This window comes from Streptomyces sp. SID14436 (assembly GCF_010548465.1).
Classification (GTDB): Bacteria; Actinomycetota; Actinomycetes; order Streptomycetales; family Streptomycetaceae; genus Streptomyces.
Genome location: NZ_JAAGMD010000657.1, coordinates 1 through 50,546 on the forward strand (window position 1 = coordinate 1; position 50,546 = coordinate 50,546).

General features: G+C 71.8%; 38 protein-coding genes, 1 tRNA gene and 3 pseudogenes. 11 read left to right on the plus strand and 31 right to left on the minus strand.

Annotated features, from left to right (window positions below):
* The 3 genes from G3I53_RS23265 to G3I53_RS23275 all read right to left on the minus strand — a co-directional run.
* Positions 1-1,071: glycosyltransferase family 4 protein (locus tag G3I53_RS23265; RefSeq protein WP_164438736.1), on the minus strand; the 1,071-nt coding region annotated here is incomplete at its 3' end.
* A 68-nt stretch (positions 1,072-1,139) separates the two neighbouring features.
* Entirely contained in the window at positions 1,140-1,538 is a 399-nt protein-coding gene (locus G3I53_RS23270; RefSeq protein WP_164337484.1) for a 6-carboxytetrahydropterin synthase, read from the minus strand.
* Positions 1,539-1,992: 454 nt separating this feature from the next.
* On the minus strand, positions 1,993-2,970 hold the full coding sequence (locus G3I53_RS23275; RefSeq protein ID WP_164337483.1) for a zinc-binding alcohol dehydrogenase: 978 nt from the start codon (positions 2,968-2,970) through the stop codon (positions 1,993-1,995).
* A 108-nt stretch (positions 2,971-3,078) separates the two neighbouring features.
* Between G3I53_RS23275 and G3I53_RS23280 the strand changes: the two genes are divergently transcribed.
* Complete coding sequence (locus G3I53_RS23280; protein WP_343240672.1) at positions 3,079-3,897, plus strand: CDP-alcohol phosphatidyltransferase family protein; 819 nt, start codon at positions 3,079-3,081, stop codon at positions 3,895-3,897.
* Positions 3,898-3,934: 37 nt separating this feature from the next.
* Here the strand turns inward: G3I53_RS23280 and G3I53_RS23285 are convergent, their stop codons facing one another.
* Entirely contained in the window at positions 3,935-4,474 is a 540-nt protein-coding gene (locus tag G3I53_RS23285) for a hypothetical protein (RefSeq protein ID WP_164337482.1), read from the minus strand.
* Positions 4,475-4,710: 236 nt separating this feature from the next.
* Here G3I53_RS23285 and G3I53_RS23290 point away from each other — a divergent pair, with 236 nt between their 5' ends.
* Positions 4,711-5,340 carry an HD domain-containing protein gene (locus G3I53_RS23290; protein WP_164337481.1) on the plus strand — a complete coding sequence of 210 codons (630 nt, stop codon included), beginning with the start codon at positions 4,711-4,713 and terminating at the stop codon, positions 5,338-5,340.
* A gap of 82 nt (positions 5,341-5,422) precedes the next feature.
* Here the strand turns inward: G3I53_RS23290 and betT are convergent, their stop codons facing one another.
* From betT to G3I53_RS23305, 3 genes are all read right to left on the minus strand, one after another.
* Complete coding sequence (betT, locus tag G3I53_RS23295) at positions 5,423-7,546, minus strand: choline BCCT transporter BetT (protein ID WP_164337480.1); 2,124 nt, start codon at positions 7,544-7,546, stop codon at positions 5,423-5,425.
* A 261-nt stretch (positions 7,547-7,807) separates the two neighbouring features.
* Positions 7,808-9,397, minus strand: a complete 1,590-nt coding sequence (locus tag G3I53_RS23300; protein WP_164337479.1) for a GMC oxidoreductase — start codon at positions 9,395-9,397, stop codon at positions 7,808-7,810.
* Positions 9,398-9,553: 156 nt separating this feature from the next.
* On the minus strand, positions 9,554-11,020 hold the full coding sequence (locus tag G3I53_RS23305; RefSeq protein WP_164337478.1) for an aldehyde dehydrogenase family protein: 1,467 nt from the start codon (positions 11,018-11,020) through the stop codon (positions 9,554-9,556).
* A 596-nt stretch (positions 11,021-11,616) separates the two neighbouring features.
* Between G3I53_RS23305 and G3I53_RS23310 the strand changes: the two genes are divergently transcribed.
* A complete protein-coding gene (locus G3I53_RS23310; protein ID WP_164337477.1) occupies positions 11,617-12,126 on the plus strand; it encodes a hypothetical protein in 510 nt (169 codons plus the stop codon).
* A 146-nt stretch (positions 12,127-12,272) separates the two neighbouring features.
* On the opposite strand, the gene G3I53_RS23315 is transcribed toward G3I53_RS23310, so the two are convergent.
* A complete protein-coding gene (locus G3I53_RS23315) occupies positions 12,273-12,884 on the minus strand; it encodes a DUF4352 domain-containing protein (protein ID WP_239064060.1) in 612 nt (203 codons plus the stop codon).
* 440 nt (positions 12,885-13,324) lie between these two features.
* The gene (locus tag G3I53_RS23320) at positions 13,325-15,019 is read right to left on the minus strand and encodes an N-6 DNA methylase (protein WP_164337476.1); all 1,695 of its coding nucleotides are present in this window, start codon (positions 15,017-15,019) and stop codon (positions 13,325-13,327) included.
* Positions 15,020-15,206: 187 nt separating this feature from the next.
* On the opposite strand from G3I53_RS23320, the gene G3I53_RS23325 reads away from it, so the two are divergent.
* Positions 15,207-16,142, plus strand: coding sequence for a zinc-binding dehydrogenase (locus G3I53_RS23325; RefSeq protein WP_164337475.1), 936 nt, complete (start codon positions 15,207-15,209; stop codon positions 16,140-16,142).
* A gap of 263 nt (positions 16,143-16,405) precedes the next feature.
* Here G3I53_RS23325 and G3I53_RS23330 read toward each other — a convergent pair whose 3' ends face one another.
* Positions 16,406-17,608: a PQQ-binding-like beta-propeller repeat protein gene (locus G3I53_RS23330; RefSeq protein WP_343240673.1), complete on the minus strand. Its 1,203-nt coding sequence runs from the start codon at positions 17,606-17,608 to the stop codon at positions 16,406-16,408.
* A gap of 549 nt (positions 17,609-18,157) precedes the next feature.
* Here G3I53_RS23330 and G3I53_RS23335 point away from each other — a divergent pair.
* The gene (locus G3I53_RS23335; protein WP_343240674.1) at positions 18,158-19,240 is read left to right on the plus strand and encodes a hypothetical protein; all 1,083 of its coding nucleotides are present in this window, start codon (positions 18,158-18,160) and stop codon (positions 19,238-19,240) included.
* Between the two features lie 111 nt (positions 19,241-19,351).
* Here G3I53_RS23335 and G3I53_RS23340 read toward each other — a convergent pair whose 3' ends face one another.
* The 3 genes from G3I53_RS23340 to G3I53_RS23350 form a co-directional block, all read right to left on the minus strand.
* Positions 19,352-19,762, minus strand: coding sequence for a hypothetical protein (locus G3I53_RS23340; RefSeq protein WP_164337473.1), 411 nt, complete (start codon positions 19,760-19,762; stop codon positions 19,352-19,354).
* Complete coding sequence (locus tag G3I53_RS23345; protein WP_239064061.1) at positions 19,759-20,259, minus strand: hypothetical protein; 501 nt, start codon at positions 20,257-20,259, stop codon at positions 19,759-19,761. The genes G3I53_RS23340 and G3I53_RS23345 overlap by 4 nt, the downstream gene beginning before the upstream one ends.
* 136 nt (positions 20,260-20,395) lie before the next feature.
* Positions 20,396-23,053 (minus strand): helix-turn-helix domain-containing protein, encoded by a 2,658-nt coding sequence (locus tag G3I53_RS23350; protein WP_164337472.1) that lies wholly within the window; start codon positions 23,051-23,053, stop codon positions 20,396-20,398.
* A gap of 143 nt (positions 23,054-23,196) precedes the next feature.
* Between G3I53_RS23350 and G3I53_RS23355 the strand changes: the two genes are divergently transcribed.
* Both G3I53_RS23355 and G3I53_RS23360 read left to right on the plus strand, forming a co-directional pair.
* A complete protein-coding gene (locus tag G3I53_RS23355) occupies positions 23,197-24,564 on the plus strand; it encodes a PQQ-binding-like beta-propeller repeat protein (protein ID WP_164337471.1) in 1,368 nt (455 codons plus the stop codon).
* A gap of 282 nt (positions 24,565-24,846) precedes the next feature.
* Positions 24,847-25,596, plus strand: coding sequence for a hypothetical protein (locus tag G3I53_RS23360; protein ID WP_164337470.1), 750 nt, complete (start codon positions 24,847-24,849; stop codon positions 25,594-25,596).
* A gap of 74 nt (positions 25,597-25,670) precedes the next feature.
* Here the strand turns inward: G3I53_RS23360 and G3I53_RS23365 are convergent, their stop codons facing one another.
* Positions 25,671-26,108, minus strand: a complete 438-nt coding sequence (locus tag G3I53_RS23365; protein ID WP_164337469.1) for a pentapeptide repeat-containing protein — start codon at positions 26,106-26,108, stop codon at positions 25,671-25,673.
* A 172-nt stretch (positions 26,109-26,280) separates the two neighbouring features.
* Between G3I53_RS23365 and G3I53_RS23370 the strand changes: the two genes are divergently transcribed.
* Complete coding sequence (locus G3I53_RS23370) at positions 26,281-27,180, plus strand: aminoglycoside phosphotransferase family protein (protein WP_164337468.1); 900 nt, start codon at positions 26,281-26,283, stop codon at positions 27,178-27,180.
* A 40-nt stretch (positions 27,181-27,220) separates the two neighbouring features.
* Here the strand turns inward: G3I53_RS23370 and G3I53_RS23375 are convergent, their stop codons facing one another.
* From G3I53_RS23375 to G3I53_RS23395, 5 genes are all read right to left on the minus strand, one after another.
* On the minus strand, positions 27,221-28,282 hold the full coding sequence (locus G3I53_RS23375; RefSeq protein WP_164337467.1) for an alpha/beta hydrolase family protein: 1,062 nt from the start codon (positions 28,280-28,282) through the stop codon (positions 27,221-27,223).
* Positions 28,283-28,345: 63 nt separating this feature from the next.
* Positions 28,346-29,995 (minus strand): phosphodiester glycosidase family protein, encoded by a 1,650-nt coding sequence (locus G3I53_RS23380; protein WP_164337466.1) that lies wholly within the window; start codon positions 29,993-29,995, stop codon positions 28,346-28,348.
* 129 nt (positions 29,996-30,124) lie between these two features.
* The gene (locus tag G3I53_RS23385) at positions 30,125-30,478 is read right to left on the minus strand and encodes a hypothetical protein (RefSeq protein WP_164337465.1); all 354 of its coding nucleotides are present in this window, start codon (positions 30,476-30,478) and stop codon (positions 30,125-30,127) included.
* A 250-nt stretch (positions 30,479-30,728) separates the two neighbouring features.
* Complete coding sequence (locus G3I53_RS23390; protein ID WP_343240675.1) at positions 30,729-32,090, minus strand: PASTA domain-containing protein; 1,362 nt, start codon at positions 32,088-32,090, stop codon at positions 30,729-30,731.
* A gap of 378 nt (positions 32,091-32,468) precedes the next feature.
* A complete protein-coding gene (locus tag G3I53_RS23395; RefSeq protein WP_164337463.1) occupies positions 32,469-33,887 on the minus strand; it encodes an FAD-dependent monooxygenase in 1,419 nt (472 codons plus the stop codon).
* A 394-nt stretch (positions 33,888-34,281) separates the two neighbouring features.
* On the opposite strand from G3I53_RS23395, the gene G3I53_RS23400 reads away from it, so the two are divergent.
* Positions 34,282-35,187, plus strand: coding sequence for a restriction endonuclease (locus G3I53_RS23400; RefSeq protein ID WP_239064062.1), 906 nt, complete (start codon positions 34,282-34,284; stop codon positions 35,185-35,187).
* 31 nt (positions 35,188-35,218) lie between these two features.
* Here G3I53_RS23400 and G3I53_RS23405 read toward each other — a convergent pair whose 3' ends face one another.
* Positions 35,219-36,577 (minus strand): GH1 family beta-glucosidase, encoded by a 1,359-nt coding sequence (locus tag G3I53_RS23405; RefSeq protein ID WP_164337462.1) that lies wholly within the window; start codon positions 36,575-36,577, stop codon positions 35,219-35,221.
* Between the two features lie 73 nt (positions 36,578-36,650).
* A pseudogene (locus G3I53_RS23410) lies at positions 36,651-36,848 on the minus strand (hypothetical protein); the annotation flags it as partial.
* Positions 36,849-37,212: 364 nt separating this feature from the next.
* On the opposite strand from G3I53_RS23410, the gene G3I53_RS23415 reads away from it, so the two are divergent.
* Positions 37,213-39,027, plus strand: coding sequence for a coagulation factor 5/8 type domain-containing protein (locus tag G3I53_RS23415; protein WP_164337461.1), 1,815 nt, complete (start codon positions 37,213-37,215; stop codon positions 39,025-39,027).
* Between the two features lie 158 nt (positions 39,028-39,185).
* On the opposite strand, the gene fusA is transcribed toward G3I53_RS23415, so the two are convergent.
* The 3 genes from fusA to G3I53_RS23425 form a co-directional block, all read right to left on the minus strand.
* Positions 39,186-41,222: an elongation factor G gene (fusA, locus tag G3I53_RS23420; RefSeq protein WP_164337460.1), complete on the minus strand. Its 2,037-nt coding sequence runs from the start codon at positions 41,220-41,222 to the stop codon at positions 39,186-39,188.
* A gap of 92 nt (positions 41,223-41,314) precedes the next feature.
* Positions 41,315-41,440, minus strand: coding sequence for a hypothetical protein (locus tag G3I53_RS34440; protein ID WP_275404208.1), 126 nt, complete (start codon positions 41,438-41,440; stop codon positions 41,315-41,317).
* A 310-nt stretch (positions 41,441-41,750) separates the two neighbouring features.
* Positions 41,751-41,835, minus strand: a tRNA-Leu gene (locus G3I53_RS23425).
* Between the two features lie 158 nt (positions 41,836-41,993).
* On the opposite strand from G3I53_RS23425, the gene G3I53_RS23430 reads away from it, so the two are divergent.
* Positions 41,994-43,310: a DUF2254 domain-containing protein gene (locus G3I53_RS23430; RefSeq protein WP_203617345.1), complete on the plus strand. Its 1,317-nt coding sequence runs from the start codon at positions 41,994-41,996 to the stop codon at positions 43,308-43,310.
* A 170-nt stretch (positions 43,311-43,480) separates the two neighbouring features.
* Here G3I53_RS23430 and G3I53_RS23435 read toward each other — a convergent pair whose 3' ends face one another.
* The 7 genes and pseudogenes from G3I53_RS23435 to G3I53_RS23465 all read right to left on the minus strand — a co-directional run.
* Positions 43,481-44,695: a sugar phosphate isomerase/epimerase family protein gene (locus tag G3I53_RS23435; RefSeq protein WP_164339009.1), complete on the minus strand. Its 1,215-nt coding sequence runs from the start codon at positions 44,693-44,695 to the stop codon at positions 43,481-43,483.
* 224 nt (positions 44,696-44,919) lie between these two features.
* Positions 44,920-46,296, minus strand: a pseudogene (locus tag G3I53_RS23440) (nucleotide pyrophosphatase/phosphodiesterase family protein); the annotation flags it as partial.
* Positions 46,293-47,462 carry a metabolite traffic protein EboE gene (gene eboE, locus G3I53_RS23445; protein WP_164339010.1) on the minus strand — a complete coding sequence of 390 codons (1,170 nt, stop codon included), beginning with the start codon at positions 47,460-47,462 and terminating at the stop codon, positions 46,293-46,295. The gene eboE and the pseudogene G3I53_RS23440, both read right to left, overlap by 4 nt.
* A gap of 3 nt (positions 47,463-47,465) precedes the next feature.
* Complete coding sequence (locus G3I53_RS23450; RefSeq protein ID WP_164339011.1) at positions 47,466-48,356, minus strand: TatD family hydrolase; 891 nt, start codon at positions 48,354-48,356, stop codon at positions 47,466-47,468.
* The gene (locus G3I53_RS23455; protein WP_239064064.1) at positions 48,356-49,270 is read right to left on the minus strand and encodes an EboA domain-containing protein; all 915 of its coding nucleotides are present in this window, start codon (positions 49,268-49,270) and stop codon (positions 48,356-48,358) included. Before G3I53_RS23455 ends, G3I53_RS23450 begins: the two co-directional genes overlap by 1 nt.
* The gene (locus tag G3I53_RS23460) at positions 49,267-50,277 is read right to left on the minus strand and encodes a sugar phosphate isomerase/epimerase family protein (RefSeq protein ID WP_164332743.1); all 1,011 of its coding nucleotides are present in this window, start codon (positions 50,275-50,277) and stop codon (positions 49,267-49,269) included. Before G3I53_RS23460 ends, G3I53_RS23455 begins: the two co-directional genes overlap by 4 nt.
* Positions 50,274-50,546, minus strand: a pseudogene (locus G3I53_RS23465) (prenyltransferase); the annotation flags it as partial. The gene G3I53_RS23460 and the pseudogene G3I53_RS23465, both read right to left, overlap by 4 nt.

The following is a 50,546-nucleotide window of genomic DNA, read 5'->3' on the forward strand; positions in this document are numbered from 1 at the left end:
CGCGGCGCGCCGGCCCCGGGCGGCGGCCTTCAGCCGGCGCCGCACGTCCGGCTCGCCGAACCAGCCGCGCAGTTCGGCGGCGATGGCGGCGGGGTCCTCCGGCGGGACGAGGATGCCCGGCACTCCGCCGTCGGGCGCCCGCCCAACCGCCTCCGGCAGCCCGCCGACGTCGCTGGCCAGCACGGGGATGCCACGGGCGAGGGCCTCGGTGACGGCCATCCCGTACGTCTCGGCGTAGGAGGTGAGGACCATCAGGTCGGCCGCGGCGTAGCTGGCGTCGAGGTCGGCGCCGGAACGCGGCCCGGCCAGTTCCAGCCGGTCCTGGAGACCGTGGGTGCGGATCAGCGACTCGAGGTGGGCGACGTACTCGGGGTCCTGGGTGGTCCCGCCGACGAGGCTGCAGGTCCACGGCAGGTCGGCGACGGTCGCAAGGGCCTCCACCAGCCGGTGCTGGCCCTTGCGCGGTGTCACCGCGGCCACGCACAGCAGCCGCGACACGCCGTCGGTGCCGGGGGCCAGGGGCGCGATGTCGGCTCCGGGGGCGGCGACGTGGACCCGCTCGGGATCCAGGCCGTGGTGCGAGACGAGCCGGCGCACCGCCCAGTCGCTGGTGGCGACGACGGCGTCCACGGCACGCAGCACCGTGCGCTCACGGGCGTCCAGCTCGGCCGCCATGGCGGGCTCCAGCCCCGTCTCGTCCCCGAGCGGCAGGTGCACCAGGACGGCCAGGCGCAGCCGCTCCGCCTCGGGGACGACGATGTCCGGCACGCCGCAGGCGACCAGTCCGTCGAGCAGGACGGCGCTGCCGTCGGGGAGTTGCCGCAGGGTGCGGGCGAGGTGCGCGCGGGCGGCCGAGTCGGGGCGGGGCCAGGAACCGGCCACGGCGTGCTTGTGGACGCCCCAGCCGAAGCCGGGCAGGTCGAGGCAGACCCGGCGGTCGTAGGCATTGCCTCCGCTGGGCGCCGACGGGTCGTCGACGCCGCCCGGCATCACGAAGTGGACCATGCGCAGGGACATGGGGATGATCCCGTCGTTCCTCGGAAAGGACGCCTGCCGGGGAACATAACCCAGTCGGGCGGCCCCCGCCCGTTCGGCGGTGGGGTCGGCGGTGGGCGAGGTGGTGTGAACGGTCGTGTCGGTCACAGCGCACGCTCGTAACTCGCCCAGGCGATGTGCGACTCGTGCAGGGTGATGGTGAGACCCGTGATGCCCTTGGCGCTCTCCCCGAGCGCGCCCTTGTGGATGCGTTCGGCCAGCCGGTCGGCGATGACCTTGGCCAGGTACTCCGTGGAGGTGTTGATCCCCGCGAAGTCGGGCTCGTTGTCGAGATTGCGGTAGTTCAGCTCGCCGACGAGAGCCCCGAGTTCCTGCGTGGCGAGCCCGATGTCGACGACGATGTTGTCCTGGTCCAGCTGTTCGCGCCGGAACGTGGCGTCCACGAGGAACGTGGCCCCGTGCAGGCGCTGGGCCGGTCCGAAGACCTCGCCGCGGAAACTGTGGGCGATCATGATGTGATCGCGGACGGTGATGCTGAACAACGGACGACCCTCCAGGTGCGGCGCGTCTGCCCCCCGGCCGATGTCCGCCGGGGATGTCGTGTAGTACGGCTGACTCTCTTCCCGTGTTCAGCCGTCAGTAGCTCTTTTCTCAGGTCAGGCGGGGGCGGCCGGTTATGTGCTGTGCCCACGCGAGGCGGAGAGGGGCGAGGGTCGGGTGTGACGGTCCCGAGGGGCGGGCGCGCAACGTCGGGGACAGTCGGGGACAGCCGGGGACTGATGGTGCGGGTGGCGTGTCTGGGACACCGGGTGCGATCGCGGCTGCGGCTGCCGGAGGCGGCTGTCGCCTGTCGGGTGCGGCTGTCGGGGGCGGCTGTCGGTTTCGGGGAGAGAGGTGCGACTGGCCGACGGGGCGCGGGGGGAGGCCCGGCACCTGGTGACAGATGGGCCGGTCTGGCGTGGGTCGGGCCCGGGCGGGCGGTGCGTCGGGGTCGGCTCAGGGAGCGTCGTAGCGGATGCGGTGGCAGAGGGCCGGGATGTCGCCGGAGGCCAGCCGGGGCATGACCTCGGGCAGGTCCGCGAAGGCGGACTCCCCCGTGATCAGGGCGTCGAGCGCGGGGTCGGCGAGCAGGTCCAGGGCGACGGCCAGCCGGTCGGCGTAGCTGCGGCCGGGGCGGGCCGGGGAGACCGTGCCTACCTGGCTGCTGCGGATGACCAGTCTCCGTGAGTGGAACGCCTCGCCGAGCGGCAGGGCCACCCGCCGGTCGCCGTACCAGCTCAGCTCGATGACCGTGCCCTCGGCGGTGAGCAGTTCCAGGGCCCGGCTCAGTCCCTGCTCCGTGGCGCTGGCGTGCACGACGAGATCGCACTCACCGAGGGCGTCCTCGGGCAGGGCGAATCCGACGCCGAGGGCGCGGGCGGTGCTCTCGCGTGCCGGATCGCTGTCGACGAGCTGCACCCGCACACCGGGGAAGCGGGCCAGCAGGGCCGCCACCGAGCAGCCGACCATGCCCCCGCCGACCACGGCGATCCGGTCACCGATCAGTGGTGCGGCGTCCCACAGGGCGTTGACCGCGGTCTCCACGGTCCCGGCGAGCACGGCCCGCCCGGCCGGCACGTCGTCCGGGACCGGGGTCACCGCGGCGGCCGGAACGACGTAGCGCGTCTGGTGCGGGTAGAGGCAGAAGACGGTCCGGCCGGTGAGGTGCGCGGGCCCCTCCTCGACCACGCCGACGTTGAGGTAGCCGTACTTGACCGGCCCGGGGAAGTCGCCCTCCTGGAACGGTGCCCGCATCGCCGCGTGCTGGTTCTCGGGTACCCCGCCGCGGAAGACGAGGGTCTCCGTACCGCGGCTCACCCCGGAGTACAGCGAACGCACCACCACATCGTCGTCACCCGGCTCGGGCAGGTCCACCTCCCGGATCCCGCCCCGGCCGGGCGAGTCGAGCCAGAACGCGCGAGCGGTGCGGTTCATCGGAATCCTCCTGAACGATCGGGAACCTGCACGCGTACCGAGGGGTGCACAGGCCGCGCACAAGGTAGCGGCGTTGATCAAATCTGTCACACGGCCGGAGGGTGTTCGGTGGCCCTGAACAACAGTTACGACGCGAGGCTCGTACAGCAGGAGACCGCCGTGGGGGCGGGCGTACAGATCCTGCTGCTGGTGCTGCTCGGCTCGGCGATCGGCATGGGGCCGGCGGGCTGGCTCACCGGTCTCGCGTTCGCCCTCGCGACCTGGGCGGTGCTCTCCCGGGCCCTGCACCGGTCCCGGTCGCGCTCCTTCGGTGCCGCCAACCGGGTCACGCTCGGCCGGGCCATTCTCGTCGGGGGCGTCACCGCTCTGGTGGCCGACTCCTTCCAGGACTCGCCGCCCGTCTCCCTCTTCGTGGGCCTGACGGCCGTCGCGCTGATTCTCGACGGTGTGGACGGCAAGGTGGCGCGCAGGACCGGTACGTCGACTGCGCTGGGTGCCCGGTTCGACATGGAGGTGGACGCCTTCCTGATTCTGGTGCTGAGCGTGTATCTGTCGATGGCCATGGGGCCGTGGGTGCTGCTGATCGGCGGCATGCGGTACGGGTTCGTCGCCGCGGCACGCGTCTGGCCGTGGCTGAACGCCCCGCTGCCGCCGAGCACGGCCCGCAAGACGGTGGCCGCTCTGCAGGGCGTGCTGTTGCTGCTGGCAGGCGCGGAGCTCCTGCCGCACGCGGCCAACGTCGCGGTGGTCGCGCTGGCGCTGGGGCTGCTGCTGTGGTCGTTCGGCCGGGACGTGTTCTGGCTGTGGCGGACCTCGCGGGTGCCGGCGACGCCGGTCGAGCAGTCCGCTCAGGAGACGTCGCCCGAGCAGTCCGCTCAGCAGACGTCGCCCGAGCGGTCCGACCCGCGGGAACTGGTCGCCGGCTGACGCGGGGCCAGGGGCACGTCGTGCCTCCCGTCCCGCTCTACGCGATCCCCGTCGCGTCGAGCAGCCGGACGAGATCCTTGCGCCCGTATCCGAGCACCCGCGCCCGGTGGGCGGCCATCAGCAGCAGGTGGGCCACGGTGCGCGCCGCCGGGCCGTCCCGGTCGGAGCCGAGGCACTCGTCCGGCTTCTCCACGCCCAGGCCGGTCATCACCAGCCCGTGCTCGCGCCGGATCTCCGCGACCGTGCCGGCGACCGCGTCCATGAAGGTCCGCCCCGGCCGCTCGCACTCCAGCGCGAAGCATCCCCGGTCGACGGGAACGCATCCCTTCGGCGGATGCCTCCGCACCTGCGCGTACCGCTCGTCCCCGAAGCCGGCCGTCTCGAACTCCTCGTGCACCAGCGGGAACCGGTGAAACCCGCGCGGGACCGGTGGCGGCGGGGGCGTGTACGTCCACCCGGCGTCCTCGTACAGCTGCCGCTTGACCTCCTCCTCGTCGCGGTGCGTCACCATGAAGCCGTTGGCCTCGTTGCGCCCGGTCGTCGTGCCGTCGGGATTGCGGTGGAAGTGCAGACCCATCTGTGTGCCCCCGTTGTGTGTGGTGAGTGAGTGTCCGTGGCGGACGGAGGAGCCCACCCGTCTCCGGGCGAAGTCCTCCATCCGGACGGAGGAGCCCTCCCGTCTTCGGGAGAAGTCCCCGTCACTCGGTCGAACGGCCCGCCCGGTCCTCGCGTGCCCGTTCCCCGAGACATCACCCGATCGCGTGACACGGCCCGCGGCCCGCTGACGCCGGCCCCTGTTGTTACGCTCCCCGGATGCGCATTCCGGGACCAGACGAGATCCGCGCCCTGCACGAGCGGTACGCACCGACGGCCGAGGCGTTCGACCTCGTCCACCGGCACTGCGAGATCGTCTGGAGTGTCGCCGAGCAGCTGCTCTCCGATCCCCGTCTTTCCCATGTGGACGCCGAGCTGGTCCGCGCCGGCTGTCTCCTCCACGACATCGGGGTCTACCGCCTCTACGGGGCCGACGGACGGCTCGACCACCGCAACTACGTCCGGCACGGCCTGCTGGGACACGAGATCCTCGAGCGGGAGGAACTCCCCGAGACCCTGCGCCGGTTCTGCTCCCACCACACCGGAGTGGGACTCACCCGGGACGACATCCTGAAGCAGGGGCTGCCGCTGCCGCCCGCCGACTACCTGGCGGAGACGGTGGAGGAGAGGCTGGTGATGTACGCGGACAAGTTCCACACCAAGTCCAGGCCGTCGTCGTTCCTCTCCCCCGAGGAGTACCGCGACCACGTCCGACGCTTCGGCGAGGACAAGGTGACCGCTTTCGAGGCGCTGCGCGCGGAGTTCGGCGACCCGGATCTCGCTCGCCCGGTACGGCCCCACGGGGCGGCGGCCCTTCCGTTCGCCCACCGCCCGGCCGAGGAGTTCTGAGGGCCGGGTCCGCACACGGTTCGTCGTGCCGGCGGTCGGAGGGCCGCCAAGGGCCCGGCCCTCGTCGGGGCTGAGCTCGCTCCTACTCCTCCGGCAGGTGCGCGTCCGGGGCGTCCGGGCGGTGGTCCGGGAAGCCGGAACGGCTGGCCTCGTGACGCACCCGCAGGAACTCCAGGTGCCGTTCGTACTGGTCGAGGGCGTCGGCGATGAGCTGTTCCTTCGTGTACCCCATGACGTCGTAGTCCTGGTTGCCCTCGGCGAGCCGGACCTCGAAGCGGACGTAGGTGTCGTGCGTGGTGACCGACCGGGTGGCGAAGGCGGGCGTCGGCCGTTCGACGGGCCAGACCTCGTAGACGAACTCGTCGCTGGTGCCGATCGGTACGCGCAGGCCGACGTGCGGGACGCCGATGTCCTCGACGACCCCCTCCACGACCTCGGCCTCCGCTCCCTGCTGCCGCAGTTCCTGGGCGACTTCCTGGAACGCGGGCCGGCACACCTGGTCGACGAACCGGCCGGCCGCCCGACGGCCGGGGAAGGACATGCTCCGGGCCAGCCGGTGCCGCCAGTTGGGTGCTCCCGGCAGACCGTGCTGTGCCATGCGCCCGGACAGCGACCCGGGAAGCGTCGTGTCCTTGGCCTCGACGAGCATGCGTTCGGTGCGCAACGCCAGGAAGAGCCCAGCCATGATCAGGAACATCACGAAGGAGAAGGGCAGACCCATGATGATGGTGGCGTTGGTGAGCGCCTGGACGCCGCCCACGATCAGCATGGCGAGCGTGAGCAGACCTGTGGCGACCGCCCAGAAGATGCGCAGCCAGGTGGGCGCGTCGGTCACCGGGGTGGGCAGTTCGGCGCTGAGGTTGCCCATCACCAGGGCGCCGGAGTCGGCGGAGGTGACGTACAGCAGCAGGCCGACGAACGTCGCCAGTCCCGCGCTGAACAGGAAGCCCGGATACTGGTCCAGCAGGGTGTAGAAGCCCTGCTCGGGGACGTTCATGGCGGTTTCGCCGAACTCCTTGTTCCCGTCACGCACCAGGAACAGGGCGCTGTTGCCGAAGATCGCCAGGAAGGCACCGGTGAAGATGAACGGGATGACGAGCGTCGCCGCGATGAACTCGCGCAGGGTGCGGCCGCGTGAGATGCGCGCCAGGAAGAGCCCGACGAACGGCGCCCACGCGATCCACCAGGCCCAGAAGAAGAGGGTCCAGGCGTCCAGCCACTCGGTGGGCTGGTCGTAGGCGAAGGTGTTGAGCGTCATCGACGGGAAGCCGCTGACGTAGTCCCCGACGTTCTGGACCACGGCGTTGAGCAGCCGGAACGGTTCGTCGACGACGAGGATGTAGAACATCAGCAGGGCGGCGAGGAGGACGTTGAGCTGGGACAGCCGGCGGATTCCCTTGTCCACGCCGGACGCGGCCGACGCGGTGGCCATGCCCACGGCGACCACGATCAGGGCGATCTGCGCGGACAGCCCCTCCGGCACGCCGAAGAGGACCTTCAGGCCGTAGTTCAGCTGGACGACGCCGATGCCGAGGGTCACGCCGATGCCGAAGACGGTGCCGATGATGGCCGCCAGGTCGACGGTGTCGCCGATCCGGCCGTGGATGCGCCGGCCGATGATCGGGTACAGCGCGGAGCGGATCGCGAGCGGCAGCTTGTACCGGAAGGAGAAGTATCCGAGCGCCATGCCCATCAGCGCGTACATGGCCCAGCCCGTGATGCCGTAGTGGAACAGGGTCCACACGACGGCCTGCCGCGCGGCCTCCAGCGTCTCCGGGTCGCCCTGCGGCGGCGCGAGATAGTGGCTGACGGGTCCGGAGACCGAGAAGAACATCAGGTCGATGCCGATGCCCGCGGCGAACAGCATCGACCCCCACGTGAAGAGGCCGTAGTCCGGTTTCGAGTGCTTGGGACCCAGCTTGACGGTGCCGTACTTGGACACGGCGATGAAGACGACGAAAACCAGGTAGAGGGTGGCGGCGACGAAGTAGTACCAGCCGAACCAGCTGGAGATCTTGCCGACGACCAGACCGATGGTGTCTTCCGCACCGCCCGGTGTGATGATCGCCCAGAGCGAGATGGCGAGAACGAGGGTCGCCGCGCCGAAGAACACCACCGGCTTCAGCCGGACGGTGCCCGTCGGCTCGTCGTCCGCCAGCAACTCCTCCGGTGCTGCTCCGTGGCCCTTGTCTCCAGCGCTCGACATGGTCGGTTCCTCCTTCGCTGAGGGCCAGGACGTCGGCCGGGAGAGCCGGTGGCTGCTTCCGCCGGCCGAGGCCGCCGCCGCTCGCGAGACCTCAGGTCTTTGCTCTAACACCCCTGCTGCGGGGCGCGTGGGGCGAGGCAGAATCCTGATGCCCCGGTGGTGATGGCTTGAACCGACCGTACGGGACGAACTCCCGTGCGGCGTACACGGACCCCGGCCGGCGGGCGGCACGTGGTGACCTGCGCGCGGGCCGCGGCCCTGTCACCGCGCGGCCGCCCCGCCGTCGGACGTCCCGTCACCGGGCCCCGCTTTTCCGGTGATCAGGTCGGCGGCCCGTTCGGCGGCGAGGAGCACGGTCACCATGGGGTTGATGGTCGGCATCGTCGGGAACACCGACGCGTCGACCACGCGCACACCGTCGACCCCGCGCAGCCGCATCTGCGGGTCGCAGACGGCCATCGGGTCGTCCGCCGCGCCCATGCGGCAGGTGCCCGCCGGGTGGTAGACGGTGTGGGCGGCGCGGCGCCCGTACTCCGACAGGTCGGCGTCGGACGTGACGTTCGGGCCGGGAGCGACCTCACGGACGAGCCAGTCCTTGAGGGGGTCGGTCGCGGCGACCTCCCGGGCCAGCTTCAGGCCCTCGACGATCGTGCGCTCGTCGTGGCCCTCGGGGTCGGTGAAGTACCGGAAGTCCAGCGCGGGGTGCTCCGACGGGTTGGAACTGCGCAGCCACATGCGGCCGGTGGAGCGGGCCCGGGGCACGTTCGGTGTCATGCACACTCCGTGCTCGGGGACGGGGTAGCCGAGGCGTTCGGTGTTGACGGTGAACGGCACCTGGTAGAAGTGGAACATCAGGTCCGGGCGCGGCTGCCCCTTGTCGAGGCGCAGGAACAGTCCGGCGTCGGAGTCCATGGCGGAGTTGGGCGGCAACGGGCCGTCCGTCTCCCACAGGATGATCGACTCGGGGTGGTCCAGCAGGTTCTCCCCCACGCCGGGCAGGTCGACGTGGACGTCGATGCCCACGCGGCGCAGGTCGTCGGCCGGGCCGATGCCGGACAGCATGAGCAGCCGCGGGGTGTCGATGGCCCCGGCGCACAGGACGAGTTCGCGCGTCGCGCGCACGGTCGCGGGCTCCCCGTCGGCACCGCGGACGGCGACCCGGGTCAGCTTCCCGGCCTCGTCGGTGAGCAGCCGGTGCGCCCAGGTCTCCAGCAGGAGGGTGAGGTTCGGGCGGTTCAGGATCGGGTGCAGGTAGGCGACGGACGCGGAGGAACGCAGGTTGCCCTCCGGTTCGTAGGCCAGCGAGAAGAAGCCGGTGCCGTCGGCGAAGGGCTCGGCGTTGAAGTCGTCGACGACGGGGACACCGGTGGCCCTGGAGGCTGCGGTGACGAAGTCCTTGGCGATGGGATTGCGGTCGGCCTCGGCCACCGGGACGATCTTGGTGAGCAGCCGGTCCCGGTACGGGAGGATCGTCGCCGGGTCCCAGCCGGCGCACCCGGCGGCCACCCAGTCGTCGAGGTCCTCCGGCAGCGGCATGAAGCTGATCAGCGTGTTGTGGGACGAACAACCGCCGAGGACCCGGGCCCGTGAGTGGAGGATGTGCGAGTTGCCGCGCGGCTGTTCGACCGTGGTGTACCCGTAGTCGTACTCGGTGCCCAGCAGGTTGATCCAGTTGCGGAGGCGCAGGACGCGCTCGTCCCCGACGTCGCTGGGACCGCCCTCGATCACGCAGACACGGCAGTCGGGGTCCTCGCTCAGTCGGGCCGCGAGCACACAGCCGGCGGTGCCGCCGCCGACGATGACGTAGTCGTAGGAGGACTCGGCGCCGTGCGGGGTGGTGGGGGCGGCCATGGAGTGCCTTTCGTCAGGGCTCTTCGCGTGCTCTGGAGTGCGGAAGTACCGAGGTACCGGGGTACTGGAGTACCGGGGTGCTGGAGTACCGGGGTGCTGGAGTACCGGGGTACTGGAGTACTGGCGTGCCTTCGGTGGGTGCCGAGGGCTGCGGGCTCAGCCCTTGAACCAGCCGGACGGCCCCGGGGCGAGGTTCTGGTAGATGTGCTTGGCCTCCTGGTACTCGCGCAGGCCCGTCGGACCGAGCTCGCGCCCGACGCCGGAGCGGCCGAAGCCGCCCCACTCGGCCTGCGGTACGTACGGGTGGAAGTCGTTGATCCACACGGTGCCGTGCCGCAGCCGCTGGGCGACGCGCTGGGCGCGGCTCGCGTCGGACGTCCAGACGCCGCCGGCCAGGCCGTAGCGGGTGTCGTTGGCCAGTTCCACCGCCTCGTCCTCGGTGCGGAACCGCTCCACGGTGACGACCGGGCCGAAGACCTCGTCCTGCACGATGCTCATGGACCGGTCGCAGTCCGCGAAGATGGTCGGCAGCAGGAAGTAGCCGTTGCGGAGCGCGGGGTCGTCGGGGCGGGTGCCGCCGGTGACGAGCCGGGCGCCCTCCTCACGCGCGGCGGCGATGTGACGCTCGACCTTCTCCCGGTGCTCGGCGGAGCTGAGCGGCCCGCTCTCCGTGCCCTCGTCCAGGCCGTTGCCGAGGCGGATCGCCCGGGCCCGCTCGGCGAGGGCGTCGACGAAACGGTCGTGCAGGGAGTCCTGGACCAGCAGCCGCGAACCGGCGGAGCAGACCTGGCCGGCGTGCAGGAAGGCCGCGTCCAGCGCGTAGTCGACGGCGGCGTCGAAGTCGGCGTCCTCGAACACGATGTTGGGGTTCTTGCCGCCCAGCTCGAGCGCGATGTTCTTCGGCCCCTCGGCGGCAGCGGCCATGATGGCGCGTCCGGTGGCGAGACCCCCGGTGAACGACACCAGGTCGACCTCGGGGTGCGAGGTCAGAGCCGCGCCGACCGTCGCCCCGGAACCGAGGACCAGGTTGGCGACTCCGGGCGGGGCACCCGCCTCCTCGATCAGCCGGATCATGGCGATGGTGGTGAGCGGCGTGGTCTCGCTGGGCTTGAGGACGAAGGTGTTCCCGGCGGCCAGCGCGGGCGCCACCTTCCACGACGCCTGGAGCAGCGGATAGTTCCAGGGAGCGATGAGCGCGCACACCCCGACCGGCTGGTAGACGACCCGGCTCAGCACGTCCGGCCCGACGTCCACGACCCGGCCGCCGTCCTTACCCGCCAGCTCGGCGAAGTACCGGAAGGCGTTCGCCACGTCCTCCACGTCGATCCGGCCCTCGGTCAGCGTCTTGCCGGTGTCGAGGGTCTCGGTGCGGGCGATCTCGTCCCGGTCGCGCAGCAGCAGGTCGTGCACCCGCATCAACAGGTCGGCGCGCTGCCGGGTGGGCGCGTTCGCCCAGTCCTCCTCGACGAAGGCCCGCCGTGCGGCGCGCACCGCGCGGTCGACGTCGGTGGCATCCGCCTCGTCGACCGTCGTGACGACACTGGCGTCGTACGGGTTCAGCACCTCCCGCCGCCCGCCCGCGGCCGCGTTCGTCCACTCACCGTCGATGTACAGCTCGCCCATCGCGGGGCCTCCTTCGCTTCCGACCGGAACCGATCGGGTTGCCGGTCGGCAACAAGGCCATGCTGCGGCGGGGCGGCGCGGGGCGCACGGCCGATGTCGCGAGCGGGTGGCGCGCTTGACCCGTGCGGGCTAATGGCCGGGGCGGGAGGGGCGGTGCCGGGGCAGGCCCGGCCGCCGACCGCCGGCCGGGCCTGCCGCCGGAGAGGCCCCAGCCGTGCGACTCCGTCACCTCCTACCCCACGTTCACCGGACGCATCGGCGGGGTACACGCCCCCGTCAATCACGTCATACCAAAACCGTTGACACCGCTAACACGCCTCCGGCATGCTCACGTTGACGACGGGCGGAGCCCCACCGATCGCACCAGCGGCCCCATGGCCACGACCCCACAAGGCCTCAGGACCGCCTCAACGATCTCTCCATACCGCTACGCACAGACGCACTTCGGGGGGTTGCAGCACAGAGCGCTCCGATCCCATCGGCCCGCCCATCCAGTCGACGCCACACCCGCCCTGATCGAAACGTTCCGGCAGGGCCACGTCGCGTCACCGCACCGCACATCGCCGGATCGCACAGAAACATCCCCGGGAGGGAACATGGCCTTTCAGCCGCAGCCACCGTCCGCAACCGACATACGCCCGCTGCGCAAGCGCAAGAGACTGTGGGCCGCCGGCGTCGCCCTGTTCGCCATGGGGGCGCTCGGCGGCATCCAGTCCGCACAGGACGAGGTGAACGCCGCCCAGACGCTTGCCGCCAAACCCACACCCACTGTCACGATCACAGCAACGGCCACCGCCACCGCCACCGTGACGGCCACGCCCGAAGCGAAGCCTGCTCCCACGGTCACCAAGACCAAGAAGGTGGAGACCCCCGGCCCGACCGTCACCGTCACCCGGAGCGCCCGTACCTCCAACTCCGGCGGCAGCAGCAGCGGCGGCAACGGCAGCGCTTCGGGTACGTGCTCCATCGTTTCCAACGCGGGCAACTGCTACCAGGCCGGACAGTTCTGCCGGAACAGCGATCACGGAGCTACGACGACGACCGCGAGCGGCGCACGCATCACCTGCTCCTACCGGTCCAACGCCTGGCGCTGGTCCTACTCCTGACGCAACCACAGCGGTTGGCGACCAGGAACGGACGGTGCCGGCTCCCCCTTCCGCCACGGAACTTCGCGGGAGCCGGCCCGGTCCGCACTCATCGACCGGACCGGCCCGGCTTCCCGTGACCCCGCACCCTGCGTCCTCCCCCGCTCCTACCGCAGCTTCCACTCACCGGTCTTGTCGGCGAACCCGGAGTTCATGGTGAACTGCACGGTGTCGATCTTCGCCGCCTCCGGGACCTCGAAGACGATCCAGCCCAGCCCCTTGGCACCGGGCTTGAGCTTCAGGCTGGAGGCCATCGAGGGCCCGGCCGTGATGTCCCCGAAGGTCGCGTCGAACTGCTGGCCCTCGCTGTCGGCGACCTGCGCCCCGTTGGACGGGCTGTCGCTGTAGGCCGCCTTGCCGGTGTTGACCAGCTTGAACTGCACGCCGACCAAACGCTTGCCGGCGGCGGGCTCCATGAACTCGTCCGCGGACTTCGCGGGGTCGGCGACCTTGACGACCGTGACGTCGAGTTCGCTGCCCTCGTCCATGCCTTCCAGGGCGAGAGTGTCACCGACCTTGGCGATCTCGGGAGCCTTCTCCTTCTTGGCCGTGTCCTCCCCAGTGCCGGTGTCGACGTCGGCAGCGGCACCGTTCTTCGGCTTGTCGACGACGGTGCTGCCGGTGTCGCAGGCAGTCAGCGTGAGCGCCCCGACGGCGGCGACGACAGCGGCGGTAATTCTGGTACGGGCGTGCATGGTCCCCCCAAGGACATGGCTCATGTTCACATTCGACTCCCCGGCGTGAGATCACCAGCGAGCACACGAGAAACATAGGTGAGGCGCGTTGATAGTGTCAACAGAGGTCTCGCGATAGAAGTGCCTGTTGCTCGAATGGCCGGTTCACAGTTCGAGCGAAGGCAGGCGGCTCTGCCCGGCAGCACAGCCGGGTGATCCCCGTGGCGACCGATGGCGTGAGGAGGGGCGGCAGGGCACAGCTGCTGCCCACGAAGGCATGCAGAGCCGGCCGCCTTGACCTTCGTCAGCTCCCCCAGCCCGCAGCGGAGTTCGGCGAAACCGCGGGAGTGCCTACTCGGTGACGCTCCCGACTCCCGGCTCCGGACTCCCGGCTCCGGACTCCCGGCTCCGGACTCCCGGTAGACGTCACTGCGGCGCGCACGCCCCCCGCGCACGCGCATGCCGTGAACAGCCGATGACTCGACTCAGTCGTCCGGCGTGAGCGCCCCGTTGCTCAGCCCGTCCTGGGCCAGCGCGGTGATCTGCCGGCTCAGCTCCGCGACGCGGCGGGCACGCTCCTCGAACTCCCGGAGCGCGCGGAACGCCGTCCCGTACCGGCGCTGGGCGGCGATGTCCATCTGCGGGATACGGGCGCCCTTGCCGTCGAGCCGGAACGTTCCGCTGGCGGTCGTGGAGCGGCGGCTGTTCGCCGCGCTGTGCAGGAAGCCACGCAGGAAGTCGGTGTCGAGCTGCTCGCTCACCGACACGGGTTCCGGGTCCGCGTTCTCGACCAGTCCGGCACGCATCAGGTCGGCGACACTCACGCTGGGCCCGTCCAGGGCGCCCGGCCCCTCACCCGCCGTCAGGGACGGCAGCAGTTCGCTCAAGCGCCGTACGTGCTCGGTCAGTTCCCGGCTCAGCGTTTCGTATTCGGTGGCGTAGTCGCGATGGAACTCCTGGACGTACCGGCTCGGAGTGAGGTCCACCAGATCGTCGAGCAGGTCGATCTGCGGCACGTCCCTGATCTGTTCGGGCCGCGGCTCCAGCGGCCCGTCCGCCTCGTTGGCCGTCAGGTCGACCATCCGTACGGTGCCGGTCGTGTCATCCGGCGTCCGGGGCCGGCGCAGGTGCCACAGGTGCACGGGGAGCGCGTGGGCTGCGGCCGTGCCGGGCGCCAGCGCCGTCACCTGGGTGAGGACACCGCGGCGGACGAGCTCGGCGCGGATGCGACGCCCGGCCTTGCGGTAGGCCACCGAGGCGGGCATGACCATGACGACCCGGCCACCGGGCGCGGTGTGCGCGTAGGCGTGCTGCAGCCAGGCCAGCTCGCCCTCGGCCCGTGAGGGTGTGCCCAGCTCCCAGCGGGGGTCGAGGAGCAGCTCCTCCCGGCCCCAGTCGCTGTCGCTGACCGGCGGGTCGCAGACGACGAGGTCGGCCTTCAGGTCCGGCCACCGGTCGGAGCGCAGGGAGTCTCCCTCGGCCACCTCCACGTGGGTCGACTGCGCGAGTCCGGCCCTCCCCTGGGCGAGGCGGGCGCTCCGGGGGTCCACCTCCTGGCCGTACCGCCGGACCTGCTCCCCGGCGCCGACGGCCAGCAGGAGGGTGCCGACGCCGCACGCGGGGTCGAAGAGCACCGCGTCCGCGGACACGTCACCGGCGGCGTGCCGTACGGCGCGGACCACGCGGGGCGACGTGACCTGGTCGGATCCCGCTCGCCGCACCGATTCCTTGAACCGTTCCACGAGGCCGTCCACCACGTCGGCGGGGCTGCTCTCCCCCGCCATGCGACGGGCCAGCTCGACCGCCTGGACGGGCAGTGCGGACGGCGTGTCCCGCTCCTCGGCAGTCTCGGCGCCCTCGGCACGCTCAGCATCCTTGGCAGCAAGCACGTGGGCGACGTCGGCGAGCCCGCTGAGGATGTCGTCGCCATAGGTTCCCCGCAGCACCTGCCACAGCTGGACCTCGTCGGTGACGTCCTGCCCCTTGCGCTGCTTGTCGAGCCACGCCTGGACCTCGGCGAGGTCGAAGAGCGGGCTGTTCGCCCCGCCTCCCGCCGGTGCCGGGAAATCGTCGTACCGCCGCCGCCAGTTCGAGACGGCGGCGCGCGTGACGCCCGCGATACGGGCGATCTCGGAACCGCTCACCAACGGGTTCGCCGGGGTGGCCGGGGTCTTTGGCATACCGGTAACCGTACACAGATGCCACCGTCCGCTGGCAACAACCGGGCGGCGTTGACGACGTCAACGGGCACATCCGCCCACGACCACCCAGGTCGACCCCTATCCACTCTGTTCGACTTTCAACAAAAATGATTTATTGTTGAACTAGTTCCCGGTTTGCGGGCGCTCACCACAGGAAGGAGCCGACATGAGGGCATGGCAGTTCAACGAGGTCAACGAACCGTTCACGCTGGTCGAGCGCGAGGACCCGAAGCCCGGCGCCGACGAGATCGTCATCGACGTCAAGGCGTCCGGCCTGTGCCACAGCGACGTGAGCTTCGTCGACGGCACCCTGACCCCCTTGCTGGGCTACAGGCCGATCATCCTGGGCCACGAGACCGCGGGCGTCGTCAGCGCCGTCGGTGCGGACGTCACCGCCTTCGCCGTCGGCGACCGCGTGGGGATCCCGGCGGTCACCGAGGGCCCCGGAACCGCCGTCGACGGCGGCTTCGCGGACAAGGTCGTCGTCAAGGCCGACCTCGTCGTCCGCGTGCCCGACGAGGTCGACTTCTCCCAGGCCGCCCCGGCCATGGACGCCGCCCGCACGTCCTACCGCGCCCTCGTGACGTTCGGCCGCGTCGAGGCCAGACAGAACGTCGGCATCATCGGATTCGGCGGACTCGGCTCCCTTGGAGCGCAGATCGCCAAGGAACTGGGCGCCAACGTCTACGTCGCCGAGATCAACGAAAGGGTCTGGGACGACGCCAAGGACCTCGGCGTCGCGGGCGTGTCCAAGGACATCCGCGATTTCGAGGACCGCGGCCTCGACGTGATCGTCGACTTCGCCGGCTTCGGCACCACCACGGCCTCCGCCGTCGACGCGATCAAGCACGGCGGCCGCATCGTGCAGATCGGGCTGGCCCGCGAGGAGGCCACCCTCTCCATGCAGCAGGTCATCCTCAAGGAGATCACCATCGTCGGCGCCGCCAACGGCGAGAAGTCGGAGGCCGAGGAGGTGCTCCGGCTCATGGCCGGCGGCAACATCGCGTCGAAGATCGTGCCCATCACGTTCGAGCAGATCCCGGAGTACGTCGACAAGCTGGCCAAGGGCGAGGTCCCCGGCCGGGCCGTGGCGATCCTCTGAACCAGGAGGAGCACCGGCCGTCGCCGGTCGCGCTCCTCGCTCCACGCAGGCCCGGGAGGCCGGCATCGTCCCGCCTCCCGGAGGCTTCTCCGCAGTTCCTCGACCAGGTCCCCCGGAAACAAGGTCGTGGGGTCCATGCCTCGCCCCTGATACCGGTCGGCGGCGGCCAATTCGGCGGGTGGCGTGCGTGATTCACCTGCCGGCGGCTCTCGTGCCTGGGCCATCCGCCGGCCCCCGGTCGGGTCATTCCCACTGCCCGCGCGTCACACGGGCAGTGCGTGCAACTCCGTGCCGTGCAGGGCGAAGACGCGCTTGCCGTCGGTGGCCACCAGCCAGGCGTGGTGGTCGCCGGTCCCGTCGTTGAACGTCCAGCGCACGTCGCCGGTCTTCGCGTCCATGGCGATGATGCCGCCCTGCTTGTCCAGGTCCGTGGCACCGTAGAGGGTGTCGCCCGCCTTGACGTACTGCCGCGGCACCTGGAGTCCCGCCGACGCGAGCGCCTCGGACGTCCAGAGCTGCTGACCCGTCTGCGGATCGACGGCCCGCATCGTCCTGGCGCTGTCGGCGATGTAGAGCACGTTCTCCACGACGGCCGGCTCCTTGAAGAGGGCGAAGTCCGCTGCCTCCAGGGACCATCTCTCCTTGCCGTCGGACAAGTCGAAGGCCTGGAGCTTCTGCCCCTGCGGGACGATGACCACATCCTGATGGACGGCGAAGAAGCCGTAGTTCGTCTTGGTCGTCTTCTGCGTCCACACCTGGCTGCCGGTGGCGGTGTCGCGCACGGTGAGGTTCTTCTTGAAGTCGGTGTAGACGAGGTGGCGGCCGCGGACGGCGGCATGGATGCCGTTCTGCATGGTGCCCAGGTCGCGCTGTTCCTTCCAGGCGAGCCTGCCGGTGGTGCTGTCGAGAGCCGCGATGACATTCGTCCTCGACGAGCCGTCGTCCTCGAGGATCTCGGCGATGACGTACACCTGCCCGTCGTCCACGGCGATCGGCCGCGGCTGCCGGTAGCCCTCGCCCAGGCGGCTGCGCCAGGTCTCCTTGCCGGAGGCCGGGTCGTATCCGGTGACGGTGCCGTCGTACTTGTTGCCGGCCAGGTACAGGGTGCCCTTGCCGAGCAGCAGCGGCGCCCCGGGGACGGTGCCGCCCGGCAGGGACCACTTCTGGCGGCCGGTCGCGGTGTCGAGGGCGGCCAGGGGGCTGCCGCTGGTGAGGACGACGCCGCCCGCGACCACCAGTTCGTCGTTGTCCCCGTAGGTCTCGGCCGAGGTCGACTTCGTCCACAGCGGTTTCGGGGCCGTGCCGTCGGTGCCGGCGCCGTCCGCGTCGCCGGAGGCCTTGCCGCCGTCCTTCGGCTTGTCGGCACCGGCGGCGGGATCCTCGACGTCCACCGCTTCCTCGTCGCAGCCGACGGTGCCCGCGGTCAGTGCGGCCAGGGCGAGACCGCCTCCGGCCAGCCGGAGCACACGCCGACGGGACGGAGACCTGTAGGTCCCGGACGATCTGTCGTTCGACGTGCTGGCTCGCATCGGCATTCGCCGTACCCCCGTGAATCGGTCTGATCTGGAACACGTGCACCACCCTGTGCAACGTGAGCAGGAAGGCCTCGACTCGATATCGAACGTGCGGACCAACCCCTGCGACCAGGAACGTTAGTCGGTGTCCTGGGCTGCGCCCGCCCACAGATCCCAACTGGGACAGCACCGTGAAGCAATGGAGACAACAGGCACCCACGAGTTCACGGACGCCCTTGGCTGCGGCGTCCGTGAACACAAGCCGACGGCTGCCCCCGCCGGGACACCCACGGCACCCAGCCGCTTCTGCAAGCTACTGGGAACACCTTTGCGACAGGTGACAGCAGCAGGCATACTCCAGGTTCTTCGCGATCTTCCGACGCTCCGTCGTCCCACTCCCCCCTCCCTGGAGGACCTCGCCCGATGGGTCAACTCGTGCGTATGCACCGGTATGTACACGGCTCCGTGACGGTCCTGCGCTGCCGGGGCGGTGCGTGATCCGTGGAGGTCGCACGCGTCGTCGTGATCGCGCTGGTGGCGGCGATCGCTGTCGTCGCCTACCGCCGCACCATGGCCGGACCCGCCGCGCCGAGGGGATCCGCGCGACGGGCGCAGGCACTCGGCCTGCTTCCGCGCTCGGCCCAGAACACCCGGCAGGTCGCCGCTGACCCCCAGCTGGAAGAGGCGCGCGCCGCCGCCTCCCGGGGCGACTGGGAGCCTGCGGCCCAACTGCTGGCCCGGAGCAGGGAGCTGGGTGACTGGGGGCGCCGCTCCTTCCACGCCGACGTATTGGGCGACCACGAGACCGCGCGTCCCGGGAGTTGGCTGGAGGCATGGGAGACGGCAGTCGGTCCCGACGACCCCGACGCCGCGTTGATCCGGGCACGCGCGACGGTGTCCCTGGCCTGGCACCTGCGGGGCGCCGCCTGGGCCCGGGAGACCAGCCGGAAGCAGTTCCAGGAGTTCCACAACGTCCTCGTCCAGGCACCGGCGTTGTGCGCCCGCGCCGCGCAACTCGCCCCGGGCGACCCGTCCCCGTTCGTCACCGAGATCTGGGCCGCGCTCGGCCTCGGCGCGTCCCGGGAGCAGATGCGGCAGATCTGGAAGGAGGTGACCGCCCGGGACCCGCACCACTACGGCGCGCACCGCGCCGCCCTCCAGTACTGGTGCGCGAAATGGCGCGGGTCGGCGGGCCTGGCCGCCACCTTCGCGCAGGAGGCCGCGGCGACGGCTCCACCCGGCAGTCTCCTCACCGCACTGCCCCTGATTGCGTGGTACGAGCACCATGACACGACCGCCGAGACGGACGACTTCCGGACGCCCTCTCTCGTCGCCATGGTCGACGCCGCTCTGGCCGACGCGGATGCCGCCCCGCAGGACCACCCGGACACGGCATCCCTGCGGCATCTGCTGGCCTACTTCCTCACCCGACAGGGCCGGTACGACCTGGCGTTGCAGCAGTTCCGCCTGGTCGACGGCCATGTGGACGCCCTGCCGTGGCGGTACTTCGACAATCCGGCCGCCGTGTACTGCGTGTGGCGGGACCGGGCGATCCAGGGCGTGCAGGGGCGGTTCACCTCCTGAGGGTCGTCCGGATGGCGGCTCCCGGCGGCTTCCGGCGGCTTCCGGCGGCTCTCGGCGGCTCCCCGTGAGCAGGGCCGGGTGAGCGCGGGTCGTGCGCGGCGGACGGGGGGACTACCGCAGCAGCGCGTGCGGGTTACGCACCGCATGCCACAGTCCCGCCCCCAGCGGGACGACCGTCACGGCGAAGAACACCCAGAAGAGGAACTGTGCGCCCGGCGCGAGTTCGTAGGTCGTGCCGTCCTCCCACAGGCAGTACGCCCGTGGCGGGAACGGGGTGGAGACGCCGGAGACCTCCCCGTCGCCGATGACGCCCTTCTGGTACGGCTCCCTGGGGCAGGGGGCGGTCTCCGGAAACAGGGACGGGTCGTCCGCGACCATGATGACCGCCCAGGTGACGGCACCCAAGGGCACCGCCCAGAACGTCGAGGTCCGTACCCACAGCGGCAGGTGGGGATGCACCAGCAGGCCGCGCAGTGCGACCCAGCCGACCACCAGGACGGCGAAGACGCACAGCAGCGTCATGGCGCCGCCTCTGCCTTGCGGGCGCGGAGCTCGGACGCGTGGCCCGCGCCGATCGCCAGCACGGCAGTGGTCAGGGCGAGGGACGCCGCCGTCCAGTTCATCCAGACGTAGGCGGAGTCACTGGAGTACACGGTGCCGTCGTCGCGGACGCAGTCGAAGCGGAGCGGCAGGTAGGAGGAGCGGTGGTGCGAGAGGCCCTGCTTCTCCTCCGGAGAGAATCCGTCGCGGCAGGCCGGGGCCGGGATCGAGTCCGCCCCGTCGCCGAACGCCTGCTCGGACGACAGGACGGCGAAGAAGCCCAGTGAGTAGACGGCTGCCGCGGCCCAGGCGGTGGCTGCAGCGGCGCGGCGCAGGAGGTGCCGCGCCCAGGGCTCCGGCCGGCCCGGCAGGGCCATCGCCGCGACGCCTGCCAGGGCGATGAGTGCTCCCACGCCACAGGCCAGGAAGATCCCCAAACCCATGATCACGCGCATCACGTCCCGTCGGTGCCTCGTCAAGACGACCGGGCTGGACACACGGCCACGCCGACCCTAGTGCGCGGCCGATCGGCTCGTGACGGTGGGTGGGTGGGGGCCGGGGGTGGGTGGGGGCCGGGGATGGGTGGGGGCGGCCGGGGTCAGGGCGGCGTGCCCGTCATGATGCGTCTTCCATGGGGCGGGTGTCCCGGGCGTACCGGATGTTTTCGGAGTCCTGGGTGTCCTGGGTGTCCTGGGTGTCCTGGGCGCCCTGGGTGCCCTGGGTGCCCTGGGTGTTCCTGGTGTTCCCGGCAAGGGGTTGCTGGGGTTGCTGCTGTTCGAAGGCGGTCTCCACCGCCTGACGCAGTCCGACGCCCAGGCCTTCCCGATAGGCGCGTGCGTATTCGGTTCGGCCGAGCGCCTCGTGGGCGTTGCGGATGCAGCGTTCCCGGTGAGCCGTCAGAGAGGCGAAGCCGAAGAGTCTCGGGGCGCCAGAAGGGTGCCAGGCACCGTCCACTGCTCCGAGCACCATGGCGGCCAGGCGGGCGTCTCCTTGCGAGGAGAGCACCCAGGCCAGGGTCTCGCCGAGTGCCGCCTCCCCCATGCACTCGTCGATCTCTCTGATGTGGCGGAGCGCGCGCCGCAGGAAGCGCAGGGCGGTTTCCGGTTCTCCTGCTTCGCCGTGGTCCACGGCGAGGGCCCACAGCAGATAACAGCGGTGCCACGTGTCGCCCCGTTCCTCGGACATGCGCAGCGCCTGTCCGAGCAGGTCAGCGGATTGGGGGCGGCGCCCCTGGAGGACGGCGGCGAAGCCGAGTTGGGCGACGCACTGCGGCTGGGTCAGCAACGACGAGCACCAGCGTCCGCCCGCCAGGCATGCGTCGGCGTACTTCACCGAGGTTTCCGGGTCGTCGGCGACCAGGGCGACGAGGCTGCGCAACTGCCAAAAGGCGGCGGTCAGTTCGTCCCGTTCGGGAGTCTCATGCTCGGGTTCGGAGGGGCCGGGCGCGGCGGGGATGCCGCCGAGGGACTGCTCGCCGCGGGTGATCATCTCCTGGGCGCCGGTGTGGTCCCCGTGGAGGAGCATCAGGAAGCCGGCCACCCAGACGGCCCGGCACCATGCGGCAACCGCCTCGGACGACTCGGACGAAGGGGGCCGCGGATGGCGTTCGAGCAGGGTGCGCATCCAGCCCGCTCCCTCGCCGACGTTTCCCGACGTCAGACAGTGCAGCCAGAAGCCGGGGGCTGCGCGCAGCACGGCCTCCGGAGGCTCGCCGGCCGGTGGGTCCGCGGTGACGATCTGGCGCAGGTTGACGTGTTCGGCGCGCAGTCGGCGCAGCCAGCCGGCCTCGCGGGACGAGCCGTACGCGGCGCCCGCCTGCGCGGCCAGCCCGAGGTACCAGGCGCGGTGGCGCAGCAGTGCCTGCCGGGTCCGGCCGTCTTCCGCGAGGCGTTCCTGTCCGTAGGCGCGCACCGTTTCCAGCATGTGCAGACGCGTCTGCGCGCCGCCCGCGTCGACGCGGCTCGCCAGCGACTTGTCGACCAGACCGGTCAGGGCCTCGAAGGTGTCGTCCTCGGCGGGCGGCGAGTCCTCGCCCGTCGCTGTTCGGCCACAGAGCTGCTCGGCGTCGGTGAGCAGCACTCCGCCGGAGCACAGCGACAGTTGCTGCCAGGCCCTGCGTTCGGCGTCGGTGCACAGCTCGTAGCTCCAGTCGAACAGGGCGCGCAGTGCCTGGTGGCGGGGGTGCACCGTGGGGTCCGAGGCGCCCGGGCCGAGTAACCGGAACCGGTGGTCGAGCCGCTCCAGCAGTTCGTCGGGTGTCAGTGTGCGCAGCCGTCGTGCGGCGATCTCCAGGGCGAGGGGCAGGCCGTCCAGCCGCCGGCACACGCTTGCGACGACGTGCCGGTTGGCTTCGGTGATGCGGAATCCCGGGGAGGCGGCCTCGGCGCGGTCCGCGAAGAGGGTCATGGCCGGGGAGGGCGGGGTGTCCTCAGTCACCGACAAGGCCGACGAGGACGCGTCGGGGCGCGCGTGCGCCACGGGCGGCAGGCCCAGCGGCTCGACCGGCAGGACGTGTTCGGCGCCGACGTCGAGGGGTTGCCGGCTGGTGGCGAGGATCCGCAGGCCGGGCAGACGGGTGAGGAGGGCGCGCACGGCCCGGGCGGAACCGGCCAGCAGATGCTCGCAGTTGTCGAGCAGGAGGAGGATCTCCCGCCCCTGCAGTGCCACAGCCAGTGCGCTCGACGCCTCCTGCCCGGACCCCACCTGCACGCCCATGGCGGAGGCGATCGTCCCGGTGACGGCTTGGTCGTCGTCGAGGTCGGCCAGTTCCACGCAGTGCACGCCGTCCGCGAACCGTCCGGCAACACGGTGGGCGATCCGCTTGGCCAGCCGCGTCTTGCCGACTCCTCCGGTACCGACCAGCGTGACGAGCCGGAAACGGTCCAACAGCATGCTGCCCGCGGCCATCTCGGCCTCGCGGCCGACGAAGCTGGTGGCCTCCGTGTCACCGAGGCCCTGCGGGACGCCGCCCGCGGCGCTCCCCGGCTCCGCGGGGCCCGGCACCTCTCGTCGTACGCGTTCCCAGCGGTCCTCCCATCCGCGCGGGTCCCCACCGCAGGCGCGGACGTAGGCACGGAGGACGTCCCGGGTGGGCAGCCGGCGCCCGGCAGCGGCCTGCGACAGGGTGCTGGGCGAGAAGTGGGACGCCTCGGCCATCTCGGAGTAGGTGAGACCCGCTCTCTCGCGCAGGGCGCGCAGTCCGAGCGCGAAGCGTTCCAGCGGACCTGCCTGCGGATCGAGCGGCTGCTCCCGGCGCCCTGGTCTGCCTGCCACCTCGGTGTGCCTCCAGGTTGTCCAGTTGATTCATTGATTATGGCCACCGCAGCGGAGTGGTGAACAAATCGCGTCAACCGCGATGCTCGTCGTCACCCCCCATGTGTTGCGGGGGCGGACATCGTTACGGAGATACGCAAGTGATGGACAGTGTGCCCCCGCCGTCGAGGGAAATGACCAGGCGGTCATTCGTCGCGCGGAGCGCGCTGTTGCCCTTCGTCTGGGCTTCGTTGTCCGGGTGCTCATCCGGGGACGGGAAAGACGGCAAGGGCCGTGTGGCGCATCGCTGCCCTTCCTGGCCGGTCTCTCCCCTGTCCCCCGGTACGCCGCTGTGGCCGGTTCGCTTCAAGGGCTATGGCGCGTCTCTTTCCCTGTCCGGTCGCTGGCTGGCAGGGGGAGGAAAGGACCAGAAACTCTGGCTCCGGGACGCCCGCACCGGACGCCTCGTCTGGGACCGAGCGGCGGAGCGCTCGGCCACCCCGGGCGACGGCGCCGAGCATCAGGACAACCCACAGGTGCTCGCGGTGAAGGGGCGGGTGCTGGCCGGCGGGGGTGACGGATATCTGGCGGACCAGGCGGTGGCACTCTGCGCGGCCGACGGGAAGGTGTTGTGGCGGCGCGACATTCCCGGAGGGCAGTCGATGGAGATCGCCGTGTCCGGAGATGTTGTGGGGATCATCGCCCAGCATGACGTCTTCGGCTTGTCGCTGCGCACGGGAGAGGTTCTCTGGAGGCTTGTGGTGTCGCAAGCCGCGGGGCTCGTCTCACACGGCCGGATGTTTCTCTTCACCTGCAGGGACGTGGAATCGCCGTACGGCGCCATGGGCGTGGACCGTGAGAGCGGCGACGTCGTGTGGGACGAGAGAGTGGCGGACAGCAACTACGTCGACATCAAAGTGGCCGACGGTCTTGCTCACCTGCTCGCCACGCGCGTCGTCGAGGAGGCCCAGGACGACGGCACCATCGTCTTCGCCACTGTCCCTGGGGAAGTGCGCAGCATCGATGCCGAGACGGGGAAGGTCGCCTGGAACCGAAGCATGCCGCTCTCGGGCGACTGGCTCATCGGCGGAGGTTGTGTCTTCGTTCAGACCAACGACCGGCTTTTCGCTCTTCTGCGCGATACGGGGGAAACGGCGTGGTCGATGCCTATTCCCTCCGATACGAATGTGCAGCTGGCTTTTCACGAGGGTTCTCTCTTCGCGAGCCGTTCCGGCTTCGCCGACGAAAAGGGATTCCTGATCGCCCTGGATCCAGCAACGGGCAAGGAACGGTGGCGGCTGGACGACTCGGATTTCTCCCCGGTGATTCCGGGGCCTCCTGGAATGCTTCTGGCCAACCCGGACGGAGGAACCGTCTCCGCTCTGGAGACCACGGCAGGGGATGTCATCTGGTCCTCACGTTTCAAGGGCCCCGTCCAGGCCGTCACCGATGAACTTGTCTACTGTCACGACGGTGAGGAAATCTCGGTGTACGACGTCACCAGCGGTGATCCGTATTACGGCCAGGGTTGATTCACGTCATCACGGCCAGGGTTGATACACGTTGTTCCGACCGGCAGAAAGGGTCAGTCCATGCCTCCGCGGCACGGTGCCAGTCCTCCACCACCTCCACGGCCGGGAGCAGGCACTCCACCACCTCCACGGCCGGGAGCAGGCACTCCACCGGCGCCCTCACCGGGTGCTTCTCCCCCGCCGGCGACGCCACCTCCTCCCCGTCCCGCATCGGATCCCCCCTCACAGCCTCCGCCGGATCCGTCACGCGTTGCGTCGCACGAGTCCTGGCGCACTCCCAGCATGTTCGTGGCGTGTGCGGCACTGCTCGTCAGTGTCATCGCCTTGATTCCGGCGTGGAGTTCGGCCGTCAGTGGCGAGAGCCAGGCGAAGACAGGAGAGAAGGAGGCCGAACGGAGGGGGTCGCTCGAAGTCACCGCAGTCAGCGCGCGCTTCAACGACCGGCTCAAGGGCGTGGAGAGAGCCGCTGACTCCGAAAAGGAAGTGGACGGACTCATCGGCCCCCAGGTCGACATCGCCGTCCGTAACCGGGGCAGCGGGTCGGCGATCATCACCAAGATGATCGCCAGCGTTTCCGTTTCCGAGAACCTGACCTCCTGTGCGGGTACCGGCGGAGAGCTGGACATCGCCGCACGCTACGACATCCCGATTCCCACTTCACGGAAGCCACCGTTCACCGTGACCACCACGGACGACGTGTTCTTCGACGTGAAGTCGGGAGAGAACGACCGTCTTTCCGTGGCGGTCGGCCCGGAGATGCGAGAGGCGGGCATGTCTCCGTGGGTGGGGGTCGTGACCCTGCAGTTCCACGACGCGGACGGGACCGATCTCAGCATCGGGCCTCTCGCTCTGGTCAGCCCCGGTCAGGACGAGCACTTCCACCCCGTGGGCATGACATGGAAAATCGCGCCTCAATACGCGAGCTGCATGGACGACAACGCCCGCCGGGTCCAGGACATCATGGAGATCCCCCACATCACCCCGTCGAAGGAGTTCGCCGCACTGCACCGGGCGTTGCGCCCGTTCCGGTGAGGTCGAGTCTCCGTCAGGGCGGTGTCGCCGTTACCGCCGCGGTCGCTGTCGCTGCGACATGCCGGTCTCCGGCCCTACTCGTGACCGTTGTCCACGAAGGGCCAGCCGATGACGCTGTCGGCTTCGACCCCGCGCAGGATGGCTCCGTCGAACCGTGCCCCGGTGACCTCGGTCAGTCCGAGGGGCGGCGTGCCGGTGTTCACGCTTCCCCATACGGTGCCGGTCAGATCGGTGTCGCGCAGGTCGGCGCCCCGCAGATCGCAGCCGGCCAGCCGGGCCCCGCGGAGGGAAGCCCCGCGCAGGTCCGCGCCACTGAGGTCGCAGAGCTTGAACGAGCACCCGTCCAGCGTGGCGTGCCGCAGATCGGAGCCGGTGAACGAGCAGCGCGTGAACCACAGCTGTGACGTGCGGACGGAAGCAAGGTTGCGACCGGTGAAGTCCTCACGCTCCACGGTCGCGTGGCGACGAAGCGCGGCAAGTCGTTGTCTCGTGGTCGTCGGCGACGCGGTCATGTGCACCAGGGTGCCAGTCGAACCGCCTCCCGGACACGGGATCGACGAGGAGGCGACGAGGAGGCCGACGAGGGCGACACGCGGCAAAAACCGATCGACAGGCCGCTGCCCCGCCCGGTGTGATGGTGTGTGACCGTCCGCCGTACCGAGCGGGCCGACCACAGGAGCCGCCGTGGGCACCGCGGACGTCGCGGACACGCTTCCCCTCATCGACGCGGGGCTGGTCAGGCGCCTGGTCGACGCCCAGTTCCCGCAGTGGGCCACGCTGCCGCTGGACCGGCTCGACCCGGCCGGCGCCGATCACGTGATCTACCGTCTGGGCGAGGAACTGACCGTCCGGCTGCCGCGTCACGCCGGGGCGATCGGGCAGGCGCGCAAGGAGTATCACTGGCTGCCCCGGCTCGCCCCGCACCTGCCCCTGACGGTCCCGGTGCCGGTGGCGGTGGGCGAGCCCGGCTGCGGCTATCCGTGGCCGTGGGCGGTGTCGCGGTGGCTGGACGGGGAGGTGGCCACCGTCGATACGCTGGCCGGGTCGGCGACGGCGGCCGTCGCACTGGCGCGGTTCCTGACCGCCCTGCAGCGGTTCACGCCCGTGGACCTGCACGCCGCGCCCCTCCCGGACGACCTCACCGGCCGGCCGTTGTCCGAGCGGGACGACGCGACGCGGGCGGCGATCGACCGGCTCGACGGGATCTTCGACGGCTCGGCGATGACCGCGCTGTGGGACGCGGCACTCGACGCCCCAGGCTGGGACCGCCCCCCGGTCTGGTTCCACGGCGACTTCCACACCGGCAATCTGCTGACCCGCGAGGGGCGCCTCAGTGCCGTCATCGACTTCGGCGGCCTCGGTGTCGGTGACCCGGCCTGCGACCTGATGATCGCCTTCACTCTGCTGACGCCCGGCACCCGGGCCGTGTTCCGCGACGAGTTGGGCGTCGACGACGCGACCTGGCTGCGGGGCCGCGGCTGGGCCCTCGCCACCGGCCTGAACGCCTACTCCTCCTACGCCGCCGTCAATCCGGTCATCGCCGCCCAGACCACGCGGCAGATCACCGCGGCCCTCGCCGGCTGAGCGCGCACGCGGAGAGGGCGGCCGATCCCGGACCGTCGTCTCAGTCGCGCAGGCCGAGGGCGCCGAGCAGCATCGGGAGCGAGGCGTGCAGTTCCCGTTCCCAGTAGGGCCAGGCGTGGGTGCCCGGGCCGTAGAAGTGGGTCGTCAGGTGCTTGGCGCCCACCCGCCTCAACTCGGCTGCCAGCGCGTGGTTCTGCCGTTCGAAGTCGGCCTCGAGGGCGCTCGTGCTGCCCGGCACGTCCAGGGGTCCGGCGGTGCCGTCGCCGCACGACAGGTACACGGGCAGGGACTTCAGGCGCTCGGCGAGGTGGAAGGGGTCGTGGGCCTGCCAGACGGGGCGTTGGGCGACCCGGTCGCCCCAGACACGGAGCGGGTCGTTGCCCTGGCCGGCGAAGAAGCCCAGGATGCGGTCGGTCGACTCGTCGTCGAGCAGCGGGTGGGCTGAACCGGAGTAGGCGGCGGCCGCCTTGAACATCCCGGGGTGCCTGGCTGCGTAGAGCAGGGCGCCCTGGCCACCCATCGACAGGCCGGCGACGACGCGGTTCCGGCTCGCGCCCCAGTCGTGTTCCAGGAGGTGCCGGAGCTCCACGGTGTGGAAGGTCTCCCAGGCGGGGTCGCCTCCCCGCCCGTGGTTCCACCAGTCGCTGTACCAGCCGTTCCAGCCCGCCTCCGGCATGACGACGAGGACGTCTCGGAGGCTGTCGGTCTCCGCGACGTCGGTCATGGCGGTCCACGAGGTGTAGTCGCCGCAACAGCCGTGGAGGAGCCACAGGGTGGGCCAGTGCCGGCGCCGGTCGTGCGGGTTCCAGCCGTCGGGGGTGAGCAGGCGGACCTCGACCGTCCGGCCGCCCAGGGCCGTTGAGCGCACCGACAGGTCCACCTGCCGGTCCGCGACGCGCGTGACGGCCACGACTTCGGCGCCCCGCGGGTCCGGGGTGCGGGAGGTGTCGGCCGCCGCCCTTCCGCGATCCGGGTCTGCGGACGGAGCCGACGGCCCGGCGAGAGCGGGGGAGGTCGGTGCCAGGGTGAGGAGGAGGGCGGCCAGGATCAGCAGGACGCGGGGTCGGCGTCGGGGCGGCGGGACGGTGGTGGCCGTGGGCACGGCAGCTCCCTCGAGGGTCGGTTTCGACAGGGAGCCCGCGTGTGCCCGTGGACCCCCCTCCGGTCAGCGCCTGCCGGGCAGGATCAACAAGGCGTCACCCACGGGACGTTCACCGGCGGCGTCGGACGGGTCGTTGAGGACGTCACCGTCGACCACCAGGGTGGTGGAGCCGCCGCCGTCGAGGTTGACCGCGTCGCGGAGCCCGAGCGCCCGGGCGACGGCGGCGCTCTCCGGGATGCTGAGCCCCAGGGATTCGGTGCTGCGGCCGTCGGCGGTGACGAGTACGGTGCGGCCCGCCGCGTCCACTCCGGCCAGCGTGCGGGGATTCCGCTTGTGCACCCAGCCGTAGTAGAAGCTCGGATCGTCCGGGCGCACCATGCCGTCCGTGGCGGGGGTGACGTGGAGCCGTCCGTCGCGGACCAGTTCGGGTCCGCCGTTCAGGATGTCGGTCCCGGGTGAGGGTTGGACGCGGCGGCCGTGACGGTCAGTCAGAAATACTCTGACGCGCAGACGTTCGCCGACGTGCGCCACCCGTGCCAGTTCTTCGGCGCGCAGGCCGATCGCCTGGACCGAACTGCCGCCGGCGGGCAGGGGACCTCCGCGCGGGGAGCGCACCTCGACGACCCGGTCGTGGGCGTCCAGGACGGCTTCGCTGCCTTCGCCCCGCGGTGTGCTCCGCCCGTACTCGGGGGTGAAGGCGACGACTTCGTCGGCGCTGGTGCAGGTCACGTCGTGCAGGGGTGCGGAGGTCGGCTGGTCGCCGGGGCTGCCTCCGCAGTTCCTGATCAGGCCGGGCACGCGGTTGATGCCGTTCAGGGTGAGTGCCGCTCCCCGGACTCCGGTCACCTGTCCCCGCCAGCTGAGGCGCGTGATCTCCGTCCGGCGGCCGTCGTCCCGGACGACCACTCCGGGGCGACCCTGCACGGGTTCGCTCAGCAGCCGTCCCCCGTACACGCCGACGCCCGCCGGATCTCCGGGGGCTCCCGCTCGCGGGTCGAGGACGAAGAAGCCCGCGTTGACGGCCGCCACGGCGCCGGCCGCATCGGCCAGCGCGCTGGTGGTCTCGCGGTTCTCCAGGTCCGGGCCGTAGGACGCCCGCAGGCTGCCCCGGAAACGGCGCGGGTCGATGGTGAGTACGTCGATGTGCCACGGTCCGCGGTCCGTGGCCGCGCCGTCCCAGCCGGTGTGGACGGCGGACCCGGCGTGTCCGGCCGCCACCAGACGGGCTCGCTCCGCCGCCGCCTCGGCCTGCGTGGCGAACGATCCGACACGGACCCGCCAACCGAGCGTCCCACCGGCGTAGTCGGCGACCTTCGCCGTGGTCACCTTCTCGACCCGGGCCCGGAACCCGTCCGCGTCCAGCTCGGCGGCCGTTTCCTCGGCGCTCGCCCGGTCCTTCAGCGCCGTGGGCGGCGCGTCGGGATCGGGGGACATGTCACCACCGGGGATGGACACCTCGACGGTCCAGCGCGGGGCATCGTCCTCACCGCCGCGCACGATCCGGGTGAGGGTGACGCCGGGCTGCAGGGTGCGGGTGGTCCGGGTCTCCTTCAGGCCCGGCGGGCCGAGGGGCAGGCCCCGCGCGGAGTCCGCCGCTGCCTGCGCCTGCCGCCCGGGCTGCGGCTCAGGGGGCTCCGCCGCCTGGGCGGGTGCCACACCGAACGTCACGAGGACGCCGAGTACAGCGCCCGCACCGCACACTCTCTTCCGCACTCTGCACCGCCCGTGTGGAGGGGATGGACGTGAAGGTGTGACAGGAGTTCCTCGGAACGCCCTTCCCGTTGTGGGACGCGACCATGCATGCCCGCTAACGTGCGATCCCCCGTGCGGTGCTCTCCCTTCCTACTTGGCCAGGCGGACCTTCTCGTGATCGAGGAGCGCGGTGTGGGTCGCCGCCGTGATGATCAGCAAGGTCAGCAGGAAGCCGGGCACCGAGTTCCCGTCGTCGTCGGTCGGGCTGACCACCAGGCCGAGGGAGAACACGGTGATCTCCGCGATGACGTATGCGGCCGCCAGCCAGACCTTCACCACCCCCTTCACGGAAGCGACGACGAACGGCACCGCCAGGGCCAGGCCGAGGGTGACGATCGGGACGAGCGTCCAGACCACTTTGGCGAAGGTGGACGCGAACATCCGTGGCCGGGGCGGCACGAGCGGCGCGTGGAGGTACGGGTTCGGGGCGGGGTTCGGTGCCATCGCTCCTCAAGCGGTTCATGTGACCAAGGGACGTTGTGGTCGTCATGAAGGCCACCGGGCTCCATGACACCCGCCGGTCAGGAGAGTTGCCAGGGCGCATCGGGGTGAGAGGGGTTACGTGGTGCGCGGCGGGCGCCGTCGGCCCGACCGGTCCGCTGCTATGCCGGTGCGGAACGGCTGGGGCGTGCCTGCGAGACCGGGAGGTGTCCCGCAGGCACGCCCCCGGAGGTCACCGCGAGCCGCCCGGATGTCACCCGGAGTTGTATCCCCAGCGGGCGTTTCCGTCCTTGCCCATGAAGCACTTGGCGGGCCGCCCGTCGGTGGTCGTCGCGATGGGACCCACGGGAGAGCAGAACTGCCCGAACTGCACGCCGGGTCGGCTCCCGGTGCCACCACCCGTGGTGCCGGAGGAACCCCCGCCGGTGGAGCTGCCGCCGGATGAACCGCCGCTGCTGCCGCCGCCGCCCGTGCCACTCCCGCCGGACGAGCCCCCAGTGCTGCCGCCCGTCGAACCACCGCCCGAGCCGGTGCCGTACGACGGCTTGGGCTTCGGTTTCGGCTTGGGTTTGGGCTCGGGCTTCGGATCGGGGCTGGGCTGGGCACAGCTCTTGCTGGGGCTGATCAGCCACAGATCGGCCTGGGTCCCGGTCGAGATCTCGGTGTCGGGTTCCGGATGCTGCCGGCACACCCGCCAGTCCGCCACGTCCTGCAGCCCGTCGGTCAGACGCTTGCCGGTGTGGGCGTGGAAGAGGACCACGCGCCGGAGGCCGAGGTCGTCGAGCGTGCTGGAGGCATCGTCGGCCTGCTCGCCCACCAGGTCGGGCATGATGACCCGGCGAGAGCCGTGCAGCCGGGTCGGGCACTCCTCCTGCTCGGGAACCGCGTACAGGGTCAGCGTCCTGCTCGAGGGAAGCACCTTCTCCTCGCCGGACGGGCTCTGGAAGCAGACCTGCCAGCCCCTCGTCGTGGTGGTGACGGACCGCCGGTCGGAGGAGGCGTCGGCTGCCGACACCGTCTGCCACGGATGCCGGCCCGCAGATACCGCGGCTTCGGCGAGAGGGGACCCCGAGAAGTCGGGAACGACCAGGGGGGCGGGCGCGGGTGAGGGCTTCTGAGCCACCGCCGCTTTCTCACTCTCGGTGGAGCCCGGTCCCAGGACGGCGAAGAAGAGTCCGAACACGGCCGCAGCCATGAGGACCGGGTGCCGGCCCATCCAGGTGGCGAGCCGTATTCTGCGGCCGGGACGCAAGGGGGAGTCCGGGGGCACCATCTCGCCCATGGCCATGAGAAGCTCGCCCTTCGGGTCCAGCTTCGATCCGCACAGCTTGTACGGGTGCCCGAGGACGAGGACGTCGACGGAATCGGACACGCCGTAGGTGGCGCGGAGGATCTGGAGGGGCGCGGGGACGCGGATCGCCACGGGCTTGACGACGCCCCGCAGCAGGATGAGGCCGTTCTCCGCGAGCACCACCCTCCCCCAGCCGTTGTGGTACACGGCCAGGACGGCTTCCCGGGGTCCGAGTTCCCTCAGCAGGGCCTTCGCCTGTTCCTCGGACAGAGGGTTGCCTTCACCGGCGCCGGCTTCGGCGGTGCGCGGGTCCCCGGCCAGCACATCGGACAACGCTTCTCCAGCTCTTTCCAGGAGTCCTTCGGACGTGTCGAGCTGTGAGCCCCGGTGGCCGGCGCGTCCCCCTCTCACATTTCACACTTCCGGCTTCACGAGGAGAGGAGACGTCCGGACCGCCGGACACAGTGCATGGGGGCACTGTGCGACAGGTACCGACATGTGGAGATGTTAACGGCGACCAACCCGGACCCGAAGGGCGGTAACAATCATGAAATACACCCGTGACCTGCACCGACTCTTCGGGGTTCTCTCTCGTCGCGGGTACGTGACCTCGGCCCGCGCTGCCGCAGGAGTCATCGCCGTCTCCCGTCGCGGGAGACGGCGCGGGCCGACGATCCCGTCGCCGGCCGCCACACCTCCTTGTCAGTTCCCTGCTTCCTCGCGGGCCATCGGGGGCTCCGTGGGGGTCGGGACGGGTGTGCCGAACAGGACGGCTCGGGCCACCGCGGGGGCGAAGACGGCGGTCAAGGGTGCGGACAGGCTGAGTACGGACCGGAAGGCGTCGCCCACCACGGGGTCTCCGGCATAGCGGTCCTGGACCCGGCCCAGGTACCAGTGGGCCGCTCGGTCCCCGGGGCGGGGGGCGACCGCGTTGCCCGTCGCGCCGGGCATGAGCTTGTCGGCTCCGGCGGAGATGTCCCACGCCTGCCGGGACGAGGACAGCACCGCCCGCTGGACGCGGCGCGTCGTGGGCTTGCGCCGCGGGTCGGCCAGGGCGTCGCGGAGCGCGACCGCGTTGAGGGCGGCGACGCTCATGCCCTGTCCGTAGATGGGGTTGAAGGTGCACAGGGCGTCGCCGACTGCCAGGAATCCGGCCGGGCGCCGGCCCGGCAGGTCGTAGCGGCGCCGTACGTTCGCGGTGTGGCGGAAGCCGTGGACCGGTGACACGGGTTCGGCCTTGCTCAGCCAGCGGTGCACGAGCGGGTGCGGCAGCTTCTTGGCGTAGGCCGTGAACTGGTCTCCGTCCGTGGGCGGTTGGTCGCCGCCGAGGCCGGACAGGGTGACGAGATGAGTGCCGTCGCCCAGAGGCAGGACGACGGCGCCGTACGTCTGGGAGGGATTGGGGACGATGTAGTAGCCGAGTGCGTCGGTGCCGAGGATGCCGTCCTTGTCACGGCAGACGCGAGTGCCGTAGGCGAGGCCCGTGTCGATGGTCTCCTCGTGCGGGGCCTGCGCCCCGAGTGCCGTGAGCCACTGCGGGGCCTTCGTGCTGCGGCCGGAGGCATCCACGACCAGGTCGGCCTCGACCAGCCGGGGCTCCGCACGTGTCGCGTCGCCGCGTTCGCGCAGGAGCACGCCACGCACACGGGAGGCGTCGCCCAGGAGACCGACGGCATCCGTGCCTTCCAGCACCTTGATCAACGGGTTGGCGAGAACCCGTCGCCGTACGAGGTGTTCGATTTGCGCGCGGGGACCGGAGTGGTAGTGCGCGGACGAGGGCAGCCGGCGGAACCAGCGCCCGTTCTGCCACTGCACCATGTCCCCGGGCACGCCCACCCGCGGTGCTCCCGCCTCCTCCAGTTCCTGCACGAACCCCGGGAGCAGCGATTCGATGGCCGTCCGCCCTCCCTCCAGCAGGACGTGGATGTGCCGGCTCTGCGGCACTCCGGGACGTGGCTCCGGTCCGTCGGGATACCGGTCACGCTCGACGACGGTCACCCGGTCCACGTGGGCGGCGAGGACGTGTGCCGCGAGCAGGCCCGCCAGGCTGCCGCCGACGACCACCGCATGGCGTCCGCCCCGAGTGCCGCCCGTTGTCACGTTTCCCTGCGCAGCCTGCATCGTTTCCGCTCCTGATTGGCACATCGTCAGAAACCGCCAGTATCGCCCATTTGGAAATGAGGCTGGTGGTTTTCCGGCTCTTCAGGACCGGCTGCCGAGGGCCTTTCGGTCCGTGTGGTCGAGCCTAGTGCCGTGGCCGCCGACGTCGGGGGAACGGGTCGTTCGGTCGGCGACGGTGGGGAGCTGGCGGTCAGGTGACTGATCGTTGTTGTCGGGCCTTCCTCACGTGAACGATCGCGTCGATGCCCGGCGCGGCGCTCGCGACTCCGCCGTTCCGGCAGCGGGACGTGATGCTCGGCGCGCGAAGCCGTGATCACCGTTGCCGGTACAACATCGCGTACCTGGGCAGTCGGTGGTTGACCTTCGTCGGTGTCTCCCGGGAGGAAGCATCACCATGGCCGTGCCCGCATCACACGCCCCCGCCGCGTCGGACTCCGTGCGCACCCGCCGCTCGTTCGAACTGCGCAAGACCGCCATGTACTTCGTGCTTCTCGCCGTCATCGTGACCCTGACCGGGCTGACCGCCCGGACAGTGGCCGCCGCGGCCGAGCGTCGTCCTGCCTGGGCGTTCGCGCTGGCCCTCCTGGTGGCGGCCGGGGGCATCGCCTTCTGGCGAAGAAGGCGCCGGATATCGGCGGTGAAGCTCGCCCGCCGGGCCGCGCAGGCCCTGGACGCCGCGGCGGAGACCGCGGTGGACGTGCTCGACGAGACTCCGCCCGTCGCCGGCCCGGTCCGCCCCTGCGAGCCCGCCCTGCCCACCGCTCCGGTCACCCCGGCGGGCTCCCCCGCCCCTGGTGGTGCCGGTGCGGCGGAAGTGCCGGCCGAGGGCGGCCTGTTGGAGCCCGAACAGACCGCCGTTCTCGTCGACCCGGCGGTGGACGACCCGCTGCACGCGGCCTACGAAGCGCTGGATCCCTACGAGTTCGAGGAGGCGGTGGCCGAACTGTGCCGCCGGGACGGGTGTCGTGACGTCGAGGTCGTGGGCGGGGCCGGGGACCTGGGTGCCGATGTGGTCGCGCGGACCCCGGACGGGCGTCTCCTTGTTGTGCAGTGCAAGCGGTACGGCGACACGAACCGGGTCGGTTCCCAGGACATGCAGCGGTTCGGCGGCACGTGTTTCACCGTGCACGGGGCGGACGTGGCCGTCATGGTGACCACCAGCGGCTTCACCGGCCCCGCACTCGAGTACGCCGAGCAGTGCGGCATCGTCTGTGTGGACGGTCCGGACCTCCTGCGCTGGCGGGACGGCTCGGGGCCGAGCCCCTGGGAGGCGGGGGACGCGGGGGACGCCCTCGGCTGAGGCGTGGTCCCCGGAACGACCGCACCGGGGGTCACGCGGCCCGGGTGTCCCTCCCCCGGTGGGTCCGGATGATCTCCGCGTAGCGGTGGCCGGAGCCCTTGATGGTGCGGGTCTGGGTGGCGTAGTCGACGTGGACGAGGCCGAAGCGCTTGTCGTAGCCGTAGGCCCATTCGAAGTTGTCCAGGAGGGACCAGGCGAAGTAGCCGGCCAGCGGTGCTCCCTTACGGGCGGCGGAGGCGCAGGCGGCGATGTGGTCCTCCAGGTAGGCGCGGCGTTCGGGGTCGTCGACGGTGCCGTCGGGGCGGACGGTGTCGGGGAAGGCGGAGCCGTTCTCGGTGACGTAGAGGCGGCGGGCGCCGTACTCGTGGGTGAGGCGCAGGAGGAGGGTCTCGATGCCGGTGGGGTCGATTGCCCAGTCCATGCCCGTGCGGGGCACGCCCTCGCGGCGTACGGCCGTGGCGTGGGGGGCGGGGCCGTCCGGGTCGGCGGTGACGACCTGGGGGAAGTAGTAGTTGAGGCCGAGCCAGTCGAGCGGGGAGGCGATGGCGGCCGAGTCGCCCGGTTTCTCGGGGAGTTCGACGCCGTACACGTCGCGCATGTCGGTGGGGAAGCCGCGGCCGTGGACGGGGTCGAGCCACCAGCGGTTGGTGTGGCCGTCCATGCGGGCGGCGGCGGCCAGATCCTCCGGGGTGTCGCTCGCGGGGTGGACGGTGGAGAGGTTGTTGACGATGCCGACCTGGGCGCCCGGGGCGGCGGCGCGGACGGCGCGGGTGGCGAGGCCGTGAGCGAGGAGGAGGTGGTAGGAGGCGCGGACGGCGGCGGTGAGGTCGGTGAGGCCGGGGGCCATGCGGCCTTCGAGATGGCCGATCCAGGCGGAGCACAGGGGCTCGTTGAGCGTGGCCCAGTGGTGGACGCGGTCGCCGAGGCGGCCGGCGACGACGGAGGCGTACGCGGCGAAGTGTTCGGCGGTGTCGCGTACCGGCCAGCCGCCGCGGTCCTGGAGCGTCTGGGGCAGGTCCCAGTGGTAGAGGGTGACGGACGGGGTGATGCCGGCGGCCAGCAGGCCGTCGACGAGCCGGTCGTAGAAGTCGAGGCCCTTGGGGTTGGCCGGGCCGTCGCCGCCGGGGACGACGCGGGGCCAGGCGACCGACAGGCGGTAGGCGTTGGTGCCGAGGCGGCGCATGAGGTCGATGTCCTCGGGCCAGCGGTGGTAGTGGTCGCAGGCGGTGTCGCCGTGGTCGCCGTTGTCGATCGCGCCGGGGGTTCGGGAGAAGGTGTCCCAGATGGAGGGTGAGCGGCCGTCCTCCGTCACGGCTCCCTCGATCTGGTAGGCCGAGGTGGCCGTGCCCCACAGGAAGTCGTCGGGGAGGGCGGAGTGGTCGATGGTCACTGGGGTCCTTTCGCGAGGGGTGCGGTGGTCGGTCACGTCACGTGGCCGCCCGGCGGTCGGTGCGGGAAGGTCGTCAGGGCGGGGAGGTCGTCAGTGCGGGGCGGTCAGGGCGGGGTGCTGACTTGACCGCTCCCGCGGGCAGGCCGGCGACGAGGTAGCGCTGCAGGAGCAGGAAGCCCGCGACCACGGGGAGGCTCACCACGAGTGAGGCGGCCATGATCTGGTTCCAGTACACGTCGTCGAGGGTGGAGCAGCCGTGGAGGCCGACGGCACGGCTCGGATGCTGCGCATGGCTCGTGGTGTGCCTTTCCGGGAGTGCGCGGGGGTGGTGTCCCATGGTGTCCCCGCGCCGAGGCTGGTCACGCGAGGCTGCGTGGGGCGCGTGCCGGTGACGTGATCCTCACGGCTTAATTCAGGACGTGAGTTAAAGGCTCCGGGCGCGTGGCGTCAAGGGGTTGGGCACGCTCGTCCGCGGCGGACCGAGGGCGGTGCCGCTCGTACCGACTCGCGCCTCACCTCTTGACGCAAGTGTTCCGGGGATGAACCATTCACCGGCGAGAGAGCGCTCCCAACACCCCGCCCCGTTCACTTCCTGAACCGGACCACGTTCGCTTCCTGAACAGGAGAGCCGCCCCATGACGTCCGACTCCCCCACCCCCTCCGCGAGTTCGCCCGGACCGTCGGGGCTGCCCGCGCTCGGCCGGCGCACCGTCCTCGGTGCCGCGGCCGCCGCTCCCCTGCTGGCCGCCGGTCTGCCGGGTACGGCGTCCGCGGCACCGGACCACCGCGGAAGGCCCCGCCGGCTCAAGGGCGGTGGCGACCTCGGCCCCAACGTGCTCGTCTTCGACCCGGCCACGCGGAACATCCAGGAGACGCTGGACGAGGTGTTCGCCCGGCAGGAGTCGGACCAGTTCGGGCCCGGGCGCTGCCAGTTGCTGTTCAAGCCGGGGGCCTACCACGATCTCAACGCGCAGATCGGCTTCTACACCTCGATCTCCGGGCTGGGCCTGTCCCCCGACGACACCACGATCCACGGCGACATCACCGTCGACGCGGGCTGGTTCGACGGCAACGCCACGCAGAACTTCTGGCGTTCGGCGGAGAACCTGGCCGTCGTCCCGGTCAACGGCACCAACCGGTGGGCCGTCGCCCAGGCCGCGCCGTTCCGCCGGATGCACGTCCGGGGCGACCTCAACCTCGCGCCGGACGGCTACGGCTGGGCCAGCGGCGGCTACATCGCGGACAGCCGCATCGACGGCACCGTCGGCCCGTACTCCCAGCAGCAGTGGTACACCCGGGACAGTGCGGTGGGCGGCTGGACCAACGCCGTGTGGAACATGGTGTTCTCCGGCGTCGAGGGTGCTCCGGCGCAGACGTTCCCCGAGCCGCCGTACACCACGCTGACCACCACACCCCGCTCCCGGGAGAAGCCCTTCCTGTACCTCGACGGGGACCGCTACCGCGTGTTCCTGCCCGCACTGCGGACCAACGCGCGCGGGGTGACCTGGGGCAACGGCACCCCGCGCGGCACCTCGCTGCCGCTGGAGCGCTTCTACGTCGCCCGGCCCGGCGACTCGGCGGCCACCCTCAACCGGGCGCTCGACCAGGGCCTGCACCTGCTGCTGACGCCGGGGATCTACCACGTCGACCGGCCGGTGCGGGTGAACCGGCCCAACACCGTGGTGCTGGGCCTGGGTTACGCCACCCTCATCCCGGACAACGGCGTCACCGCGATGCGGGTCGCCGACGTCGACGGGGTCCGGCTGGCGGGCTTCCTCATCGACGCCGGCCCGGTCAACTCCCCCGTCCTGCTGGAGGTCGGGCCGCGCGGCGCCTCCCGGGGTCACTCCGCGAACCCGATCACCGTCCAGGACGTCTTCATCCGGATCGGCGGCGCCGGGCCCGGCAAGGCGACGACCAGCATGGTCGTCAACGCCCGGCACACGATCATCGACCACACCTGGGTGTGGCGCGCCGACCACGGCGACGGCGTCGGCTGGGAGACCAACCGCTGCGACTACGGCGTCGTCGTCAACGGCCACGACGTCCTGGCGACGGGCCTGTTCGTCGAACACTTCAACAAGTACGACGTGCAGTGGAACGGCGAACGGGGCCGCACCATCTTCTTCCAGAACGAGAAGGCGTACGACGCTCCCGACCAGGCCGCCATCCAGAACGGCTCCGTGAAGGGCTATGCCGCGTACAAGGTCGGCGACCACGTCCGCAGCCACGAGGGCTGGGGCATGGGCAGTTACTGCTACTACAACGTCAACCCCACGATCGTGCAGCACCACGGCTTCGCCGCCCCGGTGCGGCCCGGGGTGCGCTTCCACCACCTGCTGGTCGTCTCGCTGAGCGGCAACGGCCAGTACGAGTGCGTCATCAACGACACCGGGGCGCCGACGTCGGGTTCGGACACGGTGCCGTCGAAGGTGGTGTCCTACCCCTGAGCGACGACGGACGGTGCCGTTGACCGACGGGCGGTGTCACGGCCCCACGGGCGGTGCCGTCCCGGACGGACGGCGGTGACCCGTGGTCCCGGAGCGGCGGCCCCTCCCGGTCGAGGGCGCGGGAGGAGCCGCCCGCCCCGCCCCCCACGGGTGCGGGCCTACCGCGGGGGTGCGGGGGCGTAGCCGGTGGGCCGGCCGGTGAAGGTGCCGCGACCCCGGGTACGGCTGCGCAACCGGGTCGCGTAGCCGAACAGTTCGGCCAGCGGCACAGTCGCGGTGACGACCGTCGCGCCCGCCCGGGCGACGGAGCCCGTCACCCGGCCGCGGCGGGCGGCCAGGTCACCGAGCACCCCGCCCACCGCGTCCTCGGGCACGGTGACGGAGACCTCGACGACCGGCTCCAGCCGGACCATCGCGCAGGCCCGCAGGGCATCCCGCAGACCGAGCCGCCCGGCCGTGCGGAACGCGGTGTCCGACGAGTCCTTCACGTGGGTGGACCCGTCGGTGAGGGTGACCCGCAGGCCGGTCACCGGGTCGCCGCCCAGCGGGCCCTCCGCCAGCGCGTCCCGGCAGCCCGCCTCGACCGCCCGGACGTACTCCTGCGGCACCCGCCCGCCGGTCACCGTCGAGCGGAACGTGAAGCCGGGTTCCGCGGACGGAAGCGGTTCGACGTCGAGGACGACGTGCGCGAACTGCCCCGCACCGCCGTCCTGTTTGACGTGCCGGTACACGAATCCGGACACCCCGCGGGCCACCGTCTCCCGGTGGCTGACCCGGGGGCGGCCCACGCCGACGCCCAGCCCGTGCTCGCGCCGGATCTTCTCCACCGCGACCTCCAGATGCAGTTCGCCCATGCCGGACAGCAGCGTCTGCCCCGTCTCGGGGTCGGTGCGCACCACCAGCGAGGGGTCCTCCTCGGCGATCCGCGCCAGCGCGTCCGCCAGGCGGCCGGTGTCCGTGCCCCTCGACGCCTCGACGGCCACGGACACCACCGGCTCGGCGACCCCGGGCGGTTCGAGGAGCAGCGGGGCGTCGGGCGCGCAGAGGGTGGATCCGGCGCGCGCGGACTTCGGGCCCACCACGGCGACGATGTCCCCGGCGACGGCACGGTCGAGCGGGGCGTGCCGGTCGGCACGGACCCGCAGGATGCGCCCGATGCGTTCGGTGCGCCGCGCGGTGGCGTCCCACACGGTGTCTCCCTTCTCGATGGTTCCGGCGTAGAGGCGCAGGTAGGTCAGGCGCCCGGTGGCGGTGGCGGTCACCTTGAACGCGAGCGCGGCCAGCGGTGCCGTCCGGTCGGCGGCCCGTTCCCGCTCGCGGCCGTCGTCGTCCGTGCCGCGGACCGGCGGGACGTCGAGCGGTGACGGCAGGTAGGCGAGCACGGCGTCCAGGAGCGGTTCGATGCCCCGGTCGCGGTAGGCGGAGCCGCACAGGACGACGACCGCGTCACCGCTGCGGGTCAGGTCCCGCAGGGCGGACTCGAGGGTGCCGGTGCCGAGTGCCCCCGTGGCGCAGAACTCCTCCAGGGCACGCGGATGGAGTTCGGCGACGGCCTCCTCCAGCAGCCGGCGCCGCCGGAGCGTCTCCTCGCGCAGCTCGTCCGGGACGGGTGCGGGGTCGCGCGCCTCGCCCTCGTCGTTCCAGGTCAGGGCCCGCATGCGCAGGAGGTCGACCACGCCGGTGAAGGTGTCCTCCGCTCCGATGGGGAACTGGACGGCCAGGGGTGCGGGGTGCAGCCGTTCGCGGAGGGAGGCGACGGCGTCGTCGAGCCGGGCACCGGGCCGGTCCATCTTGTTGACGAACGCGATCCGCGGTACTCCGTGCCGGTCCGCCTGCCGCCACACGGCCTCGCTCTGCGGTTCCACGCCGGCGACCGCGTCGAACACGGCGACGGCACCGTCGAGGACGCGCAGGGAGCGCTCCACCTCGTCGGCGAAGTCGACGTGTCCGGGGGTGTCGATCAGGTTGATGCGGTGCCCCTGCCAGGCACAGCTGACGGCGGCGGAGAAGATGGTGATACCCCGGTCGCGTTCCTGGGGGTCGAAGTCGGTGACGGTGGTGCCGTCGTGGACCTCGCCGCGCCGGTGCGTGGTGCCGGTCGCGTAGAGGATCCGCTCGGTGACGGTGGTCTTGCCGGCGTCCACGTGGGCGAGGATGCCGAGGTTGCGGACGGTGGTGAGGGGGTCGGTGCGCATGGCCCGTGCCTTTCGGCTGGTGCGGAGAAGGGCAGCGCGATGTCGCCCGGCGCACGGCGGGGCACACCCCCGGCAGGCGGGGGCGCGTCGGCTCAGACGTGCGTCGCGGGCATCCGGTACCGGCCGCGCAGCGGGCACCGGACGCCCGGAGACACCAGGATCACCTCGGAGCGGGCGGACCGGGAACGGGGAGCGGCGACGGCGGCGTGGTCACGCATGGCCTGCTCCCCCCCCACTGTGGTCACGGTGCGGCGCCCCCCGGGACGGGGCTGCGCCTGCTGATCGGCGAGTGTAGGGAAGGGCGGGAGGCCGCGGCCACGCAATTTCCGCGGCTGGTTGCCTCAGGGGGCCGGGGGGAGGTGAAGTCCTGCGGGCGGGGGCGGGGGCCGGGGAGGTGGTCCCGCGGGCGGAGCCGGAAAGCCCGGCGCGGGCGGGGGGACGGGAAGCCCCGCGCGGGGAGGACGGGATGTTCCCGGACAAGCGAAACGGGCCGAGATGATCTCGACCCGTGCCTGTGTGTACTGCGAGTGTCCGAGGGGGGACTTGAACCCCCACGCCCGATAAAGGGCACTAGCACCTCAAGCTAGCGCGTCTGCCATTCCGCCACCCGGACCAGGTGTTTCGCCGCCGTGCCGGGGGCGGGCCCCGCGGCGACATGGACCACCATACCAAGGTTTGGCAGCGCCCTTCACCTGCGTTTCCTTCGCTCCGGCGGCGCTCCGGGACCTGGGGGCCGGATCCGCCTAGGGTCGCACCATGAGTGACTGGATGATGACGCACCGTGCGCTTCCGGGTCGCCGCCGGCGGGCCCTGTCACCGCTCCGTGAGCACCTGCGGGACTCGTTCTGGTTCGCGCCCACGGCCGCCATGGTGATCGTCTTCGTGGTCTGGCTGGTCACGGAGGAACTGGACACGGCCATCGTCGAGTCGCTGCGGGAGCAGGGCGACTTCGAGACGCTCGACGATCTGGTGCGGTTCGCCGAGGACGCGAAGACCGTGGTCGGCGCGGTCAGCTCGGCGATGATGACCTTCATCGGTGTGGTCTTCAGCATCTCGCTGGTCGCGGTGCAGATGGCGAGCGGGCAGTTCACGCCCCGGGTGGTGCGGATCTTCGTCCGGAGCCGGATCACCAAGGCCACCTTCGCGGTCTTCCTCGCGACGTTCGTCCTGACGCTGCTGGTGCTGACCGCGTTCGACAGCACGACCGATCCCCGCCGGGTGGTGTCCGTTCCGCTGGTGCAGTCGGTCCTCACGCTCGGGATGGTGGCGCTGAGCCTGCTGCTGTTCGTGATGTACGTGAACACGACCCTGCGGCTGATGCGGGTCAGTCATGTGATCGCGCGGATCGCCGTGGAGTCCTTCCGGGCCGTCGCGCTCATGCCCGCGGTGCGGGACGGCGACGCGCGGCCGGAGCTCGGGCCGGTGACGGCGTGGGTCGCGCACGAGGGCCGGGCGGGGGTGCTGCGGGACGTGCACATCGCCCGGCTGGTGCGGGTGGCCCGGCGGCACGGGGTGGTGCTGCGGCTGGTGCCGCGCATCGGGGACTTCGTGGTCCCCGGCATGCCCGTGATCGCGGTGCACGGCGGGCAATCCCCTCCCCCGCGCGTCCTGCGGTACACGATGAGCGTCGGCGTGGAGCGCACCTTCCACCAGGATCTCGGCTTCGGGCTGCGGCAGTTGTCGGACATCGCGCTGCGGGCCCTGTCGGCGGCGATCAACGATCCGACGACGGCCGTGCAGGCCCTGGACCGCGTGGTGCAGCTGCTGGCGGTGCTGTCGCGGCGGCCGCTGGACGTGGCGCTGCACCGGGACCGGTCGGGGACGGTCCGGCTGGTGCAGCCGCTGCCGGGGTGGGAGGCGCTGGTGGACCTGGGGTTCGCCGAGGTGCGCGGCTGTGCCGCCGGGGCGCCGCAGGTGACCCGGCGGCTGCTGGCCGGGCTGGACGACCTGCTGCTGCTCGTGCCGCCGGAGCGGTGCGAGCCGCTCCGGCGCCACCGCGAGCTGCTGCGGCAGGCCGTCGAGCGGGTCGCGCCGACCCCGGCGGACCGGGCGTTCGCGCTCCGGCCGGACCGCCAGGGCATCGGCTGATCCGCGGGGGCGTGACCGGGCTCCGGCCGGAGCCGGCCGGATCAGCTCTGATCGGGTCTGATCGGGTCGGCTCCGGCCGGCCCGCACGGACTGTGGCCGTGAGCGGGCGTGAGCGCGCGTGAGCGGGCGTGAGCGGCCTGTCAGCGCGCGTCAGCGCGCGTGAGCGGCCGTCAGCGGCGGCGTTTGCGGAGGGCCGCCATGTTGTCGTAGCTGATCTTCGCCTCCCGCAGCGACTGCGCCGGGTCGGTGGCGCTCGGGGAGTTGTCGTCCTCGACCATCGGGTTGCGGTAGTTCGGCAGCCCGACCCGGGAGAAGAACGTCGTGTAGTCGATGTCGCCGGTGCCGAACGGCACCATGTCCCAGCCCATGCCGTTGGTGGTGTCGACGACGCCGTCCTTGGCGTGGAAGAGCGGGTAACGCTTGTTGTGGCGGGCGACGAGGGCTGCCGGGTCGAAGACGTTCCTGCGGGTGGAGCCGTCGGCGGCGGTGTAGGTGTGGAACTTGTACTGGGCGACGTGCGCCCAGAAGATGTCCATCTCCAGCCAGACCAGCTTCGGGTCGGTGACCTTCAGGAAGTACTCCAGCTTGCGGATGCCGGAGCTGCGGGTGGGACGGCCCTGGTCGTCGAGCGGGCCGCGGTCGAGGAGGAAGCCGTACGCGCTGTCGTGGTTGTGGGTGTAGAGCTTGATGCCCTCACGGCGGGCGATGGCCCCGAGCGCGTTCCACTTGTCGGCGGCCACGTCCCAGTCGGCCCGGTGGGAGCTGCCGGTGGGGTCGCCGCCGGTGCCCATGTGGTCCATGCCGAGGATGTTGGCGATCTCCAGGTGCTTCTTGAAGGTGTCCTTGTCCGCCGGGGTGAGCGGCCAGGACGGCGGGATGAAGCCGTGGTTGCCCTGGGCGCGCAGTCCGTGGTCGTCGAGCCAGCGGCGCAGCAGCCTGGCTCCCTCGACCGTTTCGAGGTTGTCGCCGCCGGGGGCGTTGGCGTGCTGGCGGTAGCCCGCGAACTCGACCTGGCGGTAGCCGTGCCGGGCGAGCTGCTTGAAGACCTCGCGGAAGCCGGAGGGCAGGTCGCTCGCGAGGGGGTCGCGGGCGGTCGCGTCGCGGACGGTGTAGAGGATGATGCCGCGCTTGTGCGGCGGTACGAGCACCTGTCCGCGCCCATGGCCGTGGTCGTGCCCGTGCCCGTGGCCGTGGTCTCTGTCCCGGCCGTGGGCGAGGGCGGGGGCCGCGCCGAAGACGGGGGCCGCGACCGCGCCGGCGGCCACGGCGGTGCAGGTGGTGAGGAAGCGGCGCCGGCCCACGCCGAGGCTGCGGCGCAGGGCCTCGTCGGGTGCGTCGCCGAGGGTGGCGGGTTCGGTGCGGGAGGGTTCGGGACGGAGCGTCACGAGGGGCCTGCCTTCCGGGTCGCGGCCGGTGCCGGGGCCACCGGGACCGGCCGTTGTCAGTGTCGTGTGTTTCACTCTCGGTAGTCGGACTGCGGGGGCCGTGCGTGGGCGGGGAACGCCCGGTGTGAGGCGCGCGGTCACCCGGGGTCGGCCGGGTGCACGTCGTGCGGGTGCGCGTCCGGCGTGTGTGCGTCCTGCGGGTGCGCTGCGTGCGTCGGCCGGTCGAGTCCGGCCAGGCGGAGCAGGAGTTGTTTGACATCGGTGGCCGCTACGCGGTCGCCCACGGCATCGGGGGTGGAGCAGATGAGGAGCGGACCGTCGTCGTCGCTCGCGGGGAGGCGGCCGTGGCTGCCGCGAAGAGGTGAGGGGTCGAGGGGCACGACCGCCATGCGGTAGCGCAGGCCCAGCTTCTTGCGGGCCAGCGCGGTGGCGGCCTTGACCTTGACGTAGGGGTCCAGGGGGTCCATGAAGAGTTCGACCGGGTCGTAGCCGGGTTTGCGGTGGATCTCGACGAGCCGCGCGAAGTCGGGCGCTCGGTCGTCGTCGAGCCAGTAGTAGTACGTGAACCAGGCGTCGGGTTCGGCGACGGCGACCAGCTCCCCGGAGCGGGGATGGTCGAGGTGGTGGGTCTTCTTGCCCTCGTCGTCGAGGAGTTGCTCGATGCCGGGCAGTCCCTCGAGGGCGGCGCGGGTCGCGTCGAGGTCCTCGGGGCGGCGCACGTAGACGTGGGCGATCTGGTGGTCGGCGACGGCGAAGGCGCGGGAGGCCATCGGGTCGAGGTACTCCATGCCGTCCTGCGTGTGCACCTCCAGCAGTCCGGCGCGGCGCAGGGCCCGGTTGATGTCCACGGGGCGGTTCACGCGCGTGATGCCGTACTCGGACAGGGCGACGACGGTGCGGCCCTCGGCGCGGGCGTCCTCCAGCAGCGGGGCCATCGCGGCGTCGAGGTCGGCGGCCGCCTTCAGGGAGCGGGGGTCGTCGGGGCCGTAGCGCTGGAGGTCGTAGTCGAGGTGAGGGAGGTAGCAGAGGGTCAGGTCGGGGTGGCGGGTGCGCATGATGTGGCGGGTGGCGTCGATGATCCACCGGCTGGAGACGAGGTCGGCGCCGGGGCCCCAGAAGTGGAACAGGGGGAAGGTGCCGAACTTCTCGGTGAGTTCGTCGTGCAGCGCGGGCGGCCGGGTGTAGCAGTCGGGTTCCTTGCGGCCGTCGGCGTAGTAGACGGGGCGGGGGGTGACGGTGATGTCGGTGTCGGCGCCCATCGCGTACCACCAGCAGATGTTGGCGACGGTGTAGCCGGGGTGGGCGCGGCGGGCGGCGTCCCAGAGCTTGTCGCCGGCGACGAGGCCGTTGTGCTGCCGCCACAGCAGGACGTCGCCGAGTTCGCGGAAGTACCAGCCGTTGCCGACGATGCCGTGCTCGGCGGGCAGGGTGCCGGTCAGGAAGGTCGACTGGGCGGCGCAGGTGACGGCGGGCAGCACGGTGCCGAGGGGCGCGCGGGAGCCGGCCTGGCCGAGGGACTTCAGGTGGGGCATGTGGTCCAGGAGACGTGGGGTGAGGCCCACGACGTCGAGGACGAGGAGGGGGGTGGGGGCGTCGCTCATGGGAGCTCCTTCAGGCCGAGGTCCGTCAGGAGGTCGCGGGCCAGGGCGAGTTCGGCGGCGACGCCGTCGGCGAGTGCGGCGCGGCCCTTGGGGCGCAGTTCGGGCGGGAGGGCCTGCCAGGTGTAGGTCTCGACCTCGAGGTGGTGGGTGAGCGGGTGCGGGCCGCCGACCAGGCGGGCCAGGGCGGAGGTGAGCACGGGCAGCGTGGAGGTGAGGGGTGCGACGGGGTCCGCGTGCAGCGGGACGTGGAAGTGCGCGCGCCAGGGTGCGGTGTCGGGCAGGGCGGTGCCGGTCAGGGCCTCGTCGAGGTCGTCGGTGCCGCGCAGGCCGGCGGCGGTGACGGTTCGGGTCTGGTGCAGGAAGCGGGGCTCGGCGAAGGTGGCCAGCGCCTCGCGGACCTCGGGGAGGTGGGGCTGTTCGGCGTGCAGTGCGGCGGAGAGCTGGGACTTGACGACGGGCACCCCGGCCCGGGTGAGGTCGTCCAGGGCGGTGTGCGGGTCCTCGAAGGAGGTGGCGAGGTGGCAGGTGTCGACGCAGATGCCGATGCGGTCGTGGCCGACCGCGGTCAGCGGTGCGAGGGCGTCGCGGGTGGTTTCGACGACGCAGCCGGGTTCGGGTTCCAGGGCGACCCGGACGGAGCGTCCGGTGAGGTCCTGGAGGGCGTCGAGGCGTTCGGCGAGGGTGCGCAGGGCGGTGCGGGCGGTGGCGGCCCGCCGGTCGTCGTAGGCGGTGCGCCAGGCCAGCGGCAGGGTGGAGATGCTGCCTTCGGTGACGTCGTCGGGGAGCAGCCCGGCGAGGACGCGGGCCAGGGCCGTCGTGTACTCCAGCCGCTCGGGGTCGGCCCAGTCGGGCTTGTAGACGCGGTACTTGACCTCGTCCGCGCCGAATCCCTCGTAGGGGAAGCCGTTGAGGGTGACGACCTCCAGGCCCCGCTGTTCGAGTGCGCAGCGCAGTCCGCGCAGAGCGGAGGGGTCGCCGACGAGGGCGCGGGCGGCGTCCCTGGCGAGCCACAGGCCGATGCCGAGACGGTCCCGGCCCAGGCGGCGGCGGACGGGCTCGCAGTGGTCGCGGAGCTGGGCGAGGACGCCGTCGAGGGTCTCGGCGGGGTGCACGTTGGTGCAGTAGGCGAGGTGGACGGTGGAGCCGTCGGGATGGCGGAAGCGCATGGCTCACGCCTCCGCGGCGGGGACGGCGGCCGGGCCGGGCGCGTCCTTGGGGGCGCCGCGCTGGATGGAGTTGCCCTCGTGGGTGTCGCGGGGGGCGGGGACGTCCAGGTCGAGCCGGCCGCTGAGCCCGTAGAAGGCGACGGGGTTGCGCCACAGCACCAGGTCGACGTCATCGTCGGTGAAGCCCTCGGCGAGCATGAGGTCGGCCACCTTGCGGGTCTTCAGCGGGTCGCTCTTGCCCCAGTCGGCGGCGGAGTTCACCAGCACCCGCTCGGGGCCGTGTTCCTTCAGGATGGCGACCATCCGGTCCTCGTCCATCTTGGTGTCCGGGTAGACGGAGAAGCCCAGCCAGCAGCCGCTGTCCTTGGCCTCCTTGACGGTCGTCTCGTTGAGGTGGTCGATCAGGACGCGGTCCATGGGCAGCGCGGACTCGCGGACGACGTCGAGGGTGCGGCGCAGTCCGGCCAGCTTGTCGCGGTGCGGGGTGTGCACGAGGGCGGGCAGGCCGTGGTCGGCGGCGAGCTGGAGCTGCGCGGCCAGTGCGGTGTCCTCGGCGGGGGTCATGGAGTCGTAGCCGATCTCGCCGACGGCCACCACGTTGTCCTTGACGAGATAGCGGGGCAGTTCGTCGAGGACGGGCACGCAGCGCGGGTCGTTGGCCTCCTTGGGGTTCAGGGCCAGCGTGCAGTGGTGGGCGATGCCGTACTGGGCGGCGCGGAAGGGTTCCCAGCCGAGGAGGGCGTCGAAGTAGTCGAGGAAGGAGGCCGGGGAGGTGCGGGGCTGGCCCAGCCAGAAGGCCGGCTCGACGACGGCGCGGACCCCCGCGGTGTACATGGCCTGGTAGTCGTCGGTGGTCCGGGACGTCATGTGGATGTGGGGGTCGAAGAGGCGCATCAGGTCTCCTTGACGTGGGGGGCGTCGTCCGGGTGGGGGGTGTCCGCATGCGAGTGGTGCGGGGCGCGGGGGCGGTCCGGGGCCGGTGTCGGAGGGGCGGGGCCGTCGGTGGAGGCCAGCGTCAGGACCCGGTACAGGTCGTCGGGGACGGATCGGCCGGCGGCGGTGCGTTCCTCGGCGAAGTCGCCGAGCATGCGGGCGAGTTCGCCGTCGCCGCGGGCGCGCCGGGCCAGGTCGGTGATCCGGTCGACGGGGACGCCGGTGAACAGGCACTTCAGTACGGCGTGCCGCCAGGCGTGGGGATCGAGGTGCCGGGCGCCGTAGGGGCCGAGGGCGGCGGCGACGAGCCGGGTGTCGTTGGTGCGCAGGGCGTCCTCGACGAGCGGGACGGCGTCCGGGCCGGGCACGAGGTGGGCCAGGGCGTGCAGGACGGCGCGGCGTTCGGCGGCGGTGCCCTGGGAGTAGACCCGGGTGAGGGCGTCCGTATCGGCGCGGGCGGCGTCCAGGATGAGGACGCGGGCGGCGTCGGCGTGGTCGGGCCCGCAGCGGCGGCCCGCCTCGGCGAGCCGGAGCTCCCACACCGAGATGGGGCCGTGGGTGCCCGGGTGTTCGGCGGCCTCCTCCAGGGCCCGGTCGAGCCAGGCGCGGGCGGCGGGGTCCAGGCGGTCGGCGAGCCGGCGGCGCAGTTCGGCGGGCGGGAGGACGGCCGGGTGACCGGTGCGGTGGCCGGGCTGGTGGTCGGCCCGGTGATCGGCCCGGTGGTGGGGCTGTGCTGCTGCCGCGGGGTGGGCGGCGGGGCCGCCGGCCTGCGTCTCCGCCGCGGGGTGGGTGGCGGCGGCCGGGGTGGCGGTGGCCGGGGTGGCGCCTGCTGGGTCTGCCTCCGGGGTCGCCGGGACGGCATCGGGGCTGTTCATGGGGTGGTGCTCCCTTCGGGGGTGGCGGAGGGATCGCCGTGTGAGGGGACGGGATCGGAGGAGGAGGTGGTGGCGGTCCGGGTAGGTCCCACCGGTGACGGGGCGGCCGCGCGGAGGAACGGGAGGGAGTGGGCGGCGAAGTGGGGGCCCGCGTGGGAGTGGCGGGGCAGTTCGACGACGGTCAGGCCCCGGTAGCCGGTGTCGGCGAGGGCCGCGAGGACGGGCGGGAAGTCGATCTCGCCGTCGCCGAAGGGGAGGTGCTCGTGCACGCCGCGCCGCATGTCCTCGATCTGCACGTGGCGCAGCCAGGGAGCGGCTTCGCGGACGCAGTCCGCGGGAGATAGGGGTTCCAGGCACTGGCAGTGGCCGATGTCCAGGGTGAGGCCGAGGGGCCGGGGGTCGCCGAGGAGGCGGCGCAGGTGGTGGAAGTCGGCGAGGGTGCCCAGGAGGTGGCCGGGTTCGGGCTCCACGGCGAGCGGGGCGCCGGCGGCGTCGGCGGCCTCCAGCACCGGGGTGAGGGACTGGTCGAGGCGCTTCCAGGCGGTGTCCTCGTCGGTGCCCTCCGGGAGGGTGCCGCTGAAGCAGTGCACGGCGTGGGCGCCCAGGTCGGCGGCGACCCGGACGGCCCGCAGGAGCAGGTCGACGCGTCGGGCCCGGTCCTCCGGGTCCGGGTCGAGGAGCGACGGGCCGTGCTTGCGGCGCGCGTCGAGGACGTAGCGGGCGCCGGTCTCGACGGTGACGCCCAGACCGAGCGCGTCCAGCCGGTGGGCGACGCGGCGGGTGCGGGCGGCCAGGTCCGGGGCGAGGGGGTCGAGGTGCATGTGGTCGAGGGTCAGGCCGACGCCGTCGTAGCCGAGGTCGGCGAGCAGGCCGAGGGCGTCGTCGAGGCGGAGGTCGACGAGACCGTTGGTGCCGTAGCCGAAACGCAGCGGGGCGGGCTCCGGCGGGGGCGGCTGTGCTGCCTCGCCGCTGACCCCGTGCCGGATGCTCGACACGTCGTGGCTCATGTGATGCTCACCTTCCTCATCGCGGCCCGCCGCGCGAACCACCGGCCCGCCGGGGCCAGGGTTGCGACCAGCAAGGAGGTCACGGGGGCGCCGGCGCGGGCCGCGAGGGCGGCCTGGAGCGGGATCGTCGCCCGGATGCCGCCGCCGACGGCGCGCTGGGTGAGCGGGGGTGACGGGTTGAGCGCGGCGTGGAAGTACGGCCGGGCGGCGGTGGCGGCGTAGGCGGCGCCCAGGACGGTGGCCAGGGCGCCGGCGGCCGGAGAAGCGGG

Coding starts and splice junctions, on each gene's coding strand:
- G3I53_RS23275 (WP_164337483.1), bottom strand. CDS start 2,970: ATGAACCGCACCGCTCGCGCGTTCTGGCTCGACTCGCCCGGCCGGGGC.
- G3I53_RS23285 (WP_164337482.1), bottom strand. CDS start 4,474: ATGGGTCTGCACTTCCACCGCAATCCCGACGGCACGACGACCGGGCGC.
- G3I53_RS23290 (WP_164337481.1), top strand. CDS start 4,711: ATGCGCATTCCGGGACCAGACGAGATCCGCGCCCTGCACGAGCGGTAC.
- betT (WP_164337480.1), bottom strand. CDS start 7,546: ATGTCGAGCGCTGGAGACAAGGGCCACGGAGCAGCACCGGAGGAGTTG.
- G3I53_RS23300 (WP_164337479.1), bottom strand. CDS start 9,397: ATGGCCGCCCCCACCACCCCGCACGGCGCCGAGTCCTCCTACGACTAC.
- G3I53_RS23305 (WP_164337478.1), bottom strand. CDS start 11,020: ATGGGCGAGCTGTACATCGACGGTGAGTGGACGAACGCGGCCGCGGGC.
- G3I53_RS23310 (WP_164337477.1), top strand. CDS start 11,617: ATGGCCTTTCAGCCGCAGCCACCGTCCGCAACCGACATACGCCCGCTG.
- G3I53_RS23315 (WP_239064060.1), bottom strand. CDS start 12,884: ATGAGCCATGTCCTTGGGGGGACCATGCACGCCCGTACCAGAATTACC.
- G3I53_RS23320 (WP_164337476.1), bottom strand. CDS start 15,019: ATGCCAAAGACCCCGGCCACCCCGGCGAACCCGTTGGTGAGCGGTTCC.
- G3I53_RS23325 (WP_164337475.1), top strand. CDS start 15,207: ATGAGGGCATGGCAGTTCAACGAGGTCAACGAACCGTTCACGCTGGTC.
- G3I53_RS23340 (WP_164337473.1), bottom strand. CDS start 19,762: ATGACGCTGCTGTGCGTCTTCGCCGTCCTGGTGGTCGGCTGGGTCGCA.
- G3I53_RS23355 (WP_164337471.1), top strand. CDS start 23,197: ATGGACAGTGTGCCCCCGCCGTCGAGGGAAATGACCAGGCGGTCATTC.
- G3I53_RS23360 (WP_164337470.1), top strand. CDS start 24,847: ATGTTCGTGGCGTGTGCGGCACTGCTCGTCAGTGTCATCGCCTTGATT.
- G3I53_RS23365 (WP_164337469.1), bottom strand. CDS start 26,108: ATGACCGCGTCGCCGACGACCACGAGACAACGACTTGCCGCGCTTCGT.
- G3I53_RS23385 (WP_164337465.1), bottom strand. CDS start 30,478: ATGGCACCGAACCCCGCCCCGAACCCGTACCTCCACGCGCCGCTCGTG.
- G3I53_RS23395 (WP_164337463.1), bottom strand. CDS start 33,887: ATGCAGGCTGCGCAGGGAAACGTGACAACGGGCGGCACTCGGGGCGGA.
- G3I53_RS23400 (WP_239064062.1), top strand. CDS start 34,282: ATGGCCGTGCCCGCATCACACGCCCCCGCCGCGTCGGACTCCGTGCGC.
- G3I53_RS23415 (WP_164337461.1), top strand. CDS start 37,213: ATGACGTCCGACTCCCCCACCCCCTCCGCGAGTTCGCCCGGACCGTCG.
- fusA (WP_164337460.1), bottom strand. CDS start 41,222: ATGCGCACCGACCCCCTCACCACCGTCCGCAACCTCGGCATCCTCGCC.
- G3I53_RS34440 (WP_275404208.1), bottom strand. CDS start 41,440: ATGCGTGACCACGCCGCCGTCGCCGCTCCCCGTTCCCGGTCCGCCCGC.
- G3I53_RS23430 (WP_203617345.1), top strand. CDS start 41,994: ATGACGCACCGTGCGCTTCCGGGTCGCCGCCGGCGGGCCCTGTCACCG.
- eboE (WP_164339010.1), bottom strand. CDS start 47,462: ATGCGCTTCCGCCATCCCGACGGCTCCACCGTCCACCTCGCCTACTGC.
- G3I53_RS23450 (WP_164339011.1), bottom strand. CDS start 48,356: ATGCGCCTCTTCGACCCCCACATCCACATGACGTCCCGGACCACCGAC.
- G3I53_RS23455 (WP_239064064.1), bottom strand. CDS start 49,270: ATGAACAGCCCCGATGCCGTCCCGGCGACCCCGGAGGCAGACCCAGCA.
- G3I53_RS23460 (WP_164332743.1), bottom strand. CDS start 50,277: ATGAGCCACGACGTGTCGAGCATCCGGCACGGGGTCAGCGGCGAGGCA.